Source organism: Arthrobacter sp. GW460-12-1-14-TSB2 (assembly GCF_059423525.1).
This window is the reverse complement of sequence record NZ_JBWKYC010000013.1, coordinates 102,204-147,032: the sequence shown is the minus strand read 5'-3', so window position 1 is coordinate 147,032 and position 44,829 is coordinate 102,204. Positions and strand designations below refer to the sequence as shown.

Here is a 44,829-nt window from a genome sequence, read left to right as displayed (position 1 = left end):
GTTCCGGGCTGCCGTGGCCGCCGGAAGTGCCACGGTCATGACGCCTGCCACCGAACTTTGCCACCGCGCCGACGTCGTATATCCCTCGGCGAACACTGTGTCCGCCGCGACCGCCCCTGTTTCGCCAGGCTGGCCGGTGGCCAGGCCGTCGCCGGAGTCCGCGACGACGATGTGCAGCGTGCCGCCGTCGGGCCCCGGTTCGTCCAGCAGTTCCACTTCCACCCAGCGCTCCGCCGCGGAGCCGGCGACGGCGGCGTTCACGGCGTTGTCAATCAGGTTCCCCAACACTGTGGTGACGTCCTGCGGCTCGGTGACCTGGCCGCGCACCAGGGTTTCGGGGCCGATCCGCAGCGTCACGCCGCGTTCGTCCGCCTCGACGCCCTTGGCGCCGACGAACGCCTGCAGGTACGGGTCCTGGAGCAGTTCGGCCTGGTCCACCGGGAACTTCAGCGGGCCGGTGGCGGCCAGGCGCGCCAGGTAGTCGCGGGCCTGCTGGTGCTGCCCGATGCTCATGAACCCGGCGATGGTGTGCAGCTGGTTGGCGAATTCGTGGCGCTGCGCCCGCAGCGCGGTGGACATGGTCCCCACGGCATCCAGCTGGCGCGTCAGGTGCTGGAGCTCGGTACGGTCGCGGAGCATCACCACCCAGCCCAGGTCTTCCTGCCGGTGCAGCGTCTTGCGGGCACTGGCCACCAGGACGCGGGCACCGGCGATGACTTCGACGGCGTCGGCCTCGGCCGCGTCGGGCAGGGTCAGGGCCTTCAGCTGCTCCGGCACCGGAGCCTGCTTCCACGGCGTGCCGGCAAGGTCCGGCTGCTCCAGGAGCCTCTGCGCGGCGGCGTTGAAGACGCTGATCCTGCCGTCGGCGGAGACGCCGATCACGCCGTCGTCAACGCCCTGGAGGACCGCCACCTGATCGTGGACCAGCGTGCTGATCTCCTCCGGCTCCAAGCCCAGCGTCAGCCGCTGCAGGCGGCGGCGCAGCAGGAACGAGGCCAGGATTCCGGCCAGCAGCGAGCCGGCGGCCGTCAGCGCGATGGGCGTGATGTCGCGGGCCAGGCTCTGCACGACGTTCTCGGTGGAATACCCCACGCTGACCTCGCCCACCACGGTGTCCGAGTCCGGGGCGAAAACCGGCACCTTGGCCCCCGCGGAGGGACCCAGCGTTCCGGTGTTCCGGGTGGTCACCTCTTTGCCCGAGAGGGCTTCGGAGGGATCCGTGCTGACTTTTTCACCGAGCCGTTCGGCGTCCGGGTGCGCGAGCCGCAGGCCGGTTTCATCCGTAATCACCACAAACAGGGCTCCGGTGCGGGTCCGGGCGCCTTCGGCGACCGCCATCAGGGGGCCGGCCAGCAGCACCGATGCCGGGGGAGTGCCCGCCTCGCGGCTGATGGCCTGGACCTCGCTGCGGACCGCGGGATCCGAGGCGACGGTGCGGGCCAGGGTGAGCGCCTGGTTTTCGGCTTCCCGGCCCAGCCGCTCGTACGTCAGCCATGCATGCACGGCGCCGCTGAGCAGCACAACGAGCAGAACCACCCCGAGCTGGAGCAGTAGGGTCTGGGTGGAAAACCGCAGGGGCTGCCTCGGTGCCGGACGCTTCATTGCCCTCCTGACGGGTTTTTGTGACGGAGCGGGGACGCTGAGCTAAATGAGCAAAATGCTCCCAATAAGCAGTATGCCAATCAATTGAGCCAAAGGCACTGCCGTGACGCGGGCCACTCTAACGTCTGTAGTGCGCATCACACCGGAGTGGTGCCATTGACTGACAAAGGAGCCGGCCGTGCTGGTATTACTTGGATTCGCCATGATCGCGGTATTCATGGTGCTGATCATGACGAAGAAGTTGACGCCGGTGCTGGCGCTGATAATCGTCCCCACCGTCTTCGGGCTGTTTGCCGGGGCGGGGCTGGGCATCGGGGACATGGTGCTGGACTCGATGAAGTCCATGACGTCCACCGCCGCGCTGCTGATGTTCGCCATCATCTACTTCGGCCTGATGATCGACGTCGGGCTGTTCGACCCGCTGGTGCGGTTCATCCTCCGTAAGCTGGGCAACGACCCCGCGAAGGTGGTCCTCGGCACCGCGCTCCTGGCCGCCGCAGTTTCCCTGGACGGCGACGGCTCCACCACCTTCATCCTCACCACCGCGGCCATGCTGCCTATCTACCTCCGGCTGAAGATGAGCCCCGTGGTCCTCACCTGCGTGGCCGGCCTGGCCAACGGCACCATGAACATCGTGCCGTGGGGCGGCCCCACCGCCCGCGCCGCCAGCGCCCTGAAAATCGACGTCAACGACGTCTTCGTCCCCATGATCCCGTCCCTGATCGCCGGCCTCGCCGTCGTCCTGGTCTTCGCCTGGGTGCTGGGCCTGCAGGAGCGCAACCGCCTCCGCGCCACCCGGCCTGAAATCTGGGGAACGCCGTCCACGGCAGAGCCGTTCACCGCAGAAAAGTTCGACGGCGGCACGGGCACCGGCGGTGCCGGAACCGGCCGCGGACGCAAGGGCTCCGGCACCGCGCCGGCTCCCGCCGTCGGAGGTTCCTCCGTCGCCGTCCTGGAACGCACCGAGATGCTCGTGGACGACAGTGATACCGCCATGGCCGACACCCCCCTTGACCCCAACCGCAAGACCCTGCGCCCCAAGCTGCAGTGGTTCAACCTGGGCCTGACCATCGCCGTCATGGGCATGCTCATCGCGGACCTCGTGCCCCTGCCGTACGTCTTCATGGTGGGCTCGGCCATCGCCCTGCTGGTCAACTTCCCCCACGTCAAGGACCAGGCCACGCAGATCGTGGCCCACGCGCCGTCGATCGTCGCCGTCGTCAGCATGGTCATGGCCGCGGCAGTCCTCACCGGCGTGCTGACCGGCACCGGCATGGTTGAAGCCATGTCCGCGTGGCTGGTGGAGATCATTCCGTCCGACATGGGTCCGCTGATGGCCGTCATCACCGGTGTCCTGAGCATCCCCATGACCTTCTTCATGAGCAACGATGCCTTCTACTTCGGCGTACTCCCCGTGCTGAGCGAGACGGCAGCGCACTACGGCATCAGCGCCGCCGAGATGGCGCGTGCCTCCATCACCGGCCAGCCGTTCCACATGCAGAGCCCGCTGGTCCCGGCAATCCTGCTCCTGGTTTCCCTGGCCAAAGTGGACCTGGGAGACCACCACAAGAAGGTGCTGTGGCGCAGCGCCGTCGTCTCCCTCGTAATGCTCGGTATCGGAATGCTGACGGGAGCCATCGGCATCGGCTAGGGTAAAGCTGCCTGCGGCTGCCGGCTGCCCGCAGCCATGCTGCTTGGAGCCGTGCCGCAGGTCGGTGCTGCCCGTCTGACGCCCGCTGGGGGTCGTCAGGCGGGCACACTGTTGCAACGTAGACTATGGGGGAAACCAAAACTACATTGCAGGGGAGATCCATGGCTGCGATCAACCGCGACGACGTCGCGCATCTCGCGCGTCTCGCGCACATCGAGATGAGTGCAGAAGAGCTGGACCGGATGGCCGGCGAACTCGCCGTCATCGTCGATTCAGTGAAGTCCGTAAGTGAAGCCGCCGGTGATGATGTCCCGGCCACGTCCCACCCGATTCCGCTGACGAATGTGTTCCGCGAGGACGTTGTGGGCCACACCTTCACAGCCGAGCAGTCCCTGAGCGGCGCCCCTGACGCATACGAAGGCCGCTTCAAGGTTCCGGCCATCCTGGATGAGGACTGATACATGACTGAAAACAACGTTCTGATCCGCCTCTCCGCCTCCGCGCTCGCTGAAAAGCTCGCGGCCGGCGAGGTCACTTCCGTCGAAGTCACACAGGCCTACCTGGACCGCATCGCAGCGGTCGACGGCGGCCCGCGGGGAGTCCACGCCTTCCTGCACGTCAACACCGAGGAGGCGCTCGCCGTCGCCGCGGAGGTGGACGCCATCCGCGCCGCTGGCGGTGCAGCCGCTGAAGAACTCCACGAGCTCGCCGGCGTGCCCATCGCCGTCAAGGACCTCATCGTCACCATCGGTCAGCCCACCACGGCGGGCTCCAAGATCCTCGAGGGCTGGCACAGCCCGTACGACGCCACGGTGGTCAAGCGCCTCCGCGACGCCAAGATGCCCATCCTGGGCAAGACCAACCTGGACGAATTCGCCATGGGGTCCTCGACGGAACACTCCGCCTACGGCCCCACCCGCAACCCGTGGGACCTGGACCGGATCCCGGGCGGCTCGGGCGGCGGCTCCGCTGCCGCCGTCGCCGCCTTCGAAGCGCCCCTGGCCCTCGGCACGGACACCGGCGGCTCCATCCGCCAGCCCGGCGCCGTCACCGGCACCGTGGGCGTCAAGCCCACCTACGGCAGCGTGTCCCGCTACGGCGCCATCGCCATGGCCTCCTCGCTGGACCAGATCGGCCCGGTCTCCCGCACCGTGCTGGACTCTGCACTCCTGCACCAGGTCATCGGCGGCCACGACCCGCACGACTCCACGTCCCTGCCGGACCCGCTGGAAGACCTCGTTGCCGCCGCACGGACGGGCAACGTGGACGGCATGAAGATCGGCATCATCAAGGAACTCCACGGCGAGGGCTACCAGGCCGGCGTCGAGAACCGCTTCAACGAGTCGCTCGAACTGCTCAAGCAGGCCGGCGCGGAAATCGTTGAGGTGTCCTGCCCCAACTTCAAGTACGCGCTGGGCGCTTACTACCTGATCATGCCTTCGGAGGCTTCCTCCAACCTGGCAAAGTTCGACGGCGTCCGGTACGGGCTGCGCGTGCTGCCCAAGGATGCGCCGCTCACCATCGAACGCGTCATGGGCGCCACCCGCGCCGCAGGCTTCGGCGACGAAGTGAAGCGCCGCATCATCCTGGGCACCTACGCGCTCAGCGCCGGCTACTACGACGCCTACTACGGCTCGGCCCAGAAGGTCCGCACCCTGATCCAGCGCGACTTCGAGGCTGCGTTCGCCCGGGCCGACGTGCTGATTTCCCCGACGGCCCCCACCACGGCCTTCAAGCTCGGCGAGAAACTGAACGACCCCCTGGCCATGTACCTGAACGACGTCGCCACCATTCCGGCCAACATGGCCGGCGTCCCGGGTCTGTCCCTGCCGGGCGGCCTGGCCGATGAGGACGGGCTCCCCGTCGGCATCCAGCTCCTGGCCCCGGCCCGCCAGGACGCGCGCCTGTACCGCGTGGGTGCGGTGCTTGAATCGCTGCTCGAGGCGAAGTGGGGCGGCCCGTTGCTGGACCGCGCGCCGGAGCTGGCTGCCTCGGCGGTCGAGCCTGTCGAGACCCTTGTCGACGCCCAGGAGGCAAAATAATGAGCACTGACGCAACCCTGAGCTTCGAAGAGGCCATGGAGAAGTACGATCCCGTCCTGGGCTTCGAGGTCCACGTGGAGCTCAACACCAAGACGAAGATGTTCTCCTCCGCCCCGAACGTCTTCGGCGACGAGCCCAACACGAACGTCAACGAGGTGGACCTCGGCATGCCGGGCGTGCTGCCCGTGGTGAACAGGACCGCGATCGAGTCCTCCATCAAGATCGGCCTGGCGCTCAACTGCAAGATCGCCGAGACCTGCCGCTTCGCCCGGAAGAACTACTTCTACCCGGACACCCCGAAGAATTTCCAGACCTCCCAGTACGACGAGCCCATCGCGTACGACGGCTACCTGGACATCGAACTCTCCGACGGCACCGTGTTCCGCGTCGAAATCGAACGCGCCCACATGGAAGAGGACGCCGGAAAGCTGACCCACATGGGCGGCTCTGCAGGTCGCATCCAGGGCGCGGACTACTCCCTGGTGGACTACAACCGTTCCGGCGTTCCGCTCGTGGAAATCGTCACCAAGCCGATCCAGGGCGCGGGCAGCCGCGCGCCGGAACTGGCCAAGGCCTACGTCGCCGCGGTCCGCGAGATCGTCAAGAACCTGGGCGTCTCGGACGCGAAGATGGAACGCGGCAATGTCCGCTGCGACGCCAACGTCTCGCTGCGCCCGCACGGCCGCGAACGCTTCGGCATCCGCTCGGAAACCAAGAACGTGAACTCACTGCGCGCCGTCGAACACGCCGTCCGTTACGAGATCCAGCGGCACGCCGCCGTCCTGGACTCCGGCGAGCCGGTCATCCAGGAAACGCGCCACTGGCACGAGGACACCCGCTCGACGACGTCGGGCCGGGCCAAGTCCGACGCCGACGACTACCGCTACTTCCCGGAGCCGGACCTGGTTCCGATTGTGGCTTCCCGTGAATGGGTGGAGGAACTGCGCGCCACCCTGCCGGAGCCGCCGGCCGAGCGCCGCAAGCGCCTGCAGGCCGACTGGGGCTATTCGGACCTCGAATTCCGCGACGTGGTCAACGCCGGCGTCATGGACGAGATCGAGGAAACCATCGCCGCCGGTGCCACGGCAACCGTGGCCCGCAAATGGTGGATGGGCGAGATCGTGGGCCGCGCCAAGAACGCCGACGTCGACCCCGGCCAGCTGGGCGTCAAGCCCGAAACCATCGTGGAGCTGAACAAGATGGTGGAAGCCGGCAAGATCAACAACAAGATGGCCGCCGAAGTGCTCGACGGCGTGCTCGCCGGCGAAGGCACCCCGGCGGAGATCGTGGAGAAGCGCGGCCTGGCCGTGGTCTCCGACGACGGCCCCCTGCTCGAAGCCATCGACGCCGCCCTCGCCGCGCAGCCCGGCGTCGCGGACAAGATCCGCGGCGGCAAGCTGCAGGCGATCGGCGCGATCGTCGGTGCCGTGATGAAGGCCACCCGCGGCCAGGCCGACGCCGGCCGTGTCAAGGAGCTGATCCTGGAACGCCTCGGCGTCGAAGGCTAAGTCACCCGTTTTAACCCAACTGGGTCGCAGTTAATGTCGTTTTGAGCGCTTATAACGACATTAACTGCGACCCGGTTTGGGGTTAAGCGGACCGGCTGGGTTAAGGGGAGACCAGCCCGGCCATGATGTCCTCGAGGGCCTCGCACACCATCATCACCGAGGTTCGTTTCAGGTTTTCCGGCCGGGCGAGGATGTCGATCCGGCGCCGGGTGCTGATGCCCTGCAACGGCCGCAGCACAATCTCCGGGTTCAGCACCGGCTTCGCCGTGTGCCGCGGCAGCAGCCCGATCACGCTGCCCGTGGCCACCAGCCCGGCCACCGTGGAGTAGTCGTTGATCCGGTGGACGATGTTCAGTTCCCGGCTGGACACGGCGGCGACGGCGGACAGCACGTCCGCGGGGGAGTAACCGGTGTGGCTGGTCACCCACGGTTCGCCGACGACGTCGTGGGCCGTCAAGGTTTCCTTGCCCGCCAGCCGGTGCCCGGCGGACAGCGCCACGTCCAGCGGCTCGTGCGCGAGCGGGATGACGGCCACCCGTTCCTCCGGCCACCGGGGGCTGTGGTCCATCCGGTGCGCCAGGACGAGGTCGTAGCGGGCGGTCAGCGCAGGGAAGTCCTGCTGGGCGACGTCCTCGTCGGAGAGCAGCACCCTTGGTTTGTCCGGTGAGTCGAGCAGCCGCGCCAGCGGAGCGAACAGCGCCTGCCCGGCGCTGTGGAAACCGCTCACCGTCACCGGCGCCACCGTGGAACCGTGGTACGCCCCGATTGCCAGCCGCGCATCGGCCATCGCGCTGACGACGGCGGCACCGGCGTCTGCGAGTGCCTGGCCGGCCTCAGTCAGGACCAGGTTCCGGCCTTCCTTGCGGGTCAGCGGCACGTCCACGCTGCGCTGGAGTGCAGCCAGTTGCTGGGACACCGCGGAGGGCGTGACCAGCAGCGTTTCGGCCACCGCTTTGACGCTGCCGAGGGCGCCGAGTTCCCGAAGCATTTCCAGCTGATGGATTTCCATCCCCCGAGTCTATTGCTTAGAGAATCCTAAATCGTCGATTGAGAAGAATTCGGTTGTGCTAATGCTTCTTTGTGGTTCTAATGAAGGGAGCCAGCCCGGACACACCGCGGGCACCGCAAGACGCAACACCGAGAGTTAGGAAGCCAATGAAGGCTCTGTACAAAGCCGGCGCCCACGCCGGATTTGAGCTGGTGGACCGCCCCGAGCCGGAAACCGGCCCCGGCGACGTAAAGATCCGCGTGATGACAACCGGGATCTGCGGCACGGACCTTCATATCCAGTCCTGGGATGCCTGGGCCCAGGGCATCATCGAGGCACCCCTGATCGCCGGCCACGAGTTCTACGGCGAAGTAGTGGAAATCGGCGAGGACGTCCGCGACGTCAAGGTAGGGAACCGGGTCTCCGGCGAAGGGCACATTGTCTGCGGCATCTGCCGGAACTGCCGCGCCGGCCGCCGGCAGATGTGCATCCACACCGTGAGCGTCGGTGTCCAGCGTGACGGCGCCTTCGCCGAATACGTCGTGATCCCCGAGACCAACGTCTGGGTCCACCAGGATCCGTCCGTCACCCCCGAACTGGGCGCCATCTTCGATCCCTTCGGCAACGCCGTCCACACGGCCCTGAGCTTCCCGCTCGTGGGCGAGGACGTGCTGATCACCGGCGCAGGGCCCATCGGGCTCATGGCCATCGCCGTCGCCCGCCATGCCGGAGCCCGCAAAATCGCCATCACCGACGTCTCCGCTCCGCGCCTGGAGCTGGCCCGCCAGCTGGGCGTGGACCTCGCCATCGACGTCTCGAAGATGCGCGTCAAGGATGCCCAGCGCGAACTGGGCATGCGCGAAGGGTTCGACATCGGCATGGAAATGTCCGGCCACCCCACCGCCCTGCCGGAGATGATCGACAACATGAACCACGGCGGCCGGATCGCCATGCTGGGCCTGCCGAGCCAGTCCATCGACATCGACTGGGGCAAGGTGGTCACGCATATGCTGACCATGAAGGGCATCTACGGCCGGGAAATGTTCGAAACCTGGTACGCCATGAGCGCCATGCTGTCCTCCAACCCGGTGCTGCACGCCAACATCTCGGCGGTGGTCACGGACACCCTGCCCGCCACGGACTGGGAGAAAGGCTTCGAGATTGCCCGCGCCGGCGTGGGCGGCAAGGTGGTCCTCGACTGGACCGTCTTCTAGCCCGCACCATTCGGCGCTACAACCAAAGAATTCACCCAGCTGAGGAGCAACCCCCATGTATTCAGCCATCAAGGACCAGCTGCAGAACGAGCTGGACGAGATCCGCACCGCAGGCCTGTTCAAGACCGAACGCCACATTGACTCGCCGCAGGCCAGCCACATCACGGCCGGCCAGATCGGCGAAGCCGGGGCCAACGTGCTCAACTTCTGCGCCAACAACTACCTGGGCCTGGCGGACCACCCGGACATCATCGCCACCGCCAAGGCCGCCATGGACGAACGCGGCTTCGGCATGGCCAGCGTGCGCTTCATCTGCGGCACCCAGGACCTCCATCTGGCACTTGAGGCCCGCGTCTCCAAGTTCCTGGGCACCGAGGACACCATCCTCTTCTCCAGCTGCTTCGACGCCAACGGCGGTGTGTTCGAGTCCCTCTTCGGGCCCGAGGACGCCATCATCTCGGACGCCCTGAACCACGCGTCCATCATCGACGGCATCCGGCTCTGCAAAGCCCAGCGGTTCCGCTACGCCAACCGCGACATGGCGGACCTGGAAGCAAAACTGGTCGAGGCCACCACGCAGGAGAAGCCGGCCCGCCGCAAGATCATCGTGACGGACGGCGTGTTCTCCATGGACGGCTACCTGGCCCCGCTCGAAGCCATCTGCGACCTGGCCGAAAAGTACGACGCCCTGGTGATGGTGGACGACTCGCACGCCGTGGGCTTCATGGGTTCCACAGGCGCGGGAACCCCCGAGCACGCCGGCGTAGGCCACCGGGTGGACATCTACACCGGCACGTTCGGCAAGGCGCTGGGCGGCGCCTCCGGCGGTTACGTCTCCGGCCGTGCCGAAGTGGTGGCCATGCTCCGCCAGAAGGCGCGCCCCTACCTGTTCTCCAACTCCCTCGCTCCGGCCATCGTCGCAGCGACTCTGAAGGCACTGGACCTCGTGGAGAACTCCGCCGAGCTGCGCTCCACGCTCTTCGCCAACGCCGAGCTGTTCCGGACCCGCATGACGGAAGAAGGTTTTGAGCTCCTCGACGGCGAACACGCGATTGTGCCGGTGATGTTCGGGGACGCCGTGATGGCGGCGAAGGTGGCGGACCGGATGCTCCAGCACGGAGTGTTCGTCACCGCCTTCAGCTACCCCGTGGTGCCCAAGGGAGCAGCCCGGATCCGGGTCCAGCTCTCCGCGGCGCACAGCACCGAGGATGTGGAAGCCTGCGTCAGGGCGTTCGTGGACAGCCGCGACGCGGTGGGAGCCTAAGGTACTGACGTGACGTCCTGACGGGTGCAAGGATGTAGTCATGTCAGCAAATTACGATGTGGTGATTGTGGGCGGCGGCATCGCCGGACTGTCCCTGGCCTCCGCCCTGGCCGGTAAATGCAGTGTGGCGCTCGTCGAGGCCGAACAGTCCCTGGCGTATCACACGTCGGCCCGTTCAGCCCGGCAACTGATCCCCAGCTATGGCCCCGTAGTGGTGCAGGAGCTGACCCTCCGCACCCTCGGGCTGATCGCGGCGCGGGACGCGGAGCTGCCGGTGCCTGTCCTGTCGCCGCGCAGCTTCATGCTGATCGGCGACGAGGACTCTGTCCGGGAAGAAGCCAGCGGCCATATGCACCGGATCTCCCATGATGAGGCCCTGGCGCTGTGCCCCGTGCTGGATCCCGGATTCTTCACTGCGGCCGGCCTGGACACCGGTTCGTTCGCCTGCAACGCGCCCGTGCTGCTGGAAGACCACCGGCAGCGGGCCGAGGCAGGCGGTGTGGACATCATCACCGGCGCCAAAGTCCATTCCGCCCAGCGGCTGGGATCCGGGTGGGAGCTCGGGGCCGGCCAGGAAGCCTTCGAAGCCGGCATAGTCGTCAATGCCGCCGGTGCCTGGGCCGATGAACTGGCCGTGATCAGCGGCGTGGAGAAGCTCGGCCTCCAGCCGTACCGCCGCACGGCGGCGATTGTCGACGTCGAACGTCCCCTCCCGGAGTCCTGCCCCATGGTGGCGGCGGCGGACGAATCGTTCTACTTCCGGAAGGAAGGCGACGACGTACTGATTTCGCCGTCTGAATCCGTGCCGAGCGGCCCCGAGGACGCAAAGCCCTACCCGGGTGACGTCGAAGCGCTGGTGTCGCGGCTCAACGCGGTGACCACGCTGGGCATCAGGAACGTCAAGTCCGCGTGGACCGGCCTGCGAACGGAAGCTGCCGACGGCGTCCCGGTAGTAGGGTTCGACGCCGAAGCCACCGGATTCTTCTGGCTCGCCGGGCAGGGCGGTTACGGTTTTCAGACGTCGTCCGGCATTGCGGAACTGGCTGCGGAGCTGATCCTGGCCGGCCCGTCCGTGGGGCAGCGTGCCTGGGACGAGGAAAGTGGGCTTAGTCCGGCATCCCGGACAGCGGCGGCCCTGGCCGCGACCCGCTGGTCCATCCGGCACTGAAGAATGGATTTATGAGCACCCTCATCACCAACATTGCCGAGCTGATGACCCAGGACGCGGAGCACCGTGTCCTCAAGGATGCCGCCGTGGTGATCGAGGGGGAGCGCATCTCCTGGATCGGACCGTCGTCGGCGGCCCCGGCCGCTGACGAGTCCGTCGACGCCGGCGGCCGCGCCCTGCTGCCGGGCTGGGTGGATTCGCACACGCACCTGATCTTCGCCGGTGACCGCACTGCCGAGTTCGAGGCGCGGATGGCCGGCGAGAGCTACAGCGCCGGCGGCATTGCCGTGACCACGGGCGCCACCCGGGAGACGGGCGACTTCGACCTCACCCGGCTGGCCCTGGGACGCGTTGCCGAAGCGGTCTCACAGGGAACAACCTACCTTGAAACCAAGACCGGCTACGGCCTGGACGTGGAGAACGAGGCCCGCAGCGCGCGCATCGCCTCCACCGTGGCTGACGAAGTGACCTACCTCGGCGCCCACCTGGTCCCCGCCGGCGCCGATGCCGACGACTACACCGACCTGGTGTGCGGACCCATGCTGGCGGCCGTGCGGCCCTACGTCAGCTGGGCGGACGTGTTCTGCGAGCAGGGGGCGTTCAACGAGGGACAGTCACGCCGCGTGCTGCAGGCCTGCAAGGATGCGGGCCTGGGGCTGCGCGTCCACGGCAACCAGCTCGGCGAAGGACCCGGCGTGCAGCTGGCCGTGGAGTTCGGGGCGGCGAGCGTGGACCATGTGAATTACTTGTCCGCCGCGGACGTGGATGCCCTGGCGGGCAGCTGGTCCGGGTGGCAGGGTGCGGGCAGCGGGTCCGCAGCCGACGGCAGGGGGACCGTGGCCACGTGCCTGCCGGCCTGCGACCTCTCCACCCGCCAGCCGCTGGCTCCCGGCCGCGAACTGCTCGACGCCGGCGTGCCGGTGGCCCTTGCCTCCAACTGCAACCCCGGAACCTCTTACACGAGCTCCATGGCGTTCTGCGTCACCACCGCGGTGCTGCAGATGCGGCTGAGCGTCCACGAGGCCGTCCGGGCCGCCACGTACGGCGGCGCGCTGGCGCTGCACCGGGAGGTGGGGAACGACGTCGACGGCGAACGGGCGGTGGGGTCGGTCGCCGTCGGCCACCGTGCGGACCTGCACCTGCTTAACGCCCCGTCTGCCACCCACCTGGCCTATCGGCCGGGCATCCCGCTGACCCACGCAGTCTGGCGGGCTGGCGTCCGCGCCCGCTAAGGGTGCATCAGAAGACCATAGGCGGTGCGTCCAGCACCGTTTCGTCGACGCGGCGGTCCTCCCACTGGCTGAAGGGCTTGTCCAGCTCGAACTTGCCCATCCGGGTGCGCACCAGGGTCCGCACCTCGGCGTTGTCCGGGTTGTTGAGTGACTCGAAGTACTCCACGGACCAATGGAACCAGCGCATGCAGAAGAGCCGCATGGTGAGCCCGTGCGTCACGAAGAGCGCGTTGCGGGCGTAGTCCGGCCGGGCCCAGTGCCGGTGGAGGGTTTCCATGAAGGAGGAGATCCGGTCGTAGACATCCGAGCCGGATTCGCCCTCACGGAACCGGTAGAAGAAATGGCCGTACGCGTTGCGGAGTTCCTTCTGGTCCTCGATGTCCCCGGCGATCTGGAAGTTCGCCCAGTCCTGCTCCCGGAGTCGCGGCTCCTCGATGACCCGTTCAGTGAGCGGGCCCAGGTTGAGCGCTTCCAGGGTCTGGTATGCCCTGAGGTATGGCGACACGTAGACACACACCTGCTGCCCGTCCAGCTCCCGGCGGATCTGCTCGCCGGCGGCCTGTGCCTGTGCCACGCCGAGGTCCGTGAGCGGTATCCGGTAATCCGGGACCCTGTTGTAGATGGAGGTGTCGGCATTGGCAGCGGACTGGCCGTGCCGGATCATGATGATTTTGTCGGGCGCGCTCATAAATTCCTAGCATAGGCCCCGGGCCGCCCCGCTCCGGTGAGGCGGCGGACAGGAAAGAACCAGCAAGTGCAGGCAAGATAGGAACATGCTGGTTCCCTCCCGCCGTCGTCTGCGGATCGAAGTCTGGATTGTCCTGGGTCTGTCGCTGGGGCAGTCCGCCGTGTATTCGGTGGTGCAGCTGCTCGACAAGCTGACGCGTGCGCCCCTGGCGGAGGGTACGTCCACCCTCAACCGCTCGCAGAGCAGCCGCGAATACTTCGACCTGACCTACCAGTTGCTGGACATTGTGTTCGCCCTCGTGCCGGTGGTCCTGGTGATCTATTTCCTCACGGAACACCGGCGGGCGGGGGAGTCCGGCGCTTCGGCGTTCCGCAAACTCGGCTTCAACTTCGCCCGCCCGGGGAAGGACCTGCTGCAGGGGCTGGGCCTGGCAGCGCTGATCGGCATCCCTTCCCTGGGGCTGTACGCGGCCGGCCGGGCGCTGGGCATCACCACCGCCATCATCCCCAGCGCGCTGGACGCCTACTGGTGGACCATTCCCGTGCTGATCCTCTCCGCAGTGCGGCACGGGATCGTCGAGGAAGTCATCGTGGTGGGCTACCTGCTGGACCGGCTCGGGAAGTTCGGGTGGAGCATGCCGCTGGCCATCTTCGCAAGCTCCATGCTCCGCGGCAGCTACCACCTCTACCAGGGCTTCGGCCCGTTCATCGGCAACGCCGTCATGGGTGTTGTTTTCGCCTGGGTGTACACGAAGACCCGCCGCGTCATGCCGCTGGTGATCGCCCATGCGCTGCTGGACATCGTGGCTTTCGTCGGCTTCAGCCTGTTCGGCAAGGCGATCGGGCTGGGTTAGATCGGGCTGGGTTGGCTCGGGCTCGATTAAAAGGATTCGGCCGCTATCGGTGGGTGGCGTCGTTGGCACCCGCTGATAGCGGCCGAAGTTTATGGTGTGGCACCGTTAAGGGGCAGCAGGCTGCCGCGTGGTCCCTTGCGGTTCCACGTTGTGGAACCGGGTCAGATGGTTACTGCCCCGGAAGCGGTTTCGAAGGTGACGGAGAGGATCCCCGGTGTTCCCTTCGGGGCGATCCATTCGACGGCCACATCTTCCAAAGGCTTCTCGACCGGTTGACCGAGCCACTCCGTGACGCGTTCGGCCGAGCCCGCGATGGTGAGGCTGGACATCTTAACGTTGCTTGGGTAGGCGTTGGACGGGTGAAGCTCCGGGTCGCCTTCCCACTTGAGCATGTACGGAACCTGCGGGTCTGCAATGAGGCCCAGGATGCCGATCTGCTTCCAGACGAGTTCGCGGCCGTCGGGGAACTTGCGGTTGCCGTTGACAGCCGATCGGCCGAGGCGTTCTTCGAACGGTGCCAGGTCGTCCACTTCGACGCACCAGCCCATCCAGCCGCCGCCGGCTGCGGAGCGTGCCCGGACAGCCTGCCCGAACGGAGCCTTGTCGGAGGCCGGGTGGTCCAGGACCTCCACAACCTCCAGGTATTTGTGCCCGGCCAGCGGGATAATCATGTTGCGGGTGCCAAAACGGGGGTGTACCCCGCCCTTCACGGCTTCGACGCCGAGGGCGGTTGCAATACGTTCGGTGGTGGCAGCCAAGCCATCTTGTTCACAGGCGTAAGAGACGTGATCCATGCGCATGCCCTCATCTTGGCACTTTGTGATGGAGCTCTCAGCTAAGGGTGGCCTTACCAAGATGGGATGTCATGGCGGGCCGGCCTGAGGCCCGTGAAATCACGCCGCTGACGTCCTTCGTCACAAAGCTGTTCACAGGCAATCCGCCGTTCCTAGACTGGGGGCCAGGTCATGAGCGCCAGCATCAAGCCCCGGCTAGCTGGCCGGCAACCCTCGTTCCGCGGTGGGGTGCCCCGGGTGAAGACCGGGCCCTCCGGCAACCGCCGGGCGGCAAGCGCGGCACCAGTCCGGTCAGGGCATGTCCAGCATGTCCTGCAGGGCAGAGGTGCCCTTCCTCAGAAGGAGCTCTCCGATGTCCAACGCATGGTCATTCGAAACCCGCCAGATCCACGCCGGCCAGGAGCCGGACAGCGCCACCGGCGCCAGGGCACTGCCTATCTACCAGACGACGTCGTTCGTGTTCCCGAGCGCCGAAAGCGCCGCCAACCGCTTCGCGCTGGCCGAGCTGGCGCCCATCTACACCCGCATCGGCAACCCCACCCAGGACACGGTGGAACAGCGCGTTGCCAGCCTGGAAGGTGGCCTGGCAGCGCTCCTGCTCAGCTCGGGCCAGGCTGCCGAAACCTTCGCCATCCTCAACGTGGCCGAAGCCGGCGACCACGTGGTGGCCAGCCCCAGCCTCTACGGCGGCACGTATAACCTCCTGGCCCACACCCTGAAGAAGTTCGGCATCTCCGTGACGTTCGTCGAGGATCCGGACAACCTCCAGCAGTGGAAGGATGCCGTCCGGCCGAACACCAAGCTCTTCTTCGCCGAGGTGGTCTCCAATCCGCGCCAGGATGTCCTGGACATCGAAGGCGTGTCCCGCGTTGCCCACGAGGCAGGCGTCCCGCTGATCGTGGACAACACGTTGTCCACTCCGTACCTCATCCGGCCGCTGGAATGGGGTGCCGACATTGTGGTGCACTCGGCCACGAAGTACCTCGGCGGGCACGGCAGCGCCATCGCCGGCGTGATCGTGGACTCCGGCAACTTCGACTTCGGAAAGGACCCGGAGAAGTTCCCGGGCTTCAACACGCCGGACCCCACCTACAACGGCCTTGTCTACGCCCGCGACCTCGGGGCGGACGGTGCACTGGGGGCGAACCTGTCCTACATCCTCAAGGCCCGCGTCCAGCTGCTGCGCGACCTCGGTTCGGCGGTATCCCCGTTCAACGCCTTCCTCATCGCCCAGGGGCTGGAAACCCTGAGCCTGCGTGTGGAGCGGCACGTTGCCAACGCGGTGACCGTCGCCGAGTGGCTGGAGTCCAGGGACGACGTCGAATCCGTCGCCTATGCGGGCCTGCCGTCCAGCCCCTGGTACGAGCGCGGCCGCAAGTATGGACCCAAGGGCACCGGCGCGATCGTGTCCTTCAACATCGCCGGCGGGGCCGAGGCAGGCAAGCGGTTCGTGGACGCCTTGGAGCTGCACTCCCACGTGGCAAACATCGGTGACGTGCGCTCCCTGGTCATCCACCCGGCGTCGACCACGCACAGCCAGTTGACGGCAGAGCAGCAGGCCGTGGCCGGTGTGACCCCCGGCCTGGTCCGCCTCTCGGTGGGGCTGGAGCACATCGACGACATCATCGCCGACCTCGACGCCGGTTTCCGCGCCGCCAAGGGCGACTGACCAGTACGGCTCCCGGCGTCCACGACGCCGGGAGTCATATTGATGTCACATTCTTAGCCATTGCGGCGACGCATTTCGTAGACTCTTTGAAGGTCATGAGTGCCAGCGACAGCCCCGGCTTGCTGGCCGGCAACCCTCCTTCCGCGGCGGGGTGCCCCGGGTGAAGACCTGGCCTGCCGGCCAGTTGGCGGCGGGCAAGCGCGAAGAAGAGGTCCTCAGATGACGATTGCCGTCACCCGCAGCGGTGTACCCGAAACAGATACCCACGCAGTGGATGCAACCACAGGCAACACCACGGATACAACGACAGGCAACAACACGGATACCAGCACGGTGGACACCGCCGTCCCTGACGGTACGGTCAAGTTCCTCAGCGTTGGCGGGCTGGAGCTGGAGGCCGGCGGCTTTCTGCCGGACGTAACGCTTGCGTACGAAACATGGGGCACGCTGAACGCGGACCGTTCCAACGCCGTGCTGGTGCAGCACGCCCTCACCGGCACCACGCACGTCACCAGGGGTGCCAGCGACGAGGAAGGCTGGTGGGAACAGCTGGCCGGACCCGGAGCCCCCGTTGATACGGACAAGTACTTCGTGGTCTCCATCAACATCGTCGGCGGCTGCTACGGTTCCACCGGTCCTTCCACCCCGGCCCCGGACGGTAAGCCGTGGGGTTCGCGCTTCCCCCTGGTGACCCTGCGGGACACAACGGCGGCCGAGTCCCGGCTGGCGGATGCGCTGGGGATCGAGAGCTGGTACGCGGTGTTGGGCGGCTCCCTGGGCGGAGCCCGGGCACTGGAATGGGCCGTGAGCTACCCGGACCGCGTCCGGCGCTGTGCCGTGATATCCATTGGAGCCAGCAGCACCGCCGAGCAGATCGCTTTTGCCCAGGCCCAAACCCTCGCCATCCGCCAGGACGTCAACTTCAACGACGGCGATTACTACGGCGGCCCGGAGCCGGAAGCCGGCCTTGCCCTGGCACGCAGGATCGCACACATCACCTACCGCTCCGCGTACGAGCTGGAGACCCGGTTCGGCCGCAACGCCCAGAGCAGCGAGAGCCCGCTCGAAGCGGTGTCGCTGGGGGACCGCGGCCGCTACCAGGTGGAGAGCTACCTCGACCACCAGGGCACCAAGCTGGTCCGGCGCTTCGATGCCAACAGCTACATCGCCATCACCGAAGCGCTCATGAGCCACGACGTGGGCCGCGGGCGCGGTCCGCTCAAGGACGCGTTGGCCCAGGCCACGGCCGAGTTCTTTATTGCCGCCGTGAATACGGACCGGCTGTATTTTCCGGCACAGTCTTATGAACTCGCGGCTGCGCTGCCGGGGGATGTGCCAGTGCACGTCATCGAAGCGCCCATCGGCCATGACGGCTTCCTGACCGAGATCGGCCAGCTCAGCACGCAGTTGCGGCAGAACTTCTTCGCATAGCCCCGTCGGCTCAATGTGCATTTTTGCAGAGCAGTTCTGCAGAAAATGGCGTTGAGCCTGCGGCAATGTGAGTCCATACTCTAGGGGACCGGCGCGTTGGTGGTGCACATCACACGCGGCCGCTACGGAATGGTCCACATGGCGTCGACGGAGACGCCGAAGGAGTTCACAAATGAGCACGCAAGACTCCGCCGCAAGGCGCGCAGATGAGACTGACGTCAAGGCCTCCGGCCTGAAGAAGGTGGTGACGGCCTCGATGGCCGGCACTGTTGTTGAGTGGTACGAGTTCTTCCTCTACGCCTCGGCGGCAACACTGGTTTTCGGCAAGATGTTCTTCCCCAATTCCGGCACGGAGCTGGACGGGATTATTGCCGCCTTCGTGACTTACGCGGTGGGCTTCGTCGCCCGTCCCATCGGCGGCATCGTTTTTGGCCACTTCGGTGACAAGTTCGGCCGCAAGCAGCTGCTCCAGCTGAGCATCATCCTGGTGGGCGTCTCCACGTTCGCGATGGGCTGCCTCCCCACCTTCGCGCAGATCGGCTACTGGGCACCCGCCCTGCTGGTGTTCCTGCGGTTCGTGCAGGGCTTCGCCGTCGGCGGGGAATGGGGCGGCGCCGTGCTGCTCGTGGCTGAGCACAGCCCCAGCAAGTCTCGCGGATTCTGGTCCAGCTGGCCGCAGTCTGCCGTGCCCATGGGCAACCTCCTGGCCACCGGCGTGCTCTTCACCCTGTCCTCCACGCTGTCCTCTGCCGACTTCCTCGGCTGGGGCTGGCGCGTCGCCTTCTGGCTGTCCGCGGTGATCGTGATCGTGGGCTACTACATCCGGACGAAGGTCCAGGATGCCCCTATCTTCCTCGAGGCACGCAAGGAAGTTGTTGTTGAGAACAAGGGCTACGGCGTGGCCGAAGTCTTCCGCCGGTACCCGCGCGGTGTCTTCACCGCCATGGGCCTGCGGTTCGCTGAAAATATCCTTTACTACCTCGTGGTCACGTTCTCCATCACCTACCTGAAGGTTGTGGTCCAGACCGACACGTCCAGGATCCTCCTGCTCCTGCTGGTGGCGCACTTCATCCACTTCTGCGCCGTACCGATGGTCGGCAAGCTTTCGGATGCCTTCGGCCGCAAGCCCGTGTACATGGCCGGCGCCATCCTCGGCGGCACCTGGGGCTTCTTCGCCTTCCCGATGATGGACACCAAGAACGACCTCGTCATCCTCGCCGCCATCACCATCGGACTCCTGTTCCACGCACTGATGTACGCCGGCCAGCCTGCGATCATGGCCGAGATGTTCCCCACCCGGATGCGCTACTCCGGCGTATCACTCGGGTACCAGGTCACTTCGATCGTTGCCGGCTCCCTGGCCCCGATCATCGCCACGGCGCTGCTGAGCAACTTCAAGTCCTCCGTCCCGGTGGCGCTCTACCTGCTGGGCGCGTGCCTGGTCACGATGGTGGCGGTGTACTTCCTCAAGGAAACCCGGGGGATTTCGCTGCACGACGTTGACGCCGCGGACGCGCAGGGCACGGCGGACCTCCTGGCCGCTGCCAAAGTATCCGCCAGGAAGTAGTTTCGATGCGAGCAGCAGTCCTTTACGCCGCTGTCCCCGCCGGCACCAGCTACACGCAAGCCCGCCCGCTTGTGGTGGAGGAACTTGAGCGGCCCGAACCCCGCGCCGGCGAACTCGGGGTGGCCATCACCTACTCCAGCCTGTGCCACTCGGACCTGTCGGTAGTGGACGGCTCCCGGGTACGGCCGCTGCCCATGGCGCTGGGGCATGAGGCCGTCGGGAGGGTCGTGACGGTCGGCGAGGGAGTGGAGGACGTCTCGGCGGGGGACCATGTGGTGCTCGTCTTCGTCCCCAGTTGCGGCGACTGCCGCGCGTGCCGCTCCGGCCGCCCGGCCCTGTGCCACCGCGCCGCAGAGGTCAACGGCTCGGGAGACCTGCTGCACGGGGAGGCTCTGCTGCGGACGCCGTCGGGGGAGCGGATCAACCACCACCTCGGGGTATCGGCTTTTGCTGACTACGCCGTGGTGGCACGGGAATCCGTCGTGGTGATCGGCGACGACGTCCCGGACACCGTCGCGGCCATGTTCGGCTGCGCCGTGCTCACCGGCATGGGCGCAGTGTTGAACACCGCGGCGGTCACCGCCGGACAGTCGGTGGCCGTCTTCGGCCTCGGCGCCGTCGGGCTTTCCGCCGTGATGGCGGCGTCCCTGGCCGGTGCCGCCGCCGTCATTGCCATCGACCCGAACGAGGGCAAGCATCAGCTCGCAATGGACTGCGGGGCGACGGCAGTGGGAACTCCGGCCGATGCCGCGCGACTGGTCGCTGAGGCGACCGGCGACGGTGTGGACGTCGCCGTTGAAGCGGTGGGGTCCGCGGGGGTGATCGGCTCGTGCCTGGACCTCGTCACCCGCGGCGGCGCCGTCGTCTCCGTCGGGCTGCCAAAGCCCTCAGCGGAACTGACTGTGGGAGCGCTCCAGTTCGCCGGTGCGGGGAAGCGGCTTCTTGGTTCGTACATGGGAGACGCGGTCCCGGAGCGCGACATTCCGCTGTATCTTGACCACTGGCGCGCCGGACGGCTTCCGGTGGAACTGCTGCACACGGACACGCGGCCGCTCGCGGAAATCAACGAGGGCCTCGATGCGCTGGCGGCCGGGACAGTGGTTCGCCGCCTGTTCCAGGCATAGGTAAATGTCAGGCTGCCAGGATGTCCTGGCGGCCTGACACTTCCGTTTTGAGCGCTGCCACCACGGCCCGGACGGACGCCGAGCGCAGCGACTCCGGACGGGCCACCGCCCAGATGGGAAGCTGCCGCTGGAACAGCTCAGGAAGCACCGGAACGAAGTCCGGGTTGTCCGCGACCATGAAGTTCGGCAGCAGGCCAATGCCCGCACCGCAGCGGACCGCCTCCACCTGGGCGAAGACGCTGGTGGCCTGGAAGCTGGATTTTGGGGCTGGCAGCTGGGACGACCGGTGCCCCAGCTCCGCCACCTGCAGCGCCGACTCCACATAGGAAACGAAGCCGTGATCCCGGACGTCGTCCAGGGCAGCCGGCAGCCCGCGGGAGCGGACATAGTGCGGGCTGGCGTAGAGCCGCAGGAAATAGTTGGTGAGGAAGATGGGCTGCGCGTTGGTGACGTCCATCCGGCCCACCACCACTTCCAGGTCCACGCCGGAGCGGTTCTGGCTGACCTTGCGGGTGGCGCTGAGCATCTCGACGTTCAGCAGGGGGTTGCCCTGCTGCAGGCGGACCAGCGCCGGCGCGACGAATTCTGCACCGAAGCCGTCGGAAGTGCTGATCCGGACCAGGCCGGACAGCGAATCTTCGCCGTTGCTGAGGGCGCCGGTCAGAGAGCCGAGTGTCGCCTCGATCGCCTCGGCGGCGGCAACGGCATGGCTGCCCAGTTCGGTCAGTTCCCAGCCGTGCGGGCTGCGCTCCAGCGTCCGTCCGCCGAGCTGCTTGTCCAGCGCCATGATCCGGCGGGAAATGGTGGTGTGCGTTGTGCCCAGGGTTTCTGCCACGGCGTTGAACCGGCCCAGCCTGGCCACCGTCAGCAGGATCAGCAGGTCATCCGGACTCGGCAGCCGGTTCAAATCCACTTCTTCACTTCCACGCTTTCAATCTCCGGAACGGCTGTTCGGAGGTATGTGCATCAATGCACATACCGTCTGTATTTTTTCCTCTTGATTGCACTGTAACAGGGTGTGATGGTGGACACGGAACTTCCAGCAATAGGGCTGGTACACGAAGCAAAGGAGCTTTCGCCATGGCAGTTGTCGCCTGGATCGGTCTCGGAAACATGGGTGGGTCGATGTCAGCAAACCTGGCTAAGGCCGGTCACGACGTCCGCGGATTCGACCTCAATCCCGAGGCGGTGGCGGCTGCCGAAGCAGCCGGCGTGAAGCCCGTGGCCAGCATTGCCGCGGCCGTGGACGGTGCCGACGTCGTCTTCACCATGCTGCCGAAGGGCGAGCACGCCCGTGCCGTGTACCTGGGCGAGGACGGCCTCCTGGCCCACGCCGACACCCGGACGCTGCTGGTGGATTCCTCGACCATCGACATCGCCTCCGCCCAGGCATTGCACGACGCCGCCGCTGCCGCCGGCTTCCGGTTCGTGGACGCCCCGGTCTCGGGCGGCATGAGCGGCGCGAAGGCGGGGACGCTCACCTTCATGATCGGCGGCGAGGCGGGCGCCGTGGCCGAGGCCACCGAATACATCCGCCCCATGGCCTCCAACATCATTCCCACCGGCGGCGCCACCACCGGGCAGGCAGCGAAGATCTGCAACAACCTGATGCTCTTCATCAACCTCGCCTCCACCGCCGAAGGTGCCGTACTCGCCGACCGCCTGGGCTTGGACAAGCAGGTCTTCTGGGACATCGCCTCGGTGTCCTCCGGCGACAGCTGGGCGCTGCGGACCTGGTACCCGGTGGCCGGCGTCGTGCCCACCGCTGCCTCCAACAACGACTTCGCCCCGACGTTTACCACGGAACTGGCGAACAAGGACATCGGCCTGGCCATCAGCGCTGCCCGCGACACCGGCACTCCACTGGAGATCGGCGAGCACGTGCAGACGCTCTTCCAGCGCCTCATCGACTCCGGGCAGTCCGGTAAGGACTGCTCCATGATCATCAAACTCGTCGACGGCTCGCTCGAGTCCTCCAACTAACCGCAGCCTGCTTCACGAATAGGACTTACCCATGGAACGCATTCCGCACTTCATCAACGGCGCCCTGATCAGCGACGCCGACCGCTTCGGCCCCGTCTTCAACCCCGCCACCGGAGCACAGGACAAAGAGGTGGCCCTCGCGTCGGCCGCACGCGTGGAGGAGGCCATCGCTGCCGCCCAGGCCGCCCTGCCGGGCTGGCGGGCCACGAGCCTGGCCAAGCGCACCAACATCTTCTTCCGGGTCCGGGAACTCCTCACGCAGCGGAAGTCCGAGCTGGCTGCCATCCTCACCAGCGAGCACGGCAAGGTGCTTTCCGATGCTGAAGGCGAGATCTCCCGAGGCCTCGAAAACATCGAATTCGCCACCGGACTCTCCCACATGCTCAAGGGCGAACGCTCGGAGCAGGTGTCCAGCGGCGTGGACGTCCACTCAGTGCGCCAGCCGGTCGGCGTGGTCGCCTGCATCACCCCGTTCAACTTCCCGGCCATGGTGCCGTTGTGGATGATCGGCAGTGCGCTCGCCTGCGGCAACACCGTGCTCCTCAAGCCCAGCGAGAAGGACCCGTCGTCGGCCGTTTTCATTGCCCAAGTCTTCGCGGAGGCGGGCCTGCCCCCGGGCGTCCTGAACGTGGTCCACGGCGACAAGGAGGCCGTGGACGTCCTGCTGGAACACCCCGGCGTCAAGGCTGTCAGCTTTGTGGGATCCACTCCGATCGCGCAGTCCATCTACAAGCGTGCGGCCGACCACGGCAAGCGCGTCCAGGCACTGGGCGGCGCCAAGAACCACATGGTGGTCCTGCCGGACGCAGACCTGGACATGGCCGCTGACGCCGCCGTGTCAGCTGCCTACGGCTCGGCGGGTGAACGGTGCATGGCTGTGTCCGTGCTGGTGGCGGTGGGCAGCATTGCCGACGACCTGGTGAAGGCCATTTCAACGCGCATGGCGGACCTCAACATCGGTCCCGGCACGGACCCCGCCTCGCAGATGGGTCCCCTCATCACCAAGGAACACCGGGACAGGGTGGCTTCCTATGTCGCGGGCGCCGCCAACGAAGGCGCCACGGTTGTAGTGGACGGCCGCGAGCAGGTGTTCGACTCGGACGGCTTCTTCATCGGCGTCAGCCTGGTGGACCACGTGAAGCCGGGCATGAAGGTGTACGACGACGAAATCTTCGGTCCTGTGCTGTCGGTGGTCCGCGCGGACAGCTACAGCGACGCGGTCCGGCTGGTGAACGAGAACGAGTTCGGCAACGGCGTGGCCATTTTCACGCGCGACGGCGGTGCGGCCCGCCAGTTCGAGTTCGACGTCGAGGCCGGCATGGTGGGCGTCAACGTGCCCATCCCGGTACCGGTGGGGACGTTCTCGTTCGGCGGCTGGAAGAACTCGCTGTTCGGCGACACCCACATGTACGGCCCGGACAGCATCCGCTTCTACACCCGCGGAAAAGTGGTGACCACACGCTGGCCGGATCCATCCACATCGGTGATCGACCTCGGCTTCCCGCAGGTGGACTAGGAGGTCAGTCGTTGGGGCGGGCGCTGGCCCGCTTTTTGTCGGTGGTCACTGCCAGACTTCAGCTATGGAAGGCAATAGCAGGCCGGGAGAGGCATCGGAGGACGCAGGCAGCGGGATCACGGTCAGGGACCTGATTGGTCTCCTGGCCTCGGTCCGGCCCTGCGGCGACAGTGCCGCCCTGATCGACCAGGTGCGGGATCTGGAGGACCTGAAATCAGCCGCGGCCTCGATGCAGGCCCGCTCCTCGGTGGCGTTCGATGTCCAGCAGCGCCGTGCGCAGGCCGAGTCCGGGCTGCCTGCTGATGAACTGGGCAAAGGCGTCGCGGCTCAGATCGCTTTGGCCCGCCGTGAATCTCCGGCCCGCGGCGGCCGGCTGCTTGGACTGGCGAAGGCCCTGGTCACGGAGATGCCCCACACCCTGGCGGCCCTGCGCGCCGGCCAACTCAATGAGTGGCGCGCCACGCTGCTGGTAAAGGAAACAGCCTGCTTGTCCGCGGCGGGCCGGTGCGCAGTCGATGAACAGCTCGCCGCGGACTCCGGAGCGCTGGCGGGCGCCGGCGACCGGACCATCGTCGCGGCGGCCCGGACGGCGGCGTATCGGCTGGACCCCCACTCAGTGGTGAATCGTGCCCGCCAGGCCGTGGCAGACCGGCACGTGAGCCTTCGCCCGGCACCGGACGCCATGACTTACCTGACCGCGCTACTCCCGGTCACAGCCGGTGTGGCAGTCCACGCAGCGCTCACCCGGCAGTCCGACGCGCTGCGCTCGGCCGGAGACAGCCGGTCCCGGCGGACAAATCATGGCGGATGACTTGGTAGAACGCATCACGGGGACGCCGGGCGGGATCGTGGGAATTGAAATCCAGCTCATCATGACCGACCGCACCCTGTTCCAGGGCGACAGCGAACCGGCGAGGCTTCCGGGCTACAGTGTGGTCTCCGCCGGGTGGGCCAGGGAGATCTGCGTCCAGGACCAGAGCCAGGGCCAACCTCAGGGCCTGAGCCAAGACCGTGACCGGCCGTTGAACGTTTGGCTGCGGCGGCTCTACACCGCCCCGTGCACTGGTGAGTTGCTCGCCATGGATTCCCGGGCAAGGCTCTTCCCTACCGCGTCTCCGCCGCTTCATCCAGGCACGAGATGGCACCTGCCGCACGCCTTACTGCGATGCGCCGATCCGCCACCACGACCACATCGTCGCATGGCAGCACGGCGGGCCCACGAGCCTTGGCAACGGCAGCGGGCTCTGCGAATCCTGCAACCACACCAAGGAGTCCCCTGGGTGGTACGCAGAACCGCGGCCAGGACCTCGGCACACGCTGGAAATCCACACTCCGACCGGGCACGGCTACCAATCCACGGCGCCTCCACTGCCCGGGACATCACTGCCCGCGCCGCCGCCTCCTATGAACCGTCGCCATAGACGCGAGCTTCTTCACCGCGCGAAGATTCTCAAACGCTCCCGGCCAGTCGGCCCGCTGGCTGCCTGAGGACAGACTGCTGAAGGGAACCGGCGGCCCGAAGTAAGCCGGCAGCCCGAAGGAAAACGTCAGCATTGGGAGAAAGCGGGAGGGGCGCCTAACCCTTCATGATCTCGTCACGCCGGGTCATGTATTCCTCCATGGCGATTTCGCCGTTGCTGTACTGCTGGTCAAGTTCCGCCAGTTTCCGTGCGCGGAAACCCTGAGGGGCCGACGGCGGCGGGGGAGTAACCGGGGCGGACGGCTGCTGCGGCTGCTGGCGTGACTGGTTGGCCGGATACTCGGGGCTGTCCTCGTACGGTACCTGTCCGGGGCCGCCGGAGGCAGGATAGCCGGGGTTTTGGAAAGCCGGAGCCGGGTAGCCAGGGTTCTGGTAGGGCTGGTCGAGCGGGGGCTGCTGGCCGCCGCCGAGCTGCCGGAAGCCGCCGCCGAAATAGTCCTGCTGGGTGTAGCCGTCACGCGGCTGGTTATTGGGCCGGCCTGGCTGCTGGCCAGGAAACTGGTTCGGGAACTGCCCGGGAAACTGACCCGGGTACTGTCCGTTGAAATCCTGGTTCCGGTTCCTGCCCCGGACGGACTTCCGGTACATACGCATGGCGAAGGGAATCAGGAACGACAGGATGATGATCCAGAAGAACACGTTGCTCACAGTGGAGGGCCTCTCAGAAGTGTCCCTTCAGTTTAACCCCCGGCAGCCAGACTGCCCTGTCCGACCATTGCCGGCCGATCACTTCCGGCCGATCATTTCCATACGATCGTTCCCGTCCGATCATTTCCGTACTGCGGGCATGCCCAGGAACCGTCCGTACTCAGCGACTGCTTTGTCGATCGCACGGTGGCCGGCCGGGCCGGGATCAGAGCGGGTGCGGATATCCAGCTCACAGCGTCCGCCAGCCAGGTCATGGCGCCACGAACCGATCATGCGGCCGTCGCTCAGCACAACATGCATCGGAGTGTCCCGCTCAGGCAGGGCAGGGGCGGTGCCGCCCAGGAAATACCGTGACCGTGAGTAGCCCATGACGTATTCGTCGTAGCACTGGATCAGGTCGATCCTGGGCCCGCCTTCGGCCTCGGCAGCAGGCCCGGGCTCGGCAGCAGGACCGCGCCCGGCGGAACTGAAATAGAAGTCCAGTCCGTCCAGCGTCGCAGCCGTGAGTACGTCGGGTTCAGCCTCCAGCACGATTCCCAGACCCAGCCGGACATCAGTCACTGTGAGCCCGGACCAGTCGGCACAGTCCTTGACCGTGGCCGGTCCGCGGCTGAGGAAATAGCGGCGGACGAGTTCGGCCAGCGCCTCGGAGCGGTGTTCGTGACCGTCAGCTGATGCCGGAACGCGTTCATCGAAGAGAGCGTAGGTCTGCTTGAGCGCGCCGCCGGTGCTGCGCACGGGTGTGCCGCTGGTCAGGACGCCACTGATCTCAGCATGCATGATCAGGTAGGCGAGCTCCAGGCCTTTGGCTGCGAATCCGTGGCGCTGCAGTTCCAGTGCGAGCTGCTCCCGGGTTTTGTGGGCGCCGCCGGCAACGGCGTCGGCCAGGATCCGGGCGCTTCGGGACGCTGCTTCGGCGTCGATGCCGGTCTGGCGATACATGCCTCCGTTGCCCTGGTGCAGCCGGGGAGCCGAGAGCATCAGAAGCCAGCGAAGGTCGTCCCGGTGCACAAAATGCCAGGTGGGCCGGAGGATATGGGTCCGGAGGATCCGGCCGTCGGCCACTGCCTCTTCGACATCGGCAGCGGAGGCTCCTGCAGTGCGCTGCGCCAGCGACCAGCGGGCATACGGGAACTCCTGTGACTGGACGGCGAGGAGGTTCTTCAGTGCAGCTTCGGCAGAGACCGCGCGGGGATGGCGGAGCAGCTGCTGGCTGAGCCGCAGCCTGACGACGTCGTCAGCGTCCACGTGCGCCTAGTTCCGGTCGGACTCGAGTCCCGCTGCCCCTAGTCCCGCGGCCTCGCCCGAGCCCAGCGGCATCCCGGGCCCGAATACGGGACCTGGCGTGGGGCGCTTGGCTGTGATGCCGTCCCCGGATGACTGGTGGCGAAGCCGGCGGACAACCCACGGCACGAAGTATTCGCGTGCCCACACCAGGTCGCCGGACCGCGCCTGCCGCCAGCTGCGCTGGGGCAGGGGCTTGGGGGAGAGCGGCTCCAGGGTGTGCTGGATGTTCAGTGAATCGAGCACCATCGCGGCTATGGTGTGGTGGCCCAAAGGCGAGAAGTGCAGGCGGTCCTGGTCCCACATCTGCGGATCGCTGAGCTGGCGGAGGGACCACATGTCGGCGATGACGGCATCGTGCCGCGCGGCCACGGTGCGAAGGTTTTCGTTGTAGATGGCGATCTTGCTGCGGACCCTGCCCAGGACGGACGAACCGGTGTCCGGGCCGTTGAACAACACCACGGTGGCGCCGCCCAGGCTGAGGATGTGCACCACCGAGTCCAGCTTTTCAGCCAGCGCATCAGGGTCGCCGCCGGGCCGGATGAGGTCGTTGCCTCCGGCCGAGAGGGTCACCAGGTCAGGCTTGAGGGCCAGGCACGGTGCCAGCTGCTGGTCAACGATCTGTTCCAGGAGCCGTCCCCGCACCGCAAGGTTGGCATAGGCAAAATCGCTGTGCCCGCGGCTCAGTTCCTCGGCCACCCGGTCCGCCCAGCCACGGTGCCCGCCGGGACTTCCCGGTTCGGGGTCGCCGATGCCCTCGGTAAAGGAATCGCCCATGGCAACGTAGCGTCCCCAGGGGTGGCTATCAACGGTGTCCTGCGGGTTCGGAATGGCTTCAGTTTCGCTCACGTTTCCATCCTGCCTCGTAGGTAACAAGCTACGCCACCGTAGGTTGTTACCCGGAGGTAACTGCAAGAATGGAACCCATGACTGAAGCCGACGTTTCCACTGCCCCTGTTGTCCTGTGGTCCACTCCTGACGAAGAGCGCTCGGGTAAGCCACTCCTGGTCCTGCTGCACGGCTACGGTGCCAACGAACAGGACCTGCTCAGCCTTGTCGATCTGCTGCCCGGCGATTTCGCGGTGGCGTCCGTCCGCGCCCCCATCGCCATGGGCCCGGGGTTCACATGGTTCCCGCTGACGGACTCCGCCGACTATTCACTCGACGCGGTTAAGGATGCCGCAGCCTTTGTGCTGGACTGGCTCGACGGCGTCAAAGGTGACCACCCGTCCGTCACGTTGCTCGGGTTCTCCATGGGAATGGCGATGGCCACCACGCTGCTGAGGCAGCGCCCGGCGGACTTTGCCGCCGTCGTCGGGCTTTCCGGCTTTGCGGTGAACGCCGGAGGGGACCCGACTTTCCGGGACGGCGAACTGGACGGCAGCGTTCCGTTGTTCTGGGGCCGCGACCAGCAGGACCCCGTCATCACCCAGGACAAGATCGAATACACCATGGGCTGGGTGCGGAAGCACGTGAAGCTGACGAAGGTCCTCTACACAGGGATGTGGCACGGGATCAACCAGCAGGAGATCGGCCACGTTTCCGAATTCCTCACCCACGAGGTGCTGAAAAAGTAGTTCAGCGCTGCAACGGCTAGGAACCGGCGGGAGTCAGAATCCGCACGGTCCGGCCGTTCACAGTGACCGTGTCGCCATGGTGCAGCTGCCGGCCGCGGCGGTCGTCGATGTCGCCGTTGACCTTGACCAGGCCGTTCTTGATCAGCTCCGTGGCCTCAACTCCGTCCTCCACGAGGCTGGCCAGCTTCAGGAGCTGGCCCAGGCGGATCATCTCGTCGCGGATGGGGATCTCTTCGATTTCCGGGTTGCTCATACAAGCAATGATGCCTGACGTAAGGTGAATCCAGTGACCCATGCACCCCGTCTGCCCCTCATTGCAGGACTGCCGATTGCCGTAGCCGCCGGACTCGCCATCCCCGTCCAGGGCCGGATCAACGGCGCACTGGGCGCCCGGCTGGACGACGGCATTGCCGCCGCCGTGGTGAGTTTCACCACGGGACTGATCGTGATGGTCCTGGTGTCGCTGGTCCTGCCGCGGGGACGCCGCGGGCTCGCCCAGATCCTCCCTGCGCTCCGGGAACGACGGTTTCCCCCGATCTACGTGATGGCAGGCGGCATCGGCGCGTTCTTTGTGTTTGCGCAGTCCTTCACCGTTGGCCTGCTGGGCGTGGCCCTGTTTACGGTTGCCACCGTCACCGGGCAAACGCTCAGCGGGCTGCTCGTGGACCGGCTCGGCATCGGCCCCGCCGGCAAGAAGTCCGTCACCGCCATCCGTGTCATCGGCACTGTGCTGACCATCGCCGCCGTCGCGTGGGCAGTGTCCCCGCGGTTCGGCGGCGCCGGGGGTTCCGGGGCCGGTTCCGGGGGAGGCGGTACCGACCCGGCGCAGCTGCTCCTCCCGGTGCTCCTGCCCGTTATTGCCGGTTTCCTGATGAGCTTCCAGCAGGCCATGAACGGGACGGCCACGGTGCACTACGGCACCCCCATCGCGGCCACCCTGGTGAATTTCATCTCCGGCGCTACGGTGCTGTGGCTGGCCTGGCTGATCAAGCTGGCGGTCGCCGGGCCCGGCAACGGGCTGCCGGCCGAATGGTGGTACTACCTCGGCGGTCCCATGGGCTGCGCGTTCATCGGACTGGGCGCACTACTGGTCCGGAGCCTGGGGGTCCTGGTCACCGGGCTGGGCATGATTGCGGGCCAGCTGCTGGGGTCATTGGGCCTGGACCTCGCCTTTCCCGCGCCCGGCACAGTGGTGGCCCTGCCCACGATCCTCGGCACCGTCCTGACGCTCGGTGCGATAGTCCTGGCCACCCTTCCCTGGCCGCGCGGCGCCCTCAAGCGGCAGCCGGGCCGGTAGGCTAGGACACGCAGCTTCCTGCACATCTTTCCTTCGTACCGCCCCGCCCGGCAACCAGCAGGGTACAGGGGCCTAGAAACCGCGCGGACCGCACCCAGCGGCCCTGTAGAAATTGGAGTTCCCCATGGCAGCAAAATCCGTTCTCGACCAGGTCATCTCCCTCTCCAAGAGGAGGGGCTTCGTTTTCCAGGCCGGTGAAATCTATGGTGGCTCCCGTTCTGCCTGGGACTACGGGCCCCTCGGCGCCGAGCTGAAGGAAAACATCAAGCGCCAGTGGTGGCAGTCGGTAGTCCGCGGCCGCGAGGACGTGGTGGGCCTGGACTCCTCCGTGATCCTGCCCCGCCAGGTCTGGGAAGCCTCCGGCCACGTGGAGGTCTTCTCCGATCCCCTGGTGGAGTGCCTTTCCTGCCACAAGCGGTACCGTGCCGACCACCTCGAAGAAGAGTACGAGGAAAAGAAGGGCCGTCCGGCCGAAAACGGCCTGAAGGACATTGCCTGCGCCAACTGCGGCACCCGTGGTGAATGGACCGAGCCCCAGGAATTCTCCGGCCTGCTCAAGACCTTCCTCGGTCCGGTGGCCAGCGAGGAGGGCATGCACTACCTGCGCCCGGAAACCGCGCAGGGCATCTTCGTGAACTTCAACAACGTGCTCACCACCTCCCGGAAAAAGCCGCCGTTCGGCATCGGCCAGATCGGCAAGTCCTTCCGCAACGAGATCACGCCCGGAAACTTCATCTTCCGCACCCGTGAGTTCGAGCAGATGGAGATGGAATTCTTCGTCGAGCCGGGCACGGACGAGCAGTGGCACCAGTACTGGATGAAGGAACGCATGGACTGGTACACCGGACTGGGCCTCAAAGCCGAGAACCTGCGTTTCTTCGAGCACCCGCTGGAGAAGCTGAGCCACTACTCCAAGGGCACAACGGACATCGAATACCGCTTCGGCTTCCAGGGCTCCGAGTGGGGCGAGCTGGAAGGCATCGCCAACCGCACGGACTTCGACCTCTCCACGCACTCCAAGGCTTCCGGCCACGACCTGAGCTACTTCAACCAGGCCACCAACGAGCGCTACACCCCGTATGTGATCGAACCCGCCGCCGGCCTGACCCGGTCCTTCATGGCGTTCCTCATTGACGCGTACACCGAGGATGAGGCCCCCAACGCCAAGGGCGGCGTGGACGTGCGCACCGTGCTCAAGCTGGACCCGCGCCTGGCCCCCGTCAAGGCCGCCGTGCTGCCGCTGAGCCGCAACGAGGACCTGTCCCCGAAGGCCAAGGCCCTGGGCACCCAGCTGCGCAAGAACTGGAACATCGACTTCGACGATGCCGGCGCCATCGGCCGCCGCTACCGCCGCCAGGACGAAATCGGCACCCCGTTCTGCATCACCGTGGACTTCGACACCCTCGAGGACCAGGCCGTGACCATCCGTGAACGCGACACCATGAGCCAGGAACGCGTCTCCCTGGACAAGGTGGAGGGCTACCTGGCCGCGCGGCTGATCGGCGCCTGAGCATGGCCATCGAATACCGCGAATGGCGCGAGGGCGACGACCTTGCACTGCTCGAACTCTGGGGCGGCCCGGAGACCGAACAGGCACGGCAGTTCCGCGGCACGCTCGCACCCTCGGGCAACACGCCGTGGCGCCGCTGCATTGTGGCCGAGGACGTCGTGGACGGCGTGGCCATCCCGGTCGCGGCGGCAGTGGTCCACGAAGCATCGCTGCACCCCGAACGCCTCTGGATGTACATCGAGGTGGCAAAGGACCACCGCCGCGCCGGCGTTGGCTCCACCCTGCTGACCATGCTCCGGCACGAAGCCGGCCAGGCGCCGTCGGGCGTGTCCAGGCTGCGGACCAAGGTGGAGCCGGGCACGCCCGGCGCCGCGTTCGCCGAAGCTGCCGGCCTGGTTCCGATCCAGCGCTCCCGCCTCGTCGTGGTGGCACCGGGGGCGCTCAAGCTGCCGGTCTTCGGCGACGGTTCGGAGGCCGCGGCCTCCGAACAGATCGAGGACCTTGCCACCGGTTCGGTGGAACTCAGCGACGTGGTGGGCCGGTACTACACGGCCGTGCACACCTGGGATAGCCCGGGCGAGCTCAGCATCGGCACCGTGCAGCGGCTGTTCCTCGACGAACTCAGCGGGGCGCACGGCGCGATCGTACTCCGGGCGCCGAAGGCCAGCGCCTTCGGTCAGGGTGTCCCTGCCAGCAGGAAGGGCCGGCTCGAGGCATTCGCCATCAGCTACGCGGAACTTGCCCCCGGCGGCGAGAACCCGGCGGGCGGCGAGGGGTCCGCGTCGGGCCAGCCAACGGATGTGTTCGTCGGCCACGATCCCAAGCTGTCCGAGGAGGAAGCCCGCTCGGCGGTCCGCGATCTTCTGGCGCTCATCGCGTTCCAGCACCCCGTGGTGCTGGAACTGGACGATTCGATGACTGCCCTGCGCGCCGTCGTCGAGCCTTTGCTGCAGAGCGGCACGGCCAGTCTCCGGGGCAGCGAAACCCTGGTGGTTTCCGACCCCGCCTAGGCACTAACCCAATTGACCCGCAGCGGCAGCCGTTTCGACGGCGCCCGCTGCGGGTCAATGTGGTTTAAGGCCGCCGGCTACTTGGGGATCACCGGGGGAACGAAGTCGAACGTCATTCCCAGCAGCCACACCAGCAGGAGAACCACGGGCAGGTGGAACACGAACTGCAGGAAGGTGAAGCCCACCAGGTCACGGGCCCGGAGTTTGAGCACGGCGAGCAGCGGCAGCATGAAGAACGGGTTGATCAGGTTGGGCAGCGCCTCCGCGATGTTGTAGATCTGAACGGTCCAGCCCAGGTTCATGTTCACATCCGTCGCCGCCTGCATCACGTACGGCGCCTCCACGAGCCATTTCCCGCCGCCGGAGGGCACAAACAGGCCCAGCACGGCCGTGTAGAGGGCAATCACGACGGCGAAAGCACCGCCGCCGCCGATGTCCGAGAAGAATTCGGCCAAATGTGCCGACAGCGACATGCCCCCGTGGCCGGTGGCCTTCGTGAGGATGGCGGCCATGGCAGCGTAGAGCGGAAACTGCACCAGGATGCCTGCGGTCGCCGGAACTGCTTTGGTCACTGCCTGCAGGAAGTTCCGCGGCGTCCGGTGCAGCACCAGGCCCAGGATGAGGAATACGAGCAGGTAGCCGTTGAGGCTGCTGACCACAGTCAGGAATGGCTTCGTGAGGAACTGCGAGACCAGCCAGCCCAACGTCAGGATCCCCGCGAGGACCGGCAGGATCACGCTGTACTCCAGCCATTCGCCGGGCCGCGACCGTGGCTCGGGTTCGCTGGGGTCGTCGTCGAGATCCACACCGAGATCCGCGGCCGTGCGCACCGCGGCACCCCGCGGCGCCGAGAAATGGGCGATCACCGTAGTCAGCGCCATGAGGATGGCCAGGGTGAGCAGTGATTGCCACGTGAAGATGGTGGTGCCGAAATCCAGGACGCCGGTGATCTTGAGGAGCGCCGGCGGCAGGGAGGCTGCAGTGGCCTGCAACTGGGCGGCTGAGGACGACAGCCCCAGCGCCCATACGGCGCCGAGGCCCATGAAAGCGGCCGCACCGAGCGCCCGGTAGTCCACGGACAGGTCCTTGCGCCGTGCAATGGCACGCGCCAGGAGGCCGCCAAAGATCAGGCTGAGGCCCCAGTTGAGGAAGGACACGGACATCGACAGCATCGCTACGAAGCTCACGGCGGTCCGGGCGGTCGACGGGACCAGCGCGAGCCGGTCGATGAGCTTGGCCACCGGGGGAGAGGTGGCCACCACGTAGCCGGTGAGGACAACCATGGACATCTGCAGCGTGAATGCTGTGAGGTCCCAGAATCCGTTGCCGAAGGAATCGGCGATGGATTGCGGTGAGGCGCCGATCGCGAGGGCAGCTACGGCAATGAGCACCACGCCGGCCAGCGCGAAGATATAAGCGTCCGGAAACCACTTTTCCGTCCACGCCGCCAGCCTTTGGGCCAGGCGGGCCAGGCCGCGTTCGTCGATCTCGCTTCTTGTCAGGACGGTGTCTGCCACAGGAAGGATCCCTCTCCATTGAGTGCGTGCAAATGTGCTTGCGTACCCATGGAGCCTAGCCAAGGCCCGGCTCTGCCTGCCTAAGCGCGCTGTCCGCCCGCGCGCCGGGGACCTTCCGCCTCATCCAGCCGCCGGCGTTCCGCGTCCGTGGGAGCACCGCCACCCAGGTGCGCGGGCATCCACCAGTCGCCGGGCCGGGGTGCGAGGGGGAAGTCCGCGATGGCGGCGTCGATTCCGGCCTGCAGGATGCTCCGCAACATTTCAGTGGCAGGCTGGGCGTCACGGACGGGATCGGGCAAAACCGCGGGCAGCAGGGGCCCGCCCACGTGGATCCGCACAGGCGCGCGCCAGGCGCGAAGTGGTGAGAACCCGCGGTGGCGGGTCATGAGCCGGTGCGCTCCCCACACTGAAACGGGAATGATCGGCACGCCGGCTTCTGCCGCCATCCTGACGGCACCGGTCTTGCAGTCGCGGACCGTGAAGCTGCGGCTGACGCCCGCCTCGGGAAGGACGGCGATGTACTCGCCCGCGCGTAATTTCTCGACGGCGGCGTCATACGCGCCGCTGCCCGAACCGTATGGAACCACGACATGTCCGGCAGCGCTGATGGCCGGACCGGCGAGCCAGTGGTCGGCCGCGCCCTGGGTCACCAGATAGCGCAGCTCCGCCCGGTTGTGGCTCCACAGGAGCATCTCGGCGAAGGCAAAATCGAGGTAACTGAAATGGGTGATGGCGACGACGGCCCCCTCACCCGGCACCACCTGGCGGGACGCACCGTTGAGCGGCCCCGGTGGTGGCAGGTGTTCGCGGCCCGTGACGATGACGCGGATCCGGAAGAACCGGCGCAGCGCCAGCCCGGTGCCCACGATGAAACGGTAGAAGCGGTCATTGGGCTGCGGCCGCCAGGCCATTTCAGCGCCCGCCCGCCGGCCGCCGCGGGGGCCAGGGGATGAAGCCCGACGTCGACTCGACGTATTCCTTGTATCCCGGCCGGGCGGACATCGCCTTCTCCGTGAGCGGCTTCCCGGTCTTGCCCGCGAGCGCCCAGACCATCAGGGCCGGAGACAGGATGGTCAGGATTCCGGGCCAGGAGTCTGCGGCAATCAGGAACAGGCCGGTCCAGACGGCGGCGTCCCCGAAGTAGTTGGGGTGGCGGGTGTAACGCCACAGCCCCGTCTTCAGCACTGTTCCCTTGTTGGACGGGTTCTTCTTGAACTGTGCGAGTTGCCAGTCGCCCACCGTTTCGAACACGAAGCCGATGACCCACAGCAGCACTCCCAGGAGGGCGACCCAGCCCACTGCACCGGTGGCGAACATCCCTACCTGAACCGTCAGGGACACGAAGAACATCACAAGGCCCTGGGGCAGGTAGACACGGCGCAGTGCGTACACATCGCGGGAGCCCGGGGCGTCGCTGAGCATTGCCTCGTAGCGGGGATCTTCATGGCCGCCACGGGCGCGCCAGCCGATGTGGGTTCCGAGGCGGAGGCCCCAGACGCCTGTCAGCAGCAACAGCAGGAGGCGCCTGCCGTCGTCGCCCGTGCCGGAGGACAGCAGCCATGAGGCGACGGCGACGGCAACGAAGCCGGGTCCCCATGCCACGTCCATGACGGAGTGCCGCTTCTGCACCACGGCCACGGCGAAGGTGACCGCCAGGACACCCGCCACGGCCAGCGCCGTCCAAGGCAGGCTGGCCAGGAATTCGTTTACGGGAAATTCGGCCATGGTCACAGCACCACCGGAATGCCGGGGGCGGCGCCGGCCGGAAGCAAGGCATCCAACCGTGCCGAATCGCCGTCCAGTTCCACACCGGTGGTTTCCGCAAAGGCCTTGAGGACAAAGCCGGTGGCCAGCGTGTGCCACAGCCGGACCTTGCGGAACATGAAGTGACCTGCCCCGGCCAACGAGACATAGCGCATCTCGTCGGCCAGATCCGCTGCCCGTTGCGCAAATTTCAGCGATTGGGCCGGGCTTGTCCAGCGGTCCCTGGAACCGTGGACAATCAGCACCCTGCGGCCGGCCACATTTTCGGCCGGTGTCTCGGCGCTTAGCCAGGGGGCCAGGGCCACCACGGCGTCCACCTGGGGATCGTCGGCCGCGCACATGGCAGTGAGTCCGCCCATCGAGTGCCCCAGGAGGTAGACGGGCACTCCCGGGTGCCGGGCGTGGATCCGGGCCAGCGCCCATCGGGCATCCTGCAGCGGTGACATGTCCGGGCCGTTCCAGCCGCGTACGCTGTTCCGCAACGTCCAGACGGCAAGTCCGTGGCTGCCGCCGGCGCGGTGCAGGTGCTTGGCGAAGGGCACCATGCGGGCGGGGCTCAGGTGGCGGGCCTCTACGGGCTCGTAGCTGTGCGAGCGGCCGCCGTGCAGGACCAGGGCCACGCCGCGGGTAACGCCCGCCGCCTCGCGCACAGTTAGTACGGGCTTGTTGCTGCCTTCGTCATTCCTGCGATTACCCATGCGGGCCTCCAGACTCCTCGTCCTACATTTATAAACCCAAGGGTCCCGGCAATACGTCCAACCGGCCCTTCCCGGATCACAATGGGCATTCGGAGCCGCCGGGTCAGAAGATTGTGCGTGCTCCTAAAATCCCTTGACGGCGCCCGCTGAGAGGAGTAGGCCGGACGCGTAAGCTCCGGTCGTTAGCCCGATGGGAGGCGAAGTGGGCGGCCGGATCCGAGGTCGAAGAGGATCGGCGGTACTGGAAATGAACGCAACATCGTTCGATGCCCTGCGGGAACAGGTTCGCGGGCAAGTGATCACAGCGGATGATGCGGACTACGACGCTGCCCGCGCCGTCCACAACGGAATGATTGACAAGCGGCCCGCTGCCGTCGTGCGGGTGTCCCAGGTGGCGGACGTCATCGCTGCCGTCAACCACGCCAGGGACAACGGCATGCCCGTCGCCATCCGGGGCGGTGGCCACAGCGGGCCCGGGTTTGGCACGGCGGACGATGCAGTGGTCGTCGACTTTTCCGCCACCAGGGGGGTCCGGGTTGATCCGGCCGGCAAAACGGCCAGGACCGAGGCCGGCGCAACGTGGGCCGACTTCAACCACGCCACGCATGCCTTCGGGCTGGCGACCACCGGCGGCATCGTCGGTTCGACCGGTGTTTCGGGGCTGACCCTCGGCGGAGGCATTGGCTACCTTGACCGGAAATACGGCCTCAGCTGCGACAACCTCCTCTCTGCCGACGTCGTCACCGCGGACCGAAAGTTCCTCACCGCCAGCGAAACCGAGAACGAAGATCTTTTCTGGGCGCTGCGCGGCGGCGGCGGGAACTTCGGCGTCGTGACGTCGCTCGAATTCCGCCTGCATCCCGTGGATATGGTCCACGCCGGCATCATCATCTACCCGCTGGAGCACGCCGAAACCGTCGCGAAGTTCTACCGCGAGAACGTGGCGGCAGCCCCGCGGGAGTTCGGTGCCTTCCTCGCGTTCCACCAGGGGCCGCCGGTTCCGTTCCTTCCCGAGGAGTGGCATGGCAAGCCCGTCTGCATTGTCGTGGGTATGTGGACCGGGGATCCGGCCGAAGGACCGGCCCGCTGGCAGCCGTTCCTCGACGCCGCGCCGGTGGCGGGGTCCATGGTGGGGCCGATGCCCTACCCGGCCCTGAATTCGGCCTTCGACGGGATGTATCCCAAGGGGCTGCTCGCCTACTGGAAGGCGGCCTTCCTGACGGAACTCAACGACGGCGCCATCAACGCCCACTTGGAGTACGGGAAGCGGGTGCCCAGCGTACAGACCGCAGTGCACATCTACCCGATCGACGGCGCCGTACACGATGTGGGAATTGCGGACACGGCCTTCCCCAACCGGAATGCCAGGTTCTCCCCGGTAATTGCGTGCCACTGGGCGGATCCCGCGGAAAGCGCGGCGAACATCGCCTGGGTGCGGGACTTCGCGGCGGCGCTTCAGCCCTACTCTGAGACTGCGGGCTACATCAATTTCATGGACGGCGATGACACGTCCCGGGTCGCGGAAAACTACGGACCCAATTACGGCCGCTTGCAGGAAATTAAGGGCAAGTACGATCCCGGGAACCTGTTCCGTGTCAACCAGAACATCCAGCCCCAGTAAAGTGCAGGCATGAGGTTTTACTGCTGATGGGTGCCGGACACTCCCACGGTCACACAGATCATTCGGAGCCAACACCCGGGGCTCTCGCTGCCCGTAAACGGGCCAACTGGCTTCTCGCGGCGGTCTTGATTCCGCTGACGCTCCTGACCCTGGCGGCCATGGTCATGATGTGGCCGTCCGGGAACAAGGAGGACCTGAAGCTGGCCAGCCCGTACGCGGCAGCCCCGGGCGTGACGTTCGACACCGGCAAGATCCAGCGGGTGGTGGTGGAAAGCTGCATCCAGGGAAGCGCCGGCCAAAACGCCACCGCGCAGCCAGGCACGGGCCAGGATGCCGCCCAGCAGGGGAGCGAGTGCACCTTCGCCTTTACCGAGCCGGACAAGGGCGGCAACCCGGTCAAGGTGGTGATCAACCCGGACGTGGTGAAGTCCCACGGCGTCAAGGTGGGTGACGACATCCGGTACCTGAACCTGTCCAACGCGCAGGGCGCATCCGCCGGCCAGGGCGGCGCGCCCGCCTATATCTTCGTGGACTTCGTTCGCACCCTGCCGATCATCCTGCTGGCCGTCCTCTACGCGGTGGTGGTGATCGCCGTGGCGCGCTGGCGCGGTCTGCGGGCGCTGATCGGCCTCGTGGGAGCCTACGGGGTGCTGGTGACGTTCATGCTGCCCGGGCTGGTGGAAGGGAAGCCACCCCTGCTGCTGGCCCTGGTGGGTTCCACTGTGATCATGATCGGCGTTCTCTACTTCGCCCACGGCTTCTCGGCCCGCACCTCCACGGCGTTGCTGGGCACCATGTTCGGCCTGGGCATCACGGCGCTCCTGGCTGCCTGGGCCACGGACGCGGCAAACCTGGCGGGCGTGGGCAGCCATGACGCCGCCACGCTCGCGAACATCTCGGACAACATCTCCATTTCCGGCATCATCCTGTGCGGTCTGATCATTTCCGGACTTGGCGTGCTGAACGACGTCACCATCACCCAGTCTTCCGCGGTCTGGGAACTGTATGAACTCGCGCCGGAGACAAGCGCCCGCCAGCTCTTCTCCGCAGCCATGCGGATCGGCCGCGACCACATCGCGTCCACTGTCTACACCATTGCGTTCGCCTACGCTGGCGCCGCGCTGCCCATCCTGATCATCGTGATGCTGTACGACCGTCCGCTCGGCGAGGCGCTGACCAGCGCGGAACTGTCCGAGGAAGTCATCCGGACGCTCGTCGGTTCCGTAGGGCTGGTGCTGGCCATCCCCGTCACCACGCTGATCGCGGTGCTCGTGGTCAAGGCCACCGGGATCAGGCAGGCCGCCGTCCCGGAAACGGGCGGCAGCGGCTCCGGCACCACCGTTTCCGGCAGCATCCCTTCCCGCCGTGCATCCGTAACGCCCGACGACGTCGGGGACACCGGCGCGCTCGCGGCGGCGGCGGAGTTCTCCCGCGGCGGCCGGACGCGCGCAGCCGGCACCCCTGCCTCCCGTGAACCCGCGCGGGAACCCGTGCCCGGCAGCCGGCGTGCACGGCGGGCCGCGGAAGGGGAGTAGCAGGGGACAGGCCCGCGGTTGAACCCCTTTTCCGGCCGCCGGCTCGCCGACTTAACCGGCTGGAGGCCGATTTGCCCGGCTTTGAGACAATGAACGGGTGACTGTTGTAGCAACGCCTCCCGCCCCCAAGCTGGAACTCCCGCCCCTGAAGCTGGGCCCCATCACGGTGGACACCCCTGTGATCCTGGCTCCCATGGCGGGCATCACCAACTCCGCGTTTCGTCGCTTGTGCCGTGAGTACGGCGGCGGCATGTATGTGGCGGAGATGGTTACTTCACGTGCCCTCGTGGAGCGCACCCCCGAATCCCTGCGGATCATCTCCCATGACCCCGACGAAAAAGTGCGGTCCGTCCAGCTCTACGGCGTGGACCCCGTAACGGTCGGCCAGGCTGTCCGGATGCTCGTCGAGGAGGACCGCGCGGACCACATCGACCTCAACTTCGGCTGCCCCGTGCCCAAAGTGACCCGGCGCGGCGGCGGCTCAGCCCTGCCGTGGAAGATCGACCTCTTTACCTCCATCGTGCAGACCGCGGTGAAGGAGGCCTCCAAGGGGGGCGTCCCGCTGACCATCAAGATGCGCAAGGGCATCGACGAGGATCACCTGACGTACCTTGACGCCGGCCGGATTGCACGCGATTCCGGCGTCGCCGCCGTCGCGCTCCACGGCCGCACCGCGTCCCAGTTCTACTCCGGCCAGGCCGACTGGTCCGCCATCGCCCGGCTGCGCGAAGCGCTGCCGGACATTCCGGTGCTGGGCAACGGTGATATCTGGTCCGCTGAGGACGCGGTCCGCATGGTCCGCGAGACCGGCGTGGACGGCGTGGTGGTGGGCCGCGGCTGCCAGGGACGCCCGTGGCTGTTCGGCGACCTGCAGGCCGCGTTCGAAGGCAGCGACAAACGCCACAAGCCCAACCTGCGGCAAGTGGCCGAAGGTGTGTACCGCCATGCGGAGCTTATGGTCGAAACCTTCGGCAACGATGAAGGCAAGGCACTCCGCGAGATCCGCAAGCACATGGCCTGGTACTTCAAGGGTTATGTCGTGGGCGGCGAACTGCGGACGCGGCTGGCCCTGGTGACCAGCCTGCAGGTCCTGCGCGAAACGCTGGCCGAGCTGGACCAGGACTCTCCGTACCCCGGCGTCGATGCGGAGGGGCCGCGCGGACGCGCCGGTTCCCCGAAGAAGCCCGCGCTGCCGAAGGACTGGCTGGTCAGCCGGCAGATGGACGCCGACCAGACGCGCGACATCGCTGCTGCGGAACTGGACGTCTCAGGTGGCTGAAACCCGGACCACCGCGCCCGTGCTGCCAGGCTACGAGGCCCACGACTCCGCCCGCTGGGTGGAGGAACCGCCCAAAACCACCTACCGCTCCGACTTCGAACGCGACCGGGCACGGGTCCTGCACTCGTCCGCGCTGCGCCGGCTCGGCGCCAAGACCCAGGTGGTTGCCCCGGACACTGACGACTTCGTCCGGACCCGGTTGACGCACAGCCTGGAAGTGGCCCAGGTGGGCCGCGAACTAGGCCGGACACTGGGCTGCGACCCGGACGTCGTGGACACCGCCTGCCTCAGCCACGACCTCGGCCACCCGCCCTTCGGGCACAACGGTGAATCCGCCCTGAACGAGATGGCGCACGGCATCGGCGGCTTTGAGGGCAATGCCCAGACCCTCCGGCTGCTGACCCGGCTGGAGCCCAAAGTGCTGGCCGCGGACGGAACCCCGGCCGGTCTGAACCTGACACGCGCCAGCCTGGACGCCGCCGCGAAGTACCCGTGGTCGGCGCTGAACGCCCCGGTGATCCACGGCCAGCGGACCAGTAAGTTCGGCGCCTACGAGGACGACCTTCCCATCTTCGACTGGATCCGCCAGGGCGCGCCGGAGCGCCGGTCATGCCTCGAGGCGCAGGTGATGGACCTCGCCGACGACATTTCCTACTCGGTCCACGACGTGGAGGACGCCATCGTCGCGGGCCACTTCCAGCTTCGCTGGATGGACAACCCGGACCACCGCGCCCGCGTGGTGGGATACGCCAAGCAGTGGTACCTGCCGCACAACGATCCCGCTGCCATCGACGCCGCCCTGGCCCGGCTCGAGGCCACCGACGTGTGGGTGCGCGAAGCCGACGGCAGCCGGAAGGCGATGGCCGCGCTGAAGAACATGACCAGCCAGCTGATCGGCAGGTTCTGCCAGAGCGCCCTGGAGACCACGCGGGCCGTCTACGGGCCCGAGGACCTCACCCGGTACAACGCCGAGCTGATGGTGCCGGACGAAACCGTGATGGAAATCGCAGTCATGAAGGGCCTGGCCACCACCTTCGTGATGACCACCGAGCACCGCCAGCCCATTTACGAACGCCAGCGCGAGGTCCTGCACGCCCTGGTGACGGCGCTGAACGCCACCGGAGACCGCCACCTGGAGCCGATGTTCGCTGCTGACTGGAGGGACGCGCCCGACGACGGCGCCCGCCTTCGCGTCGTCATCGACCAGGTCGCCTCGCTCACCGACGGATCCGCGCTGGCCATGTACGAGCGGTTGGTGGGCAGCCTGCCGTCGCTTTGGTAAGGACTAGGATGGCTCTGTGGCCGGGCTGATTAAACGCGAAGATATTGACGAAGTACGCCAGCGCACGGACATCAAGGAAGTCGTCGACGGCTACGTGACGCTTAAGGGCGCCGGGCTGGGATCGTTCAAGGGCCTGTGCCCCTTCCACGACGAACGCTCGCCGTCGTTCACTGTCCGCCCCCAGGTGGGCAGGTACCACTGCTTCGGCTGCGGAGAAGACGGCGACGTTATCTCCTTCGTCCAGAAACTGGACCACACCTCGTTCCATGAGGCCGTGGAAAAGCTGGCCGCCCGGATCGGCTTCGAACTGCGCTACGAAGATGGCGGCACGGGCCCCAACCGCGAGGAAGTGGGCAAGCGCCAGCGCCTCCTGGACGCCCATAAAGTGGCTGACGAGTTCTTCCGCGCCCAGCTGCTGACCCCCGGGGCCGCAGAGGGCCGCAACTTCCTCCACGGCCGTGGCTTCGACCGCGCCGCCTCCGAACAGTTCGGCGTGGGCTACGCCCCGCAGGGCTGGGACGCGCTGCTCAAGCACCTCCGCGGCCGCGGCTATACTGATGCCGAGCTGAAACTCACGGGCATGTTCTCGGAAGGCAACCGGGGGATCTACGACCGCTTCCGCGGCCGCCTGATCTGGCCCATCCGCGACATCGCCGGTGACACCATCGGCTTCGGCGCCCGGAAGCTCTACGAGGACGACCAGGGCCCGAAGTACCTCAACACACCGGAAACCACGCTCTACAAGAAATCCCAGGTGCTCTACGGCATCGACCTCGCCAAGCGGAACATCGCCAAGGATCGGCAGCTGGTGGTGGTGGAGGGCTACACCGACGTCATGGCCTGCCACCTGTCCGGAATTACGACGGCGGTGGCCACCTGCGGCACCGCGTTCGGCGCTGACCACATCAAGATCGCCCGGCGGTTGCTGTCCGACGACGGCACCGGGGGAGAGGTTATCTTCACGTTCGACGGCGACGCCGCCGGCCAGAAGGCTGCCCTCCGCGCCTTCGAGGAGGACCAGAGATTCGTCGCGCAGACCTACGTCGCGGTGGAACCCACCGGCGCGGACCCGTGCGACCTGCGGCAGGCCCGGGGTGACTCAGCGGTGCGTGACCTGATCAGCAGCCGCCGTCCGCTGTTCGAATTCGCCATCAGGGCCACGCTGAAGCGGCACAACCTGGACACGGTGGAAGGCCGCATTGCCGCTCTCCGGGAGTCCGCCCCGGTGGTGGCCCAGATCCGGGACGCGGGCATCCGCCCCGGCTACGCCCGCGAGCTGTCAGGCTGGCTCGGCATGCCCGTGGAAGAAGTCAGCCGCGCAGTGGCCGTTGCCGCCAAGCGTGCCGCTCAGGGCGAAGCGCCAGCCGGCAACAGCGGGGGACCGCAGCGTGCCGGATCCGGGCCGTCCGGCGGGCAGCACGGACGCCCCGCGCAAGGCACGGCGCCGGGCATTGCCGAGCTGCCGGCGTCGGGCGTGGTGCCGTCCTTCAACAGGCCGGACCCCCGGGACCCCGTGGCATCCATGGAGCGGCAAGCGCTGGAAGTGGCGCTTCAGGAGCCCTCCATGCTTGCTGGCGGGACCTGGGACCGGTTCAGTGCGGCGGGGTTCAAGACGCCCGCCTACCAGGCCGTCCACGACGCCATGCGCGCCTCCGGGCCGGGGCTGACCGGCGATCCGGTGCGTTGGGTGGAGCAGGTGATGAACGAGGTGCCGGAGCCACTCCGTCCGCTGGTCTCCGAGCTTGCGGTGGTGCCGCTGCCGGCGAGCAACGCCGAAGGCGTGCTCAGGTACTGCCGTGACATCCTAGCCCGGCTGTTCGAACTGCAGATCACGCGGGTCAAGGCGGACAAGATGGGGCAGCTGCAGAGGCTGGATGCCTCGGCCCATCCGGAGGAGTTCCAGCGGCTGAACCGGGAATTGATGATGCTGGAAATGGAGCGCCGTTCGCTGCGTTCCGATGCCTAGCTGACGCTCGACCCCGTTTCCCGATTTCACTTCCTGACGGGGGCTTGCTAGGCTAGTACCCGCTTCA

General features: G+C 66.9%; 37 protein-coding genes, 1 pseudogene and 2 riboswitches. Of the genes and pseudogenes, 25 read left to right on the top strand and 13 right to left on the bottom strand.

Going from position 1 to position 44,829, the window contains the following annotated elements; genetic code table 11:
- The coding region (locus AC07YR_RS15995) for a sensor histidine kinase (protein WP_494734538.1) at window positions 1-1,602 on the bottom strand (1,602 nt) is incomplete at its 3' end.
- A 178-nt stretch (window positions 1,603-1,780) separates the two neighbouring features.
- On the opposite strand from AC07YR_RS15995, the gene AC07YR_RS15990 reads away from it, so the two are divergent.
- From AC07YR_RS15990 to gatB, 4 genes are all read left to right on the top strand, one after another.
- Window positions 1,781-3,253 (top strand): CitMHS family transporter, encoded by a 1,473-nt coding sequence (locus AC07YR_RS15990; RefSeq protein ID WP_494734537.1) that lies wholly within the window; start codon window positions 1,781-1,783, stop codon window positions 3,251-3,253.
- Window positions 3,254-3,414: 161 nt separating this feature from the next.
- On the top strand, window positions 3,415-3,711 hold the full coding sequence (gene gatC, locus AC07YR_RS15985) for an Asp-tRNA(Asn)/Glu-tRNA(Gln) amidotransferase subunit GatC (protein ID WP_028272567.1): 297 nt from the start codon (window positions 3,415-3,417) through the stop codon (window positions 3,709-3,711).
- A gap of 3 nt (window positions 3,712-3,714) precedes the next feature.
- Window positions 3,715-5,295, top strand: coding sequence for an Asp-tRNA(Asn)/Glu-tRNA(Gln) amidotransferase subunit GatA (gatA, locus tag AC07YR_RS15980; protein WP_494734536.1), 1,581 nt, complete (start codon window positions 3,715-3,717; stop codon window positions 5,293-5,295).
- A complete protein-coding gene (gene gatB / locus AC07YR_RS15975; protein ID WP_055798686.1) occupies window positions 5,295-6,803 on the top strand; it encodes an Asp-tRNA(Asn)/Glu-tRNA(Gln) amidotransferase subunit GatB in 1,509 nt (502 codons plus the stop codon). Before gatA ends, gatB begins: the two co-directional genes overlap by 1 nt.
- 100 nt (window positions 6,804-6,903) lie before the next feature.
- Here the strand turns inward: gatB and AC07YR_RS15970 are convergent, their stop codons facing one another.
- A complete protein-coding gene (locus AC07YR_RS15970) occupies window positions 6,904-7,812 on the bottom strand; it encodes a LysR family transcriptional regulator (RefSeq protein ID WP_055798683.1) in 909 nt (302 codons plus the stop codon).
- A 146-nt stretch (window positions 7,813-7,958) separates the two neighbouring features.
- Here AC07YR_RS15970 and tdh point away from each other — a divergent pair, with 146 nt between their 5' ends.
- The 4 genes from tdh to hutI are packed head-to-tail and all read left to right on the top strand — an operon-like array spanning window position 7,959 to window position 12,669.
- Entirely contained in the window at window positions 7,959-9,005 is a 1,047-nt protein-coding gene (gene tdh / locus AC07YR_RS15965; protein ID WP_494734535.1) for an L-threonine 3-dehydrogenase, read from the top strand.
- 55 nt (window positions 9,006-9,060) lie between these two features.
- On the top strand, window positions 9,061-10,269 hold the full coding sequence (locus tag AC07YR_RS15960; protein ID WP_494734534.1) for a glycine C-acetyltransferase: 1,209 nt from the start codon (window positions 9,061-9,063) through the stop codon (window positions 10,267-10,269).
- A 40-nt stretch (window positions 10,270-10,309) separates the two neighbouring features.
- Window positions 10,310-11,437: an NAD(P)/FAD-dependent oxidoreductase gene (locus AC07YR_RS15955; RefSeq protein WP_436057139.1), complete on the top strand. Its 1,128-nt coding sequence runs from the start codon at window positions 10,310-10,312 to the stop codon at window positions 11,435-11,437.
- Between the two features lie 11 nt (window positions 11,438-11,448).
- Window positions 11,449-12,669, top strand: a complete 1,221-nt coding sequence (gene hutI, locus AC07YR_RS15950) for an imidazolonepropionase (protein WP_494734533.1) — start codon at window positions 11,449-11,451, stop codon at window positions 12,667-12,669.
- Between the two features lie 7 nt (window positions 12,670-12,676).
- Here the strand turns inward: hutI and AC07YR_RS15945 are convergent, their stop codons facing one another.
- Window positions 12,677-13,357 (bottom strand): histidine phosphatase family protein, encoded by a 681-nt coding sequence (locus AC07YR_RS15945; protein WP_436057141.1) that lies wholly within the window; start codon window positions 13,355-13,357, stop codon window positions 12,677-12,679.
- An 85-nt stretch (window positions 13,358-13,442) separates the two neighbouring features.
- Here AC07YR_RS15945 and AC07YR_RS15940 point away from each other — a divergent pair, with 85 nt between their 5' ends.
- Complete coding sequence (locus AC07YR_RS15940) at window positions 13,443-14,210, top strand: CPBP family intramembrane glutamic endopeptidase (protein WP_055798667.1); 768 nt, start codon at window positions 13,443-13,445, stop codon at window positions 14,208-14,210.
- 161 nt (window positions 14,211-14,371) lie between these two features.
- Here AC07YR_RS15940 and AC07YR_RS15935 read toward each other — a convergent pair whose 3' ends face one another.
- On the bottom strand, window positions 14,372-15,010 hold the full coding sequence (locus AC07YR_RS15935) for a VOC family protein (RefSeq protein WP_055798664.1): 639 nt from the start codon (window positions 15,008-15,010) through the stop codon (window positions 14,372-14,374).
- A 161-nt stretch (window positions 15,011-15,171) separates the two neighbouring features.
- Window positions 15,172-15,287: riboswitch (SAM riboswitch) on the top strand.
- 69 nt (window positions 15,288-15,356) lie between these two features.
- On the opposite strand from AC07YR_RS15935, the gene AC07YR_RS15930 reads away from it, so the two are divergent.
- From AC07YR_RS15930 to AC07YR_RS15915, 4 genes are all read left to right on the top strand, one after another.
- Complete coding sequence (locus AC07YR_RS15930) at window positions 15,357-16,673, top strand: bifunctional o-acetylhomoserine/o-acetylserine sulfhydrylase (RefSeq protein WP_055798661.1); 1,317 nt, start codon at window positions 15,357-15,359, stop codon at window positions 16,671-16,673.
- Window positions 16,674-16,764: 91 nt separating this feature from the next.
- Window positions 16,765-16,880: riboswitch (SAM riboswitch) on the top strand.
- 12 nt (window positions 16,881-16,892) lie between these two features.
- A complete protein-coding gene (metX, locus tag AC07YR_RS15925) occupies window positions 16,893-18,104 on the top strand; it encodes a homoserine O-acetyltransferase MetX (RefSeq protein ID WP_494734532.1) in 1,212 nt (403 codons plus the stop codon).
- A 172-nt stretch (window positions 18,105-18,276) separates the two neighbouring features.
- The gene (locus tag AC07YR_RS15920) at window positions 18,277-19,671 is read left to right on the top strand and encodes an MFS transporter (RefSeq protein ID WP_055798659.1); all 1,395 of its coding nucleotides are present in this window, start codon (window positions 18,277-18,279) and stop codon (window positions 19,669-19,671) included.
- 5 nt (window positions 19,672-19,676) lie between these two features.
- The gene (locus AC07YR_RS15915; RefSeq protein WP_436057145.1) at window positions 19,677-20,795 is read left to right on the top strand and encodes a zinc-dependent alcohol dehydrogenase family protein; all 1,119 of its coding nucleotides are present in this window, start codon (window positions 19,677-19,679) and stop codon (window positions 20,793-20,795) included.
- 7 nt (window positions 20,796-20,802) lie between these two features.
- Here the strand turns inward: AC07YR_RS15915 and AC07YR_RS15910 are convergent, their stop codons facing one another.
- Window positions 20,803-21,702 carry a LysR family transcriptional regulator gene (locus AC07YR_RS15910; protein ID WP_494734531.1) on the bottom strand — a complete coding sequence of 300 codons (900 nt, stop codon included), beginning with the start codon at window positions 21,700-21,702 and terminating at the stop codon, window positions 20,803-20,805.
- A gap of 173 nt (window positions 21,703-21,875) precedes the next feature.
- Between AC07YR_RS15910 and mmsB the strand changes: the two genes are divergently transcribed.
- The 3 genes and pseudogenes from mmsB to AC07YR_RS15895 all read left to right on the top strand — a co-directional run bounded on the left by mmsB (window position 21,876) and on the right by AC07YR_RS15895 (window position 25,782).
- On the top strand, window positions 21,876-22,778 hold the full coding sequence (gene mmsB, locus AC07YR_RS15905; protein WP_494734530.1) for a 3-hydroxyisobutyrate dehydrogenase: 903 nt from the start codon (window positions 21,876-21,878) through the stop codon (window positions 22,776-22,778).
- Between the two features lie 31 nt (window positions 22,779-22,809).
- Complete coding sequence (locus tag AC07YR_RS15900; protein ID WP_494734529.1) at window positions 22,810-24,294, top strand: CoA-acylating methylmalonate-semialdehyde dehydrogenase; 1,485 nt, start codon at window positions 22,810-22,812, stop codon at window positions 24,292-24,294.
- A 64-nt stretch (window positions 24,295-24,358) separates the two neighbouring features.
- Window positions 24,359-25,782, top strand: a pseudogene (locus AC07YR_RS15895) (HNH endonuclease).
- Window positions 25,783-25,870: 88 nt separating this feature from the next.
- On the opposite strand, the gene AC07YR_RS15890 reads toward AC07YR_RS15895, so the two are convergent.
- From AC07YR_RS15890 to AC07YR_RS15880, 3 genes are all read right to left on the bottom strand, one after another.
- Entirely contained in the window at window positions 25,871-26,422 is a 552-nt protein-coding gene (locus AC07YR_RS15890; RefSeq protein WP_494734528.1) for a hypothetical protein, read from the bottom strand.
- A gap of 120 nt (window positions 26,423-26,542) precedes the next feature.
- Window positions 26,543-27,670, bottom strand: a complete 1,128-nt coding sequence (locus tag AC07YR_RS15885; RefSeq protein WP_494734527.1) for a winged helix DNA-binding domain-containing protein — start codon at window positions 27,668-27,670, stop codon at window positions 26,543-26,545.
- A 6-nt stretch (window positions 27,671-27,676) separates the two neighbouring features.
- Complete coding sequence (locus AC07YR_RS15880; protein WP_494734545.1) at window positions 27,677-28,483, bottom strand: SGNH/GDSL hydrolase family protein; 807 nt, start codon at window positions 28,481-28,483, stop codon at window positions 27,677-27,679.
- 149 nt (window positions 28,484-28,632) lie between these two features.
- Between AC07YR_RS15880 and AC07YR_RS15875 the strand changes: the two genes are divergently transcribed.
- A complete protein-coding gene (locus tag AC07YR_RS15875; RefSeq protein ID WP_494734526.1) occupies window positions 28,633-29,283 on the top strand; it encodes an alpha/beta hydrolase in 651 nt (216 codons plus the stop codon).
- Window positions 29,284-29,299: 16 nt separating this feature from the next.
- On the opposite strand, the gene AC07YR_RS15870 is transcribed toward AC07YR_RS15875, so the two are convergent.
- Window positions 29,300-29,536, bottom strand: coding sequence for an RNA-binding S4 domain-containing protein (locus AC07YR_RS15870; protein ID WP_055798629.1), 237 nt, complete (start codon window positions 29,534-29,536; stop codon window positions 29,300-29,302).
- A 33-nt stretch (window positions 29,537-29,569) separates the two neighbouring features.
- On the opposite strand from AC07YR_RS15870, the gene AC07YR_RS15865 reads away from it, so the two are divergent.
- The 3 genes from AC07YR_RS15865 to AC07YR_RS15855 all read left to right on the top strand — a co-directional run bounded on the left by AC07YR_RS15865 (window position 29,570) and on the right by AC07YR_RS15855 (window position 33,100).
- Complete coding sequence (locus tag AC07YR_RS15865) at window positions 29,570-30,580, top strand: DMT family transporter (RefSeq protein ID WP_494734525.1); 1,011 nt, start codon at window positions 29,570-29,572, stop codon at window positions 30,578-30,580.
- A 124-nt stretch (window positions 30,581-30,704) separates the two neighbouring features.
- A complete protein-coding gene (locus AC07YR_RS15860; protein WP_028272541.1) occupies window positions 30,705-32,090 on the top strand; it encodes a glycine--tRNA ligase in 1,386 nt (461 codons plus the stop codon).
- Between the two features lie 2 nt (window positions 32,091-32,092).
- A complete protein-coding gene (locus AC07YR_RS15855) occupies window positions 32,093-33,100 on the top strand; it encodes a GNAT family N-acetyltransferase (RefSeq protein ID WP_436057152.1) in 1,008 nt (335 codons plus the stop codon).
- Between the two features lie 77 nt (window positions 33,101-33,177).
- Here AC07YR_RS15855 and AC07YR_RS15850 read toward each other — a convergent pair whose 3' ends face one another.
- The 4 genes from AC07YR_RS15850 to AC07YR_RS15835 all read right to left on the bottom strand — a co-directional run bounded on the left by AC07YR_RS15850 (window position 33,178) and on the right by AC07YR_RS15835 (window position 37,079).
- On the bottom strand, window positions 33,178-34,617 hold the full coding sequence (locus tag AC07YR_RS15850; RefSeq protein ID WP_235505614.1) for a short-chain fatty acid transporter: 1,440 nt from the start codon (window positions 34,615-34,617) through the stop codon (window positions 33,178-33,180).
- Between the two features lie 80 nt (window positions 34,618-34,697).
- Window positions 34,698-35,528, bottom strand: coding sequence for a lysophospholipid acyltransferase family protein (locus AC07YR_RS15845; RefSeq protein ID WP_494734524.1), 831 nt, complete (start codon window positions 35,526-35,528; stop codon window positions 34,698-34,700).
- 1 nt (window position 35,529) lies between these two features.
- Window positions 35,530-36,342 (bottom strand): DUF1295 domain-containing protein, encoded by an 813-nt coding sequence (locus AC07YR_RS15840; protein WP_494734523.1) that lies wholly within the window; start codon window positions 36,340-36,342, stop codon window positions 35,530-35,532.
- Window positions 36,343-36,344: 2 nt separating this feature from the next.
- Window positions 36,345-37,079, bottom strand: coding sequence for an alpha/beta hydrolase (locus AC07YR_RS15835; RefSeq protein WP_494734522.1), 735 nt, complete (start codon window positions 37,077-37,079; stop codon window positions 36,345-36,347).
- 247 nt (window positions 37,080-37,326) lie between these two features.
- Between AC07YR_RS15835 and AC07YR_RS15830 the strand changes: the two genes are divergently transcribed.
- The 5 genes from AC07YR_RS15830 (at window position 37,327) to dnaG (ending at window position 44,762) form a co-directional block, all read left to right on the top strand.
- Window positions 37,327-38,700, top strand: coding sequence for an FAD-binding oxidoreductase (locus AC07YR_RS15830; RefSeq protein ID WP_494734521.1), 1,374 nt, complete (start codon window positions 37,327-37,329; stop codon window positions 38,698-38,700).
- A gap of 26 nt (window positions 38,701-38,726) precedes the next feature.
- Window positions 38,727-40,235, top strand: a complete 1,509-nt coding sequence (locus AC07YR_RS15825; protein ID WP_494734520.1) for a YibE/F family protein — start codon at window positions 38,727-38,729, stop codon at window positions 40,233-40,235.
- A gap of 97 nt (window positions 40,236-40,332) precedes the next feature.
- Window positions 40,333-41,514, top strand: a complete 1,182-nt coding sequence (gene dusB / locus AC07YR_RS15820; RefSeq protein ID WP_055798606.1) for a tRNA dihydrouridine synthase DusB — start codon at window positions 40,333-40,335, stop codon at window positions 41,512-41,514.
- Complete coding sequence (locus AC07YR_RS15815; protein ID WP_055798603.1) at window positions 41,507-42,796, top strand: deoxyguanosinetriphosphate triphosphohydrolase; 1,290 nt, start codon at window positions 41,507-41,509, stop codon at window positions 42,794-42,796. The genes dusB and AC07YR_RS15815 overlap by 8 nt, the downstream gene beginning before the upstream one ends.
- A gap of 16 nt (window positions 42,797-42,812) precedes the next feature.
- Window positions 42,813-44,762 carry a DNA primase gene (gene dnaG / locus AC07YR_RS15810; protein WP_494734519.1) on the top strand — a complete coding sequence of 650 codons (1,950 nt, stop codon included), beginning with the start codon at window positions 42,813-42,815 and terminating at the stop codon, window positions 44,760-44,762.
- The last annotated feature ends 67 nt before the right edge of the window (window positions 44,763-44,829 follow it).

Coding starts and splice junctions, on each gene's coding strand:
- gatC (WP_028272567.1), top strand. CDS start 3,415: ATGGCTGCGATCAACCGCGACGACGTCGCGCATCTCGCGCGTCTCGCG.
- gatA (WP_494734536.1), top strand. CDS start 3,715: ATGACTGAAAACAACGTTCTGATCCGCCTCTCCGCCTCCGCGCTCGCT.
- gatB (WP_055798686.1), top strand. CDS start 5,295: ATGAGCACTGACGCAACCCTGAGCTTCGAAGAGGCCATGGAGAAGTAC.
- AC07YR_RS15970 (WP_055798683.1), bottom strand. CDS start 7,812: ATGGAAATCCATCAGCTGGAAATGCTTCGGGAACTCGGCGCCCTCGGC.
- tdh (WP_494734535.1), top strand. CDS start 7,959: ATGAAGGCTCTGTACAAAGCCGGCGCCCACGCCGGATTTGAGCTGGTG.
- AC07YR_RS15960 (WP_494734534.1), top strand. CDS start 9,061: ATGTATTCAGCCATCAAGGACCAGCTGCAGAACGAGCTGGACGAGATC.
- AC07YR_RS15955 (WP_436057139.1), top strand. CDS start 10,310: ATGTCAGCAAATTACGATGTGGTGATTGTGGGCGGCGGCATCGCCGGA.
- hutI (WP_494734533.1), top strand. CDS start 11,449: ATGAGCACCCTCATCACCAACATTGCCGAGCTGATGACCCAGGACGCG.
- AC07YR_RS15945 (WP_436057141.1), bottom strand. CDS start 13,357: ATGAGCGCGCCCGACAAAATCATCATGATCCGGCACGGCCAGTCCGCT.
- AC07YR_RS15940 (WP_055798667.1), top strand. CDS start 13,443: ATGCTGGTTCCCTCCCGCCGTCGTCTGCGGATCGAAGTCTGGATTGTC.
- AC07YR_RS15935 (WP_055798664.1), bottom strand. CDS start 15,010: ATGCGCATGGATCACGTCTCTTACGCCTGTGAACAAGATGGCTTGGCT.
- AC07YR_RS15930 (WP_055798661.1), top strand. CDS start 15,357: ATGTCCAACGCATGGTCATTCGAAACCCGCCAGATCCACGCCGGCCAG.
- metX (WP_494734532.1), top strand. CDS start 16,893: ATGACGATTGCCGTCACCCGCAGCGGTGTACCCGAAACAGATACCCAC.
- AC07YR_RS15920 (WP_055798659.1), top strand. CDS start 18,277: ATGAGCACGCAAGACTCCGCCGCAAGGCGCGCAGATGAGACTGACGTC.
- AC07YR_RS15915 (WP_436057145.1), top strand. CDS start 19,677: ATGCGAGCAGCAGTCCTTTACGCCGCTGTCCCCGCCGGCACCAGCTAC.
- mmsB (WP_494734530.1), top strand. CDS start 21,876: ATGGCAGTTGTCGCCTGGATCGGTCTCGGAAACATGGGTGGGTCGATG.
- AC07YR_RS15900 (WP_494734529.1), top strand. CDS start 22,810: ATGGAACGCATTCCGCACTTCATCAACGGCGCCCTGATCAGCGACGCC.
- AC07YR_RS15880 (WP_494734545.1), bottom strand. CDS start 28,483: ATGGGCGATTCCTTTACCGAGGGCATCGGCGACCCCGAACCGGGAAGT.
- AC07YR_RS15875 (WP_494734526.1), top strand. CDS start 28,633: ATGACTGAAGCCGACGTTTCCACTGCCCCTGTTGTCCTGTGGTCCACT.
- AC07YR_RS15870 (WP_055798629.1), bottom strand. CDS start 29,536: ATGAGCAACCCGGAAATCGAAGAGATCCCCATCCGCGACGAGATGATC.
- AC07YR_RS15860 (WP_028272541.1), top strand. CDS start 30,705: ATGGCAGCAAAATCCGTTCTCGACCAGGTCATCTCCCTCTCCAAGAGG.
- AC07YR_RS15855 (WP_436057152.1), top strand. CDS start 32,093: ATGGCCATCGAATACCGCGAATGGCGCGAGGGCGACGACCTTGCACTG.
- AC07YR_RS15845 (WP_494734524.1), bottom strand. CDS start 35,528: ATGGCCTGGCGGCCGCAGCCCAATGACCGCTTCTACCGTTTCATCGTG.
- AC07YR_RS15840 (WP_494734523.1), bottom strand. CDS start 36,342: ATGGCCGAATTTCCCGTAAACGAATTCCTGGCCAGCCTGCCTTGGACG.
- AC07YR_RS15835 (WP_494734522.1), bottom strand. CDS start 37,079: ATGGGTAATCGCAGGAATGACGAAGGCAGCAACAAGCCCGTACTAACT.
- AC07YR_RS15830 (WP_494734521.1), top strand. CDS start 37,327: ATGAACGCAACATCGTTCGATGCCCTGCGGGAACAGGTTCGCGGGCAA.
- AC07YR_RS15825 (WP_494734520.1), top strand. CDS start 38,727: ATGGGTGCCGGACACTCCCACGGTCACACAGATCATTCGGAGCCAACA.